This is a genomic window from Kitasatospora sp. NPDC058032, assembly GCF_042885845.1.
Lineage (GTDB): Bacteria > Actinomycetota > Actinomycetes > Streptomycetales > Streptomycetaceae > Kitasatospora.
This window is the reverse complement of the sequence record NZ_JBHVRK010000035.1, coordinates 1-52,825: the sequence shown is the minus strand read 5'-3', so window position 1 is coordinate 52,825 and position 52,825 is coordinate 1. Positions and strand designations below refer to the sequence as shown.

At 73.8% G+C, this 52,825-nt stretch carries 60 protein-coding genes (1 of these 60 cut by a window edge); 26 read left to right on the top strand and 34 right to left on the bottom strand.

Features of this window, described 5'->3' with window-relative positions; all coding sequences use genetic code 11:
- From ACFVUH_RS33925 to ACFVUH_RS33915, 3 genes are all read right to left on the bottom strand, one after another.
- On the bottom strand, positions 1-19 hold the beginning of the coding sequence (locus ACFVUH_RS33925) for a Trm112 family protein (protein WP_355373223.1). The gene continues 164 nt to the left of window position 1, outside the view; the window shows 19 of its 183 coding nt (coding positions 1-19); the start codon lies at positions 17-19; its stop codon lies beyond the left edge, outside the window.
- 98 nt (positions 20-117) lie between these two features.
- Positions 118-1,500, bottom strand: a complete 1,383-nt coding sequence (locus ACFVUH_RS33920; RefSeq protein ID WP_355373226.1) for a phosphomannomutase/phosphoglucomutase — start codon at positions 1,498-1,500, stop codon at positions 118-120.
- A gap of 196 nt (positions 1,501-1,696) precedes the next feature.
- Positions 1,697-2,062 (bottom strand): DUF3499 domain-containing protein, encoded by a 366-nt coding sequence (locus tag ACFVUH_RS33915; protein WP_355373229.1) that lies wholly within the window; start codon positions 2,060-2,062, stop codon positions 1,697-1,699.
- Positions 2,063-2,226: 164 nt separating this feature from the next.
- Here ACFVUH_RS33915 and ACFVUH_RS33910 point away from each other — a divergent pair, with 164 nt between their 5' ends.
- The gene (locus ACFVUH_RS33910) at positions 2,227-2,679 is read left to right on the top strand and encodes a metallopeptidase family protein (RefSeq protein ID WP_355373231.1); all 453 of its coding nucleotides are present in this window, start codon (positions 2,227-2,229) and stop codon (positions 2,677-2,679) included.
- A 62-nt stretch (positions 2,680-2,741) separates the two neighbouring features.
- Here ACFVUH_RS33910 and ACFVUH_RS33905 read toward each other — a convergent pair whose 3' ends face one another.
- From ACFVUH_RS33905 to ACFVUH_RS33895, 3 genes are all read right to left on the bottom strand, one after another.
- The gene (locus ACFVUH_RS33905; protein ID WP_387917322.1) at positions 2,742-4,427 is read right to left on the bottom strand and encodes a DUF5719 family protein; all 1,686 of its coding nucleotides are present in this window, start codon (positions 4,425-4,427) and stop codon (positions 2,742-2,744) included.
- Between the two features lie 6 nt (positions 4,428-4,433).
- Complete coding sequence (locus ACFVUH_RS33900) at positions 4,434-8,300, bottom strand: glycosyltransferase (RefSeq protein ID WP_387917321.1); 3,867 nt, start codon at positions 8,298-8,300, stop codon at positions 4,434-4,436.
- Positions 8,301-8,534: 234 nt separating this feature from the next.
- The gene (locus tag ACFVUH_RS33895) at positions 8,535-8,804 is read right to left on the bottom strand and encodes a WhiB family transcriptional regulator (RefSeq protein WP_030310813.1); all 270 of its coding nucleotides are present in this window, start codon (positions 8,802-8,804) and stop codon (positions 8,535-8,537) included.
- Between the two features lie 622 nt (positions 8,805-9,426).
- Here ACFVUH_RS33895 and ACFVUH_RS33890 point away from each other — a divergent pair.
- The 3 genes from ACFVUH_RS33890 to ACFVUH_RS33880 all read left to right on the top strand — a co-directional run bounded on the left by ACFVUH_RS33890 (position 9,427) and on the right by ACFVUH_RS33880 (position 12,374).
- A complete protein-coding gene (locus ACFVUH_RS33890; protein WP_355373239.1) occupies positions 9,427-10,062 on the top strand; it encodes a cysteine dioxygenase family protein in 636 nt (211 codons plus the stop codon).
- Between the two features lie 63 nt (positions 10,063-10,125).
- Positions 10,126-11,085 (top strand): 2-phospho-L-lactate transferase, encoded by a 960-nt coding sequence (gene cofD / locus ACFVUH_RS33885; RefSeq protein WP_355373241.1) that lies wholly within the window; start codon positions 10,126-10,128, stop codon positions 11,083-11,085.
- A complete protein-coding gene (locus tag ACFVUH_RS33880) occupies positions 11,082-12,374 on the top strand; it encodes a coenzyme F420-0:L-glutamate ligase (protein ID WP_387917319.1) in 1,293 nt (430 codons plus the stop codon). The genes cofD and ACFVUH_RS33880 overlap by 4 nt, the downstream gene beginning before the upstream one ends.
- A 19-nt stretch (positions 12,375-12,393) precedes the next feature.
- On the opposite strand, the gene ACFVUH_RS33875 is transcribed toward ACFVUH_RS33880, so the two are convergent.
- From ACFVUH_RS33875 to ACFVUH_RS33865, 3 genes are all read right to left on the bottom strand, one after another.
- Positions 12,394-12,840, bottom strand: a complete 447-nt coding sequence (locus ACFVUH_RS33875; protein WP_387790674.1) for a PIN domain-containing protein — start codon at positions 12,838-12,840, stop codon at positions 12,394-12,396.
- A complete protein-coding gene (locus ACFVUH_RS33870) occupies positions 12,837-13,088 on the bottom strand; it encodes a type II toxin-antitoxin system Phd/YefM family antitoxin (RefSeq protein WP_387917317.1) in 252 nt (83 codons plus the stop codon). The genes ACFVUH_RS33875 and ACFVUH_RS33870 overlap by 4 nt, the downstream gene beginning before the upstream one ends.
- 70 nt (positions 13,089-13,158) lie before the next feature.
- Entirely contained in the window at positions 13,159-14,175 is a 1,017-nt protein-coding gene (locus ACFVUH_RS33865; protein ID WP_387917316.1) for a DNA-3-methyladenine glycosylase family protein, read from the bottom strand.
- Between the two features lie 6 nt (positions 14,176-14,181).
- Here ACFVUH_RS33865 and ACFVUH_RS33860 point away from each other — a divergent pair, with 6 nt between their 5' ends.
- Positions 14,182-14,673 carry an SgcJ/EcaC family oxidoreductase gene (locus ACFVUH_RS33860; RefSeq protein ID WP_355373249.1) on the top strand — a complete coding sequence of 164 codons (492 nt, stop codon included), beginning with the start codon at positions 14,182-14,184 and terminating at the stop codon, positions 14,671-14,673.
- A 16-nt stretch (positions 14,674-14,689) separates the two neighbouring features.
- Here the strand turns inward: ACFVUH_RS33860 and ACFVUH_RS33855 are convergent, their stop codons facing one another.
- On the bottom strand, positions 14,690-15,952 hold the full coding sequence (locus ACFVUH_RS33855; RefSeq protein ID WP_387917314.1) for an N-acetylmuramoyl-L-alanine amidase: 1,263 nt from the start codon (positions 15,950-15,952) through the stop codon (positions 14,690-14,692).
- A 104-nt stretch (positions 15,953-16,056) separates the two neighbouring features.
- Between ACFVUH_RS33855 and ACFVUH_RS33850 the strand changes: the two genes are divergently transcribed.
- From ACFVUH_RS33850 to ACFVUH_RS33840, 3 genes are all read left to right on the top strand, one after another.
- Entirely contained in the window at positions 16,057-16,848 is a 792-nt protein-coding gene (locus ACFVUH_RS33850; RefSeq protein WP_355373254.1) for a TIGR03089 family protein, read from the top strand.
- 36 nt (positions 16,849-16,884) lie between these two features.
- A complete protein-coding gene (locus tag ACFVUH_RS33845; RefSeq protein WP_387917313.1) occupies positions 16,885-18,168 on the top strand; it encodes an LCP family protein in 1,284 nt (427 codons plus the stop codon).
- A gap of 248 nt (positions 18,169-18,416) precedes the next feature.
- A complete protein-coding gene (locus ACFVUH_RS33840; protein ID WP_387917312.1) occupies positions 18,417-20,105 on the top strand; it encodes an LCP family protein in 1,689 nt (562 codons plus the stop codon).
- Positions 20,106-20,112: 7 nt separating this feature from the next.
- Here ACFVUH_RS33840 and ACFVUH_RS33835 read toward each other — a convergent pair whose 3' ends face one another.
- Entirely contained in the window at positions 20,113-20,772 is a 660-nt protein-coding gene (locus ACFVUH_RS33835; protein ID WP_387917311.1) for an acyltransferase, read from the bottom strand.
- Positions 20,773-20,858: 86 nt separating this feature from the next.
- Positions 20,859-21,899 carry a glycosyltransferase family 2 protein gene (locus ACFVUH_RS33830; protein WP_355373263.1) on the bottom strand — a complete coding sequence of 347 codons (1,041 nt, stop codon included), beginning with the start codon at positions 21,897-21,899 and terminating at the stop codon, positions 20,859-20,861.
- 217 nt (positions 21,900-22,116) lie between these two features.
- Here ACFVUH_RS33830 and ACFVUH_RS33825 point away from each other — a divergent pair, with 217 nt between their 5' ends.
- A complete protein-coding gene (locus ACFVUH_RS33825; protein ID WP_387917308.1) occupies positions 22,117-23,718 on the top strand; it encodes an LCP family protein in 1,602 nt (533 codons plus the stop codon).
- A 116-nt stretch (positions 23,719-23,834) separates the two neighbouring features.
- Here ACFVUH_RS33825 and ACFVUH_RS33820 read toward each other — a convergent pair whose 3' ends face one another.
- From ACFVUH_RS33820 to ACFVUH_RS33805, 4 genes are all read right to left on the bottom strand, one after another.
- Complete coding sequence (locus ACFVUH_RS33820; RefSeq protein WP_387917306.1) at positions 23,835-26,393, bottom strand: ABC transporter permease; 2,559 nt, start codon at positions 26,391-26,393, stop codon at positions 23,835-23,837.
- A 22-nt stretch (positions 26,394-26,415) separates the two neighbouring features.
- Complete coding sequence (locus tag ACFVUH_RS33815; protein WP_380682494.1) at positions 26,416-27,204, bottom strand: ABC transporter ATP-binding protein; 789 nt, start codon at positions 27,202-27,204, stop codon at positions 26,416-26,418.
- 424 nt (positions 27,205-27,628) lie between these two features.
- The gene (gene ssuE / locus ACFVUH_RS33810) at positions 27,629-28,183 is read right to left on the bottom strand and encodes an NADPH-dependent FMN reductase (protein WP_355373272.1); all 555 of its coding nucleotides are present in this window, start codon (positions 28,181-28,183) and stop codon (positions 27,629-27,631) included.
- Between the two features lie 179 nt (positions 28,184-28,362).
- Positions 28,363-28,440 (bottom strand): putative leader peptide, encoded by a 78-nt coding sequence (locus ACFVUH_RS33805; RefSeq protein ID WP_376098469.1) that lies wholly within the window; start codon positions 28,438-28,440, stop codon positions 28,363-28,365.
- 237 nt (positions 28,441-28,677) lie between these two features.
- Between ACFVUH_RS33805 and ACFVUH_RS33800 the strand changes: the two genes are divergently transcribed.
- Positions 28,678-30,051 carry an LCP family protein gene (locus tag ACFVUH_RS33800; protein WP_387917304.1) on the top strand — a complete coding sequence of 458 codons (1,374 nt, stop codon included), beginning with the start codon at positions 28,678-28,680 and terminating at the stop codon, positions 30,049-30,051.
- A 50-nt stretch (positions 30,052-30,101) separates the two neighbouring features.
- Complete coding sequence (locus ACFVUH_RS33795; protein ID WP_355373277.1) at positions 30,102-30,563, top strand: hypothetical protein; 462 nt, start codon at positions 30,102-30,104, stop codon at positions 30,561-30,563.
- Here the strand turns inward: ACFVUH_RS33795 and ACFVUH_RS33790 are convergent.
- Positions 30,560-30,979 carry a nuclear transport factor 2 family protein gene (locus tag ACFVUH_RS33790; RefSeq protein WP_355373280.1) on the bottom strand — a complete coding sequence of 140 codons (420 nt, stop codon included), beginning with the start codon at positions 30,977-30,979 and terminating at the stop codon, positions 30,560-30,562. The two genes, ACFVUH_RS33795 and ACFVUH_RS33790, sit on opposite strands and share 4 nt — an antisense overlap.
- Positions 30,976-32,187, bottom strand: a complete 1,212-nt coding sequence (locus tag ACFVUH_RS33785; RefSeq protein WP_387917335.1) for an MFS transporter — start codon at positions 32,185-32,187, stop codon at positions 30,976-30,978. The genes ACFVUH_RS33790 and ACFVUH_RS33785 overlap by 4 nt, the downstream gene beginning before the upstream one ends.
- A gap of 193 nt (positions 32,188-32,380) precedes the next feature.
- Here ACFVUH_RS33785 and ACFVUH_RS33780 point away from each other — a divergent pair, with 193 nt between their 5' ends.
- Positions 32,381-33,007, top strand: coding sequence for a TetR family transcriptional regulator (locus ACFVUH_RS33780; RefSeq protein ID WP_387917302.1), 627 nt, complete (start codon positions 32,381-32,383; stop codon positions 33,005-33,007).
- Positions 33,008-33,082: 75 nt separating this feature from the next.
- Here the strand turns inward: ACFVUH_RS33780 and ACFVUH_RS33775 are convergent, their stop codons facing one another.
- Complete coding sequence (locus ACFVUH_RS33775; RefSeq protein ID WP_387917301.1) at positions 33,083-33,718, bottom strand: hypothetical protein; 636 nt, start codon at positions 33,716-33,718, stop codon at positions 33,083-33,085.
- 275 nt (positions 33,719-33,993) lie between these two features.
- Between ACFVUH_RS33775 and ACFVUH_RS33770 the strand changes: the two genes are divergently transcribed.
- The gene (locus ACFVUH_RS33770) at positions 33,994-34,527 is read left to right on the top strand and encodes an NUDIX hydrolase (protein ID WP_355373290.1); all 534 of its coding nucleotides are present in this window, start codon (positions 33,994-33,996) and stop codon (positions 34,525-34,527) included.
- Between the two features lie 67 nt (positions 34,528-34,594).
- On the opposite strand, the gene ACFVUH_RS33765 is transcribed toward ACFVUH_RS33770, so the two are convergent.
- Together ACFVUH_RS33765 and ACFVUH_RS33760 are read right to left on the bottom strand one after the other, a co-directional pair.
- Entirely contained in the window at positions 34,595-35,131 is a 537-nt protein-coding gene (locus ACFVUH_RS33765) for a hypothetical protein (protein ID WP_387917299.1), read from the bottom strand.
- A 100-nt stretch (positions 35,132-35,231) separates the two neighbouring features.
- Positions 35,232-35,528, bottom strand: a complete 297-nt coding sequence (locus tag ACFVUH_RS33760; RefSeq protein ID WP_355373296.1) for a hypothetical protein — start codon at positions 35,526-35,528, stop codon at positions 35,232-35,234.
- 239 nt (positions 35,529-35,767) lie between these two features.
- On the opposite strand from ACFVUH_RS33760, the gene ACFVUH_RS33755 reads away from it, so the two are divergent.
- From ACFVUH_RS33755 to ACFVUH_RS33740, 4 genes are all read left to right on the top strand, one after another.
- Complete coding sequence (locus ACFVUH_RS33755) at positions 35,768-36,175, top strand: VOC family protein (protein ID WP_387917297.1); 408 nt, start codon at positions 35,768-35,770, stop codon at positions 36,173-36,175.
- A gap of 180 nt (positions 36,176-36,355) precedes the next feature.
- Positions 36,356-37,705, top strand: coding sequence for a sensor histidine kinase (locus ACFVUH_RS33750; protein ID WP_387917296.1), 1,350 nt, complete (start codon positions 36,356-36,358; stop codon positions 37,703-37,705).
- Positions 37,669-38,319, top strand: coding sequence for a LuxR C-terminal-related transcriptional regulator (locus tag ACFVUH_RS33745; protein ID WP_387917294.1), 651 nt, complete (start codon positions 37,669-37,671; stop codon positions 38,317-38,319). The genes ACFVUH_RS33750 and ACFVUH_RS33745 overlap by 37 nt, the downstream gene beginning before the upstream one ends.
- Positions 38,320-38,352: 33 nt before the next feature.
- Positions 38,353-38,661, top strand: coding sequence for a TetR/AcrR family transcriptional regulator C-terminal domain-containing protein (locus ACFVUH_RS33740; protein ID WP_387917334.1), 309 nt, complete (start codon positions 38,353-38,355; stop codon positions 38,659-38,661).
- Positions 38,662-38,680: 19 nt separating this feature from the next.
- On the opposite strand, the gene ACFVUH_RS33735 is transcribed toward ACFVUH_RS33740, so the two are convergent.
- From ACFVUH_RS33735 to ACFVUH_RS33705, 7 genes are all read right to left on the bottom strand, one after another.
- Positions 38,681-39,157: a barstar family protein gene (locus tag ACFVUH_RS33735; protein WP_355373303.1), complete on the bottom strand. Its 477-nt coding sequence runs from the start codon at positions 39,155-39,157 to the stop codon at positions 38,681-38,683.
- Positions 39,147-39,575, bottom strand: coding sequence for a ribonuclease domain-containing protein (locus tag ACFVUH_RS33730; protein ID WP_387917292.1), 429 nt, complete (start codon positions 39,573-39,575; stop codon positions 39,147-39,149). The genes ACFVUH_RS33735 and ACFVUH_RS33730 overlap by 11 nt, the downstream gene beginning before the upstream one ends.
- A gap of 127 nt (positions 39,576-39,702) precedes the next feature.
- Positions 39,703-40,044 (bottom strand): GNAT family N-acetyltransferase, encoded by a 342-nt coding sequence (locus ACFVUH_RS33725; RefSeq protein WP_387917291.1) that lies wholly within the window; start codon positions 40,042-40,044, stop codon positions 39,703-39,705.
- 3 nt (positions 40,045-40,047) lie between these two features.
- Positions 40,048-40,479, bottom strand: coding sequence for a VOC family protein (locus ACFVUH_RS33720; RefSeq protein ID WP_387917289.1), 432 nt, complete (start codon positions 40,477-40,479; stop codon positions 40,048-40,050).
- Between the two features lie 50 nt (positions 40,480-40,529).
- The gene (locus ACFVUH_RS33715; RefSeq protein WP_387917287.1) at positions 40,530-40,652 is read right to left on the bottom strand and encodes a hypothetical protein; all 123 of its coding nucleotides are present in this window, start codon (positions 40,650-40,652) and stop codon (positions 40,530-40,532) included.
- On the bottom strand, positions 40,649-40,885 hold the full coding sequence (locus ACFVUH_RS33710; protein WP_355373317.1) for a hypothetical protein: 237 nt from the start codon (positions 40,883-40,885) through the stop codon (positions 40,649-40,651). The genes ACFVUH_RS33715 and ACFVUH_RS33710 overlap by 4 nt, the downstream gene beginning before the upstream one ends.
- Positions 40,882-41,250 carry an ATP-binding protein gene (locus tag ACFVUH_RS33705; RefSeq protein ID WP_387917285.1) on the bottom strand — a complete coding sequence of 123 codons (369 nt, stop codon included), beginning with the start codon at positions 41,248-41,250 and terminating at the stop codon, positions 40,882-40,884. Before ACFVUH_RS33705 ends, ACFVUH_RS33710 begins: the two co-directional genes overlap by 4 nt.
- A gap of 293 nt (positions 41,251-41,543) precedes the next feature.
- Here ACFVUH_RS33705 and ACFVUH_RS33700 point away from each other — a divergent pair, with 293 nt between their 5' ends.
- The 3 genes from ACFVUH_RS33700 to ACFVUH_RS33690 all read left to right on the top strand — a co-directional run bounded on the left by ACFVUH_RS33700 (position 41,544) and on the right by ACFVUH_RS33690 (position 43,329).
- A complete protein-coding gene (locus ACFVUH_RS33700; protein WP_387917283.1) occupies positions 41,544-42,407 on the top strand; it encodes a helix-turn-helix domain-containing protein in 864 nt (287 codons plus the stop codon).
- Positions 42,400-42,597, top strand: a complete 198-nt coding sequence (locus tag ACFVUH_RS33695) for a DUF397 domain-containing protein (protein ID WP_355373326.1) — start codon at positions 42,400-42,402, stop codon at positions 42,595-42,597. The genes ACFVUH_RS33700 and ACFVUH_RS33695 overlap by 8 nt, the downstream gene beginning before the upstream one ends.
- Positions 42,598-42,804: 207 nt before the next feature.
- Complete coding sequence (locus tag ACFVUH_RS33690) at positions 42,805-43,329, top strand: peptidylprolyl isomerase (RefSeq protein ID WP_355373329.1); 525 nt, start codon at positions 42,805-42,807, stop codon at positions 43,327-43,329.
- Positions 43,330-43,600: 271 nt separating this feature from the next.
- Here the strand turns inward: ACFVUH_RS33690 and ACFVUH_RS33685 are convergent, their stop codons facing one another.
- Positions 43,601-44,095 (bottom strand): DUF4188 domain-containing protein, encoded by a 495-nt coding sequence (locus ACFVUH_RS33685; protein ID WP_387917282.1) that lies wholly within the window; start codon positions 44,093-44,095, stop codon positions 43,601-43,603.
- Between the two features lie 101 nt (positions 44,096-44,196).
- Here ACFVUH_RS33685 and ACFVUH_RS33680 point away from each other — a divergent pair, with 101 nt between their 5' ends.
- Positions 44,197-44,859, top strand: a complete 663-nt coding sequence (locus tag ACFVUH_RS33680; protein WP_387917281.1) for a MerR family transcriptional regulator — start codon at positions 44,197-44,199, stop codon at positions 44,857-44,859.
- Positions 44,860-45,101: 242 nt separating this feature from the next.
- On the top strand, positions 45,102-45,227 hold the full coding sequence (locus ACFVUH_RS33675) for a hypothetical protein (RefSeq protein WP_387917279.1): 126 nt from the start codon (positions 45,102-45,104) through the stop codon (positions 45,225-45,227).
- Between the two features lie 108 nt (positions 45,228-45,335).
- Here ACFVUH_RS33675 and ACFVUH_RS33670 read toward each other — a convergent pair whose 3' ends face one another.
- A complete protein-coding gene (locus ACFVUH_RS33670; protein ID WP_355373338.1) occupies positions 45,336-45,830 on the bottom strand; it encodes a peptidylprolyl isomerase in 495 nt (164 codons plus the stop codon).
- Positions 45,831-45,954: 124 nt separating this feature from the next.
- Here ACFVUH_RS33670 and ACFVUH_RS33665 point away from each other — a divergent pair, with 124 nt between their 5' ends.
- Positions 45,955-47,787, top strand: coding sequence for a regulator (locus tag ACFVUH_RS33665; RefSeq protein ID WP_387917277.1), 1,833 nt, complete (start codon positions 45,955-45,957; stop codon positions 47,785-47,787).
- 3 nt (positions 47,788-47,790) lie between these two features.
- On the opposite strand, the gene ACFVUH_RS33660 is transcribed toward ACFVUH_RS33665, so the two are convergent.
- Complete coding sequence (locus ACFVUH_RS33660; RefSeq protein WP_387917276.1) at positions 47,791-48,444, bottom strand: class I SAM-dependent DNA methyltransferase; 654 nt, start codon at positions 48,442-48,444, stop codon at positions 47,791-47,793.
- 64 nt (positions 48,445-48,508) lie between these two features.
- On the opposite strand from ACFVUH_RS33660, the gene ACFVUH_RS33655 reads away from it, so the two are divergent.
- The 3 genes from ACFVUH_RS33655 to ACFVUH_RS33645 all read left to right on the top strand — a co-directional run bounded on the left by ACFVUH_RS33655 (position 48,509) and on the right by ACFVUH_RS33645 (position 50,639).
- Complete coding sequence (locus ACFVUH_RS33655; RefSeq protein ID WP_387917274.1) at positions 48,509-49,102, top strand: NAD(P)H-dependent oxidoreductase; 594 nt, start codon at positions 48,509-48,511, stop codon at positions 49,100-49,102.
- A gap of 192 nt (positions 49,103-49,294) precedes the next feature.
- Positions 49,295-49,783 (top strand): hypothetical protein, encoded by a 489-nt coding sequence (locus tag ACFVUH_RS33650; protein WP_387917272.1) that lies wholly within the window; start codon positions 49,295-49,297, stop codon positions 49,781-49,783.
- A gap of 232 nt (positions 49,784-50,015) precedes the next feature.
- Positions 50,016-50,639 carry a hypothetical protein gene (locus tag ACFVUH_RS33645; RefSeq protein ID WP_387917271.1) on the top strand — a complete coding sequence of 208 codons (624 nt, stop codon included), beginning with the start codon at positions 50,016-50,018 and terminating at the stop codon, positions 50,637-50,639.
- A 68-nt stretch (positions 50,640-50,707) separates the two neighbouring features.
- On the opposite strand, the gene ACFVUH_RS33640 is transcribed toward ACFVUH_RS33645, so the two are convergent.
- The 3 genes from ACFVUH_RS33640 to ACFVUH_RS33630 all read right to left on the bottom strand — a co-directional run.
- Positions 50,708-51,205, bottom strand: a complete 498-nt coding sequence (locus ACFVUH_RS33640) for a GNAT family N-acetyltransferase (protein WP_387917269.1) — start codon at positions 51,203-51,205, stop codon at positions 50,708-50,710.
- Positions 51,206-51,248: 43 nt separating this feature from the next.
- Complete coding sequence (locus ACFVUH_RS33635) at positions 51,249-52,496, bottom strand: beta-ketoacyl-[acyl-carrier-protein] synthase family protein (RefSeq protein WP_355373356.1); 1,248 nt, start codon at positions 52,494-52,496, stop codon at positions 51,249-51,251.
- Positions 52,497-52,734: 238 nt separating this feature from the next.
- On the bottom strand, positions 52,735-52,825 hold a 91-nt coding region (locus ACFVUH_RS33630; protein WP_355372531.1), incomplete at its 5' end, for an acyl-CoA dehydrogenase family protein.

Here is a 52,825-nt window from a genome sequence, read left to right as displayed (position 1 = left end):
GGAAGGATTCGAGCTTCATGGCGTTCGGTCTCCGGTCTCGGTGCGGGCGGTTCGGCGGCGGCACGGCGGTGCCCCGGCCGGAGGAAACCCTACCGGCCGGGGCATCGGGGCCGGACGTCAGGCGCGGACGAGGGCCAGCACGCCGTCGCGCAGCTCGGCCATCTTCGCCGGGTCCTTGGCCTCGACGTTCAGGCGCAGCAGCGGCTCGGTGTTGGAGGCGCGCAGGTTGAACCACCAGTCCGGCCCGGCCACGGTGAGGCCGTCCAGCTCGTCGACGGTGGTGCCCTCGACGGCGAAGGCGGCGCGGACGGCGGCGGTGCGGCCGGCCTGGTCGGCGACGGTGCTGTTGATCTCGCCGGAGGCGGCGTACCGGTCGTACTCGGCGGTGAGCTCGGAGAGGGTGCCGGGCTGCCCGCCGAGGGCGGCCAGCACGTGCAGCGCGGCGAGCATGCCGGTGTCGGCGCGCCAGAAGTCGCGGAAGTAGTAGTGCGCGGAGTGCTCGCCGCCGAAGACGGCGTCGGTGACGGCCATCTCCTGCTTGATGAAGGAGTGGCCGACGCGGGTGCGCACGGGCGTGCCGCCGAGCTCGCGGACCACCTCGGGGACGGTCCAGGAGGTGATCAGGTTGTGGATGATCGTCGGCTCGGCCTCGCCGGCGGCCTTGGCGCGGGCGATCTCGCGGGCGGCGACCAGCGCGGTGATGGCCGACGGGGAGACCGGCTCGCCGCGCTCGTCGACGACGAAGCAGCGGTCGGCGTCGCCGTCGAAGGCGAGGCCGAGGTCGGCGCCGACCTCGCGGACCCGGGCCTGCAGGTCGACCAGGTTCTTCGGGTCGAGCGGGTTGGCCTCGTGGTTGGGGAAGGTGCCGTCCAGCTCGAAGTACATCGGGACGAGCTCGATCGGCAGGCCGTCGAAGACGGTGGGCACGGTGTGGCCGCCCATGCCGTTGCCGGCGTCGACGACGACCTTGAGCGGGCGGATCGCGGTGAGGTCGACCAGGCCGAGCAGGTGGTCGGCGTAGCCGCGCAGGGTCTCCCGCTCGGAGAGGGTGCCCGGGGCGACGTCGCGGGCCGGGACGGTGACGGTGTCGTCCGCGCCGGTCCAGGACTCGACCAGCTCGCGGATCTCGGCGAGGCCGGTGTCCTGGCCGACCGGGGCGGCACCCGCCCGGCAGAGCTTGATGCCGTTGTACTGGGCCGGGTTGTGGCTGGCGGTGAACATCGCGCCGGGCAGGTCGAAGGCGCCGCTGGCGTAGTACAGCTGGTCGGTCGAACAGAGGCCGATCCGCACGACGTCGGCGCCGTAGCCGGCCGCGCCCTCGGCGAAGGCCAGGCTCAGCGACGGGGAGGAGGGGCGCATGTCGTGGCCGACCACGATCGCGGTCGCTCCGGTGACCTGCACGAACGCGGCGCCGAAGGCGCGGGAGAGGCTCTCGTCCCACTGGTCCGGGACGACGCCCCGTACGTCGTACGCCTTCACGAGCTGCTTGAGGTCGCGCACTGCGGCTCCACCCTGGTTCTGTGTCTGATCGGCGAACGCGCCGGCGGCCTGGCCGGCGGGCTGGTCGCCCCGTGGTCACGATAGGTCCGGGCAGGGCGAAGGCCGCTACCCGGTAGGGGGGAGCGTACCCGGGCCGGCGGAACGGTTCGTGCGGGGGCGGGAGCGGGGCGCGGGCGGGAGCCGGACCGGGCGCGGGTCAGTTGTCGGGCGAGCGGAGCACCCGCAGGTGGCCGCGGCGGCTGCCCTCGATGGACTCGCCCTGGGGGGCGCGGCCCTGACGCGGGGTCGGCGGGCGGGCGGCCTCACGGACGGCGTTGGCGAGCGCCTCCAGGTCGTCGCTGCTGCGGCGCAGCGGCCCGGCCTCGGCCGCGAGCCGGACCACCTCCCAGCCGCGCGGGGCGGTGAGGCGCTCGGCGTGCTCGGCGCACAGGTCGTAGCAGTGCGGCTCGGCGTAGGTGGCGAGCGGTCCGAGAACGGCGGTGGAGTCCGCGTAGACGTACGTCAGCGTCGCGACGGCCGGACGGCCGCACGCGGTCCGCGAACAACGACGTACAGAGCTCACGAGGGTGGACGGTACAGCACTCCCTGCCGGGGAGCGAAGACCGCCTGTCCGGAGGGGGTGCCGTGTCGTCGCCCGCGCGCCGCCCGGTCGCTCCGCTCGCCCCGGGCGAACAGCTGCGGGGGTGGTCCACTTCCTGGCGTCCAAGGACTACTCTCGGCAGTGATATGGACAGCTCCGCACCGCAGTCATCGACGGGTCCCTCACGCCGCCCGCGGCACCGTGACCGGCACGGCCGGGGTCTGCGCGGCCCGTTGGCGCCGCCGCAGGTCCCGATCTCGCTCACCCGCTCCGAGTTGTTCGACGACTACGTGCGCGAGTCGGTGGAGCGGCTGGAGCGGCGCTGGCCGCAGCTGATCGAGGTCGAGTTCGCCGTCCAGGAGGTGCCGCTGCACGAGCAGGACGGCACCGATCCGGACGGCGGGGTGCCGCTGGGCCGGGTGTCGCCGGGCCGGCAGGGCCGCAAGAGCCAGATCGTGGTGTACCGGCGGCCGGTGGAGATCCGGGCGAAGTCGCGGGAGGACCGCGCGGCGCTGGTGCACGAGATCCTGATCGAGCAGGTGGCGGAGCTGCTGGGGCTCTCCCCCGACGCGATCGACCCGCGCTACGACGAGGACTGAGCGGAACGCCGGAGGGGCCGCACCCGTGATCGGGTGCGGCCCCTCCGGCGTTGCGGGCGCGTTCAGCGCAGGACCACGCCCGGGTCCTGGGCGGCCCGCGGGACCTTGACGCTGGAGCGGTCGTCGCGCAGCGCCTGGACGGTGAACATCGGCACGTCCTTGGTGGTGATCGCGAGCATCCGGGCGGCGACGACCGGGCCGCCGGAGACGGTCTCCACGGTGAGCGCGTAGCTCCCGTTGAGTCCGGCGGGCTCGGGCGCCGGGAGGGCGACCGTGCCGCCGGCCGGCAGCTGGACCTCCTTGGTGGCGGGGGTGCCGCCACCGGTGCCGGCCGAGGCGGTGACCCGGACGGTCGCGGCCTCGCCGGTGGAGGTGAGGAAGAGCGTGGACGCGCCGCCGCCCCGGTTGTCGGCGACGGTGGCGCGGGCGCCGACCGGCACCGTGCCGGTCAGCCAGGCCGCGTCGGACTTGCCGTTGGCGGCGGCGCGGTCGACCCGCAGGCCGGCCACCACCGGGGTGGGGTGCTTGTCGTCGCTGGGCGACACCCGCAGGCCGGCGACCTCGTCGCGGGTCACCTTGCCGAGGTCGACGGCCGCCACCATGCCGGCCTTGACGTGGATCGACTCGTTGCCGGCCGGGGTGAACCAGCCGTTCTTGCCGGAGAGCTCGATCTTGAGGTCGGCGTCGTCCTCCGGCGGGGCCCAGACGACCAGGCGGGCGGCCGTGGTGTCGGCGGGCAGGCCGGGCAGCACCTGGACGGGCGCCGGGTCGGCGGAGGCGGGCACCCAGTCGGCGCCCTTGTTGCCGTCGGCGGCGTGCAGGGCGGCGCCGACCCGGCCGCTGCGGGCGACCACGTGCACGGCGAGGTCGGCGACCTGGCCCTTGCTGAGGGTGGGCAGCAGCACCGACTGCGAGCTGCCGGGGGCGATGGTGATGCCGTTGGCGGCGTCGTTCTCGATCAGGCCCTTGTCGCCGTAGAGCTTGAGGTCGACCACGGCGGCGCTGGACTCGGTGTTGACCAGGCTGATGTAGTCGGTGCGGCCCTCGGCGGTGGAGGCGCCGGCGAACCAGAAGCCGGTGCCGGCGGGCGCGCAGGTGATCCCGGACAGGCCCAGGCCGCGCTGCTCGGTGACGGTGGTGGTCTGGGTGACGGTGAAGCCGGGGGCGAGCGCGCCGGTGGCGACGGCCCCGGAACCGGGGGCGATGTCGCCGTTGGCGGCGGGGGCGGTCACCGGGGTGCCGGGCTTGGCCAGGGTGAGCCGGGCGTCGGTCGGGGCGGTGTCCTTGTCCACGGCCGCGGCGGCGGTGGGGGCCGCGGGCGCGGGCGCGCCGGTGGCGGCCGGGGTCGCGGGTGCGCCGCTCGGGGCGGCGGGCGGGGCGGCGGGCGCGGCCGCGTCGGAGAGCCAGCCCGCGCCGCCGGTGGCCTCGCCGGCGCCCGGCGGGGTGTAGGCGGTGAGGCTGGTGGAGCCGGTGAGGCCCTGGAGCGGCATCGGGCAGACCGCGGTGCTCCGCTCGACCTGCGCCGAGGTGGCGGTGGCCGCGTCGGTGCGGGCCGGGGCGGCCGGCGGGCGGAGCTCGGCGATGCCGACCACCGCCGCGAGCACCACGGCCGCGGCCAGCAGCGACTGGGTGGTCTTCGCCGCACCCGAGCCCTTCGGCGCGGGGGCGCCGCCGGGGGCCCCGGCGGGCTCGGCCGCGGGGGCGGTGTCCGGCGCGGCGGACTTCTTCCTGAAGGCGGGCTTCTTCATCGCGGGTCAGCTCCCCGATCCGTGGTGGTGCGGGTACCGGCCCGGGCCGTTCGGGTCGTGGGGCTCGTTCGGGTCCGGCTGCTCGTAGTAGGGCTCGGCCTGCTGCTGGCCCGGCACCCACGGCTGCTGGCCGGTCGGCTGGGCGGCCTGCTGGTAGGGGTCGTAGCCGTACTGCTGGTCCGCCGGGTACGGCGGGTAGCCCTGCTGCTGGTAGCCGTCCTGGCCGCCGTAGCCCTGGCCGCCGTACGGCGCGCCCACCGGCTGCTGGGCCGCGTACGGGTCGTAGCTGTACGGGTCGGCCTGCGGGTACGCCTGGTACGGGTCGGTGTACGGCTCGGCCTCCTGCGCGGCGGCGGCCGCCTGGACCGCTCCGGCCACCGGCTCGGCGGCGGACTGCGCCGGGATGGCGCCCGGCCGGCCCTCGTACACCCCGGTCTCCGGTTCGTCGGTGTCCGGGACCGGGCTCTCGGCGCCCTCGCCGCGCTCGGCCATCCGGCGGGCCCGGCGGCTGCCGGGGGCCGGGGCCTGCGCCTGGGCGGCGGCGGCCAGTGCGGCGGCCTCGACCACGTCCTCGGGCAGGTCGTCGTCCTTGTGGTTGCGCCGGCCGGGCAGGGCCAGCACCAGCACGGTCAGGCCGAGCAGCAGCTGGGCCCAGATCCATCCGGTGTGCAGCAGGCTGCCCTCCCGGGTGACCAGCAGCTTGCCACCGCCGGCCGGGAGCTTGAAGCCCTGCGCCCAGCCGTCGACGGTGACCGGCTCCAGGGCGGTGCCGTCCAGGGTCGCCTTCCACTCCGGGGCGGCGGACTCGGCCAGCCGCAGCACCCGGCCCTCGGGGCCGGCCGGCAGGGTGGTGTCCAGGTCGCGCTCACCGGCCGGGACGACCACCGGGACGGTGCCCGGGGCGGTGATCAGCGCGCGGGTGGCGGGGGTGCCGTCGACCTGCCAGAGCGCGGCGCCGCCGTCCTGGTTGGCCTTGACCAGGCCGGGGGTGGTGTCCAGGACGTCCTTGAAGACGCCGATCAGCGGCTGGTCGACCAGTACGTAGGCGATGCCGTAGCGGGAGAGCGCGCCCGCCTGGTCGGCGCCGGAGCCGGCCAGCAGGCTGCCGACCGTGCGGTCCAGGCCGGCCGTGGTGCCGGTGGCCGGGTCGACGGTGGACTCGGCCTGGCCGAGCGTCAGACCGGCGCCGCGGACCACGGTGTAGCCGACCGAGCCGCCCTTCGGGTCGCCGGTGACGACCAGGGTGCGGGAGCGGTCGGTGGTACCGGCCTGCTCGGCGATGAACGCGGGCACCTGGGCGCCGCGGCCGCGGTGCAGCGGACCGTCGGCGCCGGTGACGGCCCACCAGAGGCCGGTGCCCAGCGGGGCGAGCACGGCGGCCGCCACCACCAGGGCGGCGACCGGCTGGCGCCAGCCGAAGGCGATGCCGGCCACTCGGGCGTTGGCGCCGTCGGCGCCGATCGCGGCGGCGGCGAGCAGGGCCACGCCGGCCAGCAGGGTGGCGGGGCCGGACCACGCGGGTACGGCCGGTCCGCCGGAGGCCGGGGTCACCGAGGTGCCGGCCACCGCGACGGCGAAGACCAGTCCGGCACCGGCGGCGCCCCAGGCGGCGAGCACGGCGCGGCGGCGGTCGGCGCGCAGCAGGGCGGCCAGCGCGGCGAGCACCACACCGGCGGAGAGCCACACCGGCGGCACGCCGGCGCCGCCCGGGTTGACCAGGAGCAGCCCGGCGGCGGTCGGGCCGGCGCCGTGCAGGCCGGGCAGACCGGCTTCGAGCAGCAGTCGCTGCGGGTGCGTCAGCACCTGGATCGACCAGGGCGCGAGCACGCCGACCGGCACCGCGAGGATCACCAGGACACGCAGGCCGAGCAGCCGCAGCGCCGTGACGCCGGAGCCGAAGGCGCCGCCGCGGACCACCGCGGTGACCAGCATGGCCAGGCAGAGCGGAACGGCCAGCGCCCAGATCAGCGGGACGAAGGCGGTGGCCAGGGTGAGCAGCAGGACGGTCATCCAGGCGGGCCGCCAGCCGGGGCGGGCGCCCTTGGCGGCGCTCTCGTCCCGGATGCCGAGGCCGGCGGTGATCGCGGCGGCGCGGGCCAGCGGCGGCAGCAGCACGGCCAGCACGGCGGTGCCGATCCGGCCCTGGGCGAGCGCGCCGGTGGCGGCGGGCAGCAGCGCGTAGGTGGCGCTGGCCCAGGCGCGGACCAGCTTGGAGTCGATCAGCGGCCGGGAGACCAGGTAGGCGCTGACGGCGGAGAGCGGCACGGCGAGGACGACCAGCAGGGTGACCGCGAGGTCGGCATGGTCGAACAGCAGCCAGGAGAGGATGGACAGCACCGCGAGGTAGGGCGGCGAGGCGGCGGTGGAGCCGGTGCCGACGGGGTGCCAGGCGTCGGCGTACATCGACCAGAGCCCGGCCGCGCCGTCGCTGGCGGGCAGCAGGGCGCCGCCGAACAGGGCGTCGGCGCCGAGCAGGCCGCGGCAGGCGACCAGGGCGAACACCAGCAGGGCGGCGAACAGCACCGGGGCGGGGCGCCGGACGAGCTTCTTGACCAGCGCGAACTGCTCGACGACCAGGTCCTCGGCGTCCTCGTCGCCGCCGGCCTCGGCGGTGCCGTGCCTGCCGGCGCCGGCGTCGTCGCCGCCCCCTATGCCGAGCGAGCCGACGACGCCCTCGACGGCGAGCCGGGCGGTGGCGCCGGGTGCGGGGAAGAGCGTGCGGTCGTCCAGGGCGTCGGCGGCGCGGCTGCGGGCGCGGCGCTTGCGGGCGGCCAGCAGCCGGGGCAGCCGGACGAGTTCGTGGCCGAGGCCGGCGAGTTCGTCGAAGGCCTGCTTGGGGTCCTTGCCGAGCAGGTTGGCAACCACCCGCAGCAGGGTGCCGAGCACCAGCCGCAGCAGGACGTAGGGGAAGAGCGCGCCCTTGGAGTTGGCGAGCAGGGTGTAGACGGCGCCGGCCTTGTCCACCCGGTGCGGGTGGGCGGGGCCGCAGTCGATCGCGCGGCGCTCGCGGCTGGCGGCCTCGGCGTGCCGGAGCACGGCGTCCGGGGCGACCACGACGCGGTGGCCGGCGGCGTTGACCCGCCAGCAGAAGTCGGTGTCGTCGCGCATCAGCGGCAGCGCCCGGTCGAAGCCGCCGAGCTCCTCGAAGACGTCGCGGCGCACCAGCATGCCGGCGGTGGAGACGGCGAGCACCGGGCGGACCTGGTCGTGCTGGCCCTGGTCCTGCTCGCGCCGGTCGAGGCCGGTCCAACGGCGGCCGGAGCGGGCGATGCTGACGCCGACCTCCAGCAGCTGCCGGCGGTCGTACCAGCTGCGCAGCTTGGGACCGACGACGGCGGCGCTGGGGGTGGAGTCGGCGACCTGGAGCAGCCGGCGCAGCGCGTCGGTCTGCGGTTCGCAGTCGTCGTGCAGCAGCCAGAGCCACTCGACGGGCCGTGTCTCCCGGGGGCCGCCGCGGCCGAGGTCGTCCTGCTCGCCGAGCGGGTCGCCGAAGTCGTCCCAGCCGCCGGTGACCGGGTCGTAGCCGGAGGGGTCGAGCCGGTAGGGCAGGTCCTCGGCGCGCAGCGGAGGGCTGTTGAAGACGGCCTCGCCGACGGCGGTGCCGAAGCCGGCCCGGCGGCCGAGGACGGTCGGGCCGCTCTCCGGGAGCCAGTCGGCGAGGGTCTCGGCGAGCAGGCGCGGGGAGTCGTCGGTGGAGCCGGTGTCGACGGCGAGCACACGCTGCACCGGGCGGTCCTGGCCGAGCAGGCCGGCGAGGGCCTGGGGCAGCCAGCGGGCGCCGTCGTGCGAGACGATCACGGCGGTGACCAGATGGCGCGGGTAGGCGGGCGGCCTGCTGGAGGAGAGGCCGCTCTGGTGGCTGTAGACGGTCATCGCGTGCGCGGGCCCCAGTTCTCGGTGGACACAGCCGGTGAACGGCAACCGGATGGCGCACCACACTAACGGCTCCGGGTTGCGGCTCCGTCCACGGCGTCCGTCCCGGGTGCCCGGCCGGGAACGCGAAAGCGCCTCACCAAGGGTGGTGAGGCGCTTCGTGGCAGGTCGTCCGTACGGGCCGGGTGTTCGAGGATCCGGGGTCCGGGGATCCGGGGGACGCGTCCACCCCGGTCAGACGGCGCTCTTCTTGAGCCGGCGGCGCTCGCGCTCGGAGAGGCCGCCCCAGATGCCGAACCGCTCGTCATTGGCGAGGGCGTACTCCAGGCACTCGGAGCGGACCTCGCAGGCGAGGCAGACCTTCTTGGCCTCGCGCGTGGAGCCGCCCTTCTCGGGGAAGAAGGATTCCGGGTCGGTCTGGGCGCACAGCGCGCGCTCCTGCCAGCCGAGTTCCTCTTCCTCCTCGATGCCGTCACCGATCAACAGCTCAAAGAGCTCGCTCATGTGGCGCGCCTCCTCTGCCCCTATTGGCGTCCCCGTGGTTGCCGTTGCCTCGTGCGGCCGACGACACGAGTGAAATTACAGTTGCGTCACTCTGGCCCAGTCAAGCCGAGCTCTGGTATTGGGGCCAGGATTCACTCCCCGGCACCAAGCCGTTACGAATAGTGTACATAACCGGACACAACGGACCTCTCACCCGATCGCCCTCGAAGGCCGGTGAACCCTCCGCAACCGGGGGCCGGGTGACACGCAGTCACCACCACAAGGCCGGTCATCGGCCTCCCTTCCCGGCGATCTTCCCATCGAAACATAGAGGGTGATTTATCACCCCATCGGGTAGTTCATGACTCATCTCTCCCGAATGTCCGCTCTCCCCGAGTTGACACCGGCCCCTCCCCTGCGATCTCCTTACCCCCATGTCAGAGTTCGCCAGCCCCCGGAGCGGTTCCGCCCTCCGCCGTGCCGTGAACTCCTGTTGTCGCCTCTGTTCCTGCCGCTGTATCTAGGCGCCCGCCGTCCCGCCGCGCGCCGCCCAGGAAGCACAGAGGCCGCCCGCGATTCCCGCCCCAGGACATCCCGGATCCGGCTGATCCCCTGACGACCCAGCCCTCCGAGGACGACTCCCGTGCGAATGATCCGCATCCGCAAGCGGAACCGCGACCGCAGCAAGACGACCCTCCCCCAGCCCCCCGTCGCCCTCTCCTCCGGCGGCCACCCCGCGGGCCACCCGTGGGCCGACGGCCTCAGCGACGTCTCCATCGCCGGCGACCCGCTGGCCTTCCCGCACCTCGCCCGCACCGACCTGCCCACGCACCCGGTCACCGTCGCCGACCACGCCCGGCTGGTCCGCGAGATCGCCGCCGACCGCGCCCGCTGGGAGCCGCTCGTCCGCTACGACGCGCTCACCCGCTGGTACGCCCGGCTGGAGACCGGCCCCGGCTACGAGGTCTGGCTGCTCAGCTGGCTGCCCGGCCAGAGCAGCGGCCTCCACGACCACGGCGCCTCGGCCGGCGTGATGACCGTCGTGCGGGGCGAGCTCGTCGAACGCTCCCTCACGCACGCCGGGGACGGTGCCCGCACGCTGCGCCCCGGCGGGCAGCGGGTGTTCTCCGCCGGCTACCTGCACGAGGTGGTCAACGGCTCGCTGGAGCCGGCCGTCTCCATCCACCTCTACAGCCCCGGCCTGACCGAGATGAACCAGTACGGCGGCGCCGCGGCCGTCCCGGAGCAGCACCAGCAGACGTCCGCCGAGGTTGGCTGAGACCCGGCGGCGGGTTGTCGAGGACCGGGCTGACGACCCGTCGGCGCGTGGCAGGATGGGCGCATGCGCATCGTGGCACTGGCAGGCGGGATCGGCGGAGCGCGTTTCCTGCGCGGACTCCGGGAGGCCATCGGTCCCGAGGACGAGATCACCGTCATCGGCAACACCGGTGACGACATCCACCTCTTCGGGCTGAAGGTCTGCCCCGACCTCGACACCGTCATGTACACCCTCGGCGGCGGCATCCACGAGGAGCAGGGCTGGGGCCGGACCGACGAGACCTGGTCCATCAAGGCCGAGATGAAGGAGTACGGCGTCGGGCCCGAGTGGTTCGGGCTCGGCGACCGCGACTTCGCCACCCACCTCGTGCGCAGCCAGATGCTCACCGCCGGCTACACCCTCAGCCAGGTCACCGAGGCGCTCTGCGTGCGCTGGCGGCCCGGGGTGCGGCTGCTGCCGATGAGCGACGACCGGGTCGAGACCCATGTGCGGATCACCGACGAGCAGGGCACCCGGGCGATCCACTTCCAGGAGTACTGGGTCAAGCTGCACGCCGCCGTCGACGCCGAGGCGATCGTGCCGGTCGGCGCGGACACCGCCAAGCCGGCGCCCGGCGTGCTGGAGGCCATCGCCGCCGCCGACGTCATCCTCTTCCCGCCGTCCAACCCGGTCGTCTCGATCGGCACCATCCTCGCCGTGCCCGGCATCCGGGCCGCCGTCGCCGCCGCGCCCGCCCCGGTGGTCGGGCTCTCCCCGATCATCGGCGGGGCGCCGGTGCGCGGCATGGCCGACAAGGTGCTCGCCGCCGTCGGCGTCGAGGCCACCGCCGAGGCGGTCGCGCTGAACTACGGCTCCGAGCTCATCGACGGGTGGCTGGTGGACAGCGCCGACGAGGCCTCCGTCGCCGCCGTCGAGGCCGGCGGGATCGCCTGCCGGGCCGTGCCGCTGCTGATGACCGACGTCGCCGCCACCGCCGAGATGGCCCGGGCCGCGCTCGCGCTCGCCGAGCAGGTGCGCGGGTGACCCTCCAGATCCTGCCCGTCGGCGGGCTGCCCGAGATCGACGCCGACTCCGACCTCGCCGGGCTGATCGCCAAGGCCGCCGAGTACCAGGACGGCGACATCCTGCTGGTCACCTCCAAGGTGGTCAGCAAGGCCGAGGGCCGGATCCTGGAGGCCGCCGACCGGGAGGCCGCGATCGACGCCGAGGCCGTCCGGGTGGTCGCCCGGCGCGGCCCCACCCGGATCGTCGAGAACCGCAACGGCCTGGTGATGGCCGCCGCCGGCGTCGACGCCTCGAACACCGCCCCCGGCACCGTCCTGCTGCTGCCCGAGGACCCGGACGCCTCCGCCCGCGCGCTGCGCGCCCGGCTCCAGCAGCTGACCGGGCGCCGACTCGCCGTCGTCGTCACCGACACCTTCGGCCGGCCCTGGCGCAACGGGCTCACCGACGTCGCCATCGGCGCCGCCGGGCTGCCCGTCCTGGAGGACCACCGGGGCCGCACCGACTCGCACGGCAACGAGCTGGCGCTCACCGTCACCGCCACCGCCGACGAGCTGGCCGCCGCCGGCGACCTGGTGAAGGGCAAGGCCACCGGCACCCCGGTCGCCGTGGTCCGCGGCCTCGGCCACCTGGTCACCGCCGAGGACGGCGAGGGCGTCCGGCCGCTGATCCGGCCCGCCGACCAGGACATGTTCCGGCTCGGCACCTCCGAGGCGATCCGGCAGGCCGTCACCCAGCGGCGCACCATCCGCGCGTTCACCCCCGAGCCGGTCGACCCGCAGGCCGTCCGGCGCGCCGTCGCCGCCGCGGTCACCGCGCCCGCGCCGCACCACACCACGCCGTGGCGGTTCGTGCTGCTGGAGAACCCCGAGGTGCGGACCCGGCTGCTGGACGCGATGCTCGCCGCCTGGCGCCGCGACCTCGCCGAGCTGGACGGCTGGGACGAGGCCAGGATCGCCCGCCGCACGGCCCGCGGCGATGTCCTGCGGGCCGCCCCGTACCTGGTGGTGCCCTGCCTGGTGATGGACGGCTCGCACGACTACCCCGACGAGCGCCGCGCCGCCGCCGAGCGGGAGATGTTCACCGTGGCGATCGGCGCCGCCGTGCAGAACTTCCTGGTCACGCTGGCCGCCGAGGGCTACGGCTCGGCCTGGGTGTCGTCCACCATGTTCTGCCGCGACACCGTCCGCGCCGCCCTGGACCTCCCCGCCCACTGGGACCCGATGGGCGCCGTCGCCGTCGGCCACCCCGCCGAACCCCCGCGCACCCGCCCCGACCGCTCCGCCGCCGCCTTCATCGAGGTCCGGTAGGAGGGATCGGCAGGAGGAATCAGCTGTCGAGGTCGTCCGGCAGCAGCCGGAAGGCCTCGTGGTCGGTCAGCGGCCGGACCGCCCGGAAGTGCCTCCGGTCGACGGTCAGCACGGCGTCGGTGCGGAACTCGGCGGCGAGCGCGACGTTGATCGCGTCGGTCAGGCCGATGTTGAGCTTCGGATACGTACGCATCACAACCCTGGCGGCTCCCAGGTGTGCGCCTACTTCCGGAACCTCGTACCGGCCGATCGCGCACTTGTCGATGATGTCGTCGAGGATGCGCATGGCCCCGTCGGCACCGAGCGACTTGGTGGCCAGGTAGTCCAGCTCGGCCAGGACCAGCGGGGAAATGACGAGGTGCCCGACCGTGCGCAACGCGGCCCGGCAGGCGTGGTGCTCCTTCTCCGCCGGCGAATAGCAGGAGAGCAGCGCTCCCGTGTCCCCGACCACTGCGACGCCGCTCACTCGCCGAACCCTTCCATGGCACTGTCCGGATCGTCGAGAATCCGGCGGCCGCCGCTGATGACCGGCAGGTCGTCGATCTCGTCACCCATCGGGTCGGTCCGGAACGGGTAGACGGGCTCGGCCAGGTGCGGCGGCACGATGGTGGCCACGTGGCGGCCGTCCTTGGTGACGGTGACCGTCTCGCCGCGCTCGACGGCTCCTATCACCCTGGCCGTCTGCTGGTTCAGTTCCCTCATGGTTGCTTCCATGCGGCCAGCGTACGCCGGGTACTACGCCGTAGTGCGTCGCTGATCGGACAGCTCACCCGAAGGTGTGGTGTCAGCGGTGGCGGTGGTCGTTGGGGGTGAGGCGGGGGCCGAAGCGGGGGGCGTGGGTGCCGGTGGCGAGGATCAGGCGGCAGAGGCGGTGGCGGTGGGGGCGGTAGGGCTCCAGGAGGGCCAGCATCTGGGCGTCGTCGCTGCGGACGCGGCCGGCCAGGGCCCAGCCGACGGTGTTGGGCAGGTGGAAGTCGCCGACCGAGACGGCGTCGGCGTCGCCGTTGCTGCGCTGCAGGGTCTCGGCGGTCGTCCAGACGCCGATGCCGGGGACCGCGGTCAGGCGGGCGAAGGAGGTCTCGTGGTCCATTGCGGAGGCCTCCTCCAGACGCGGCGCCAGGCGCACCGCGCGCTGCACCGTCGCCGAGCGCTTCGGGTCCACGCCCGCGCGGTGCCACTCCCAGCTCGGCACCTGGGACCACTCGCGGGCCGAGGGCGCCACCCGCAGGCCCTCGACCGGGCCGGGCGCCGGGGTGCCGAAGGCGCGCAGCAGGGTGCGCCAGGCGCGGTAGGCCTCGCCGGTGGTGACCTTCTGCTCCAGGATCGCCGGTACCAGGGACTCCATGACCAGGCCGGTCCTGACCAGCCGCACCCCGGCCACCTCGCGCTGGGCCTCGCGCAGCGGGCCGGAGGGCAGGACCAGGCCCGCCGGGTCGTCGCCGGCGCCGAGCAGGTCGGGCAGCCGGTCGAGCAGCCAGGGGGCGCCCGGGCCCCAGGCGCCCGCCTCGACGACGCCCTCGGAGGGGCGGGCGAGCACCCGTAGGGTGCCGATGCCGGCCGGGGTGCGGGAGGCGCGCCAGACGGCGCCGTCAGGGGTGGTCCGGTACGCCGGGTCGGCCGGGCCGCGGCGCAGCGGGAGCAGGGTGCGGGCCACGTCCAGCGGGAAGCCGGGCCGCCAGCGGCGGACGGCTCCGCCGTCGGTGCCGCCGCCGGTGCCCCGGGGGGTGGGCACGCCCGTGTGCGCGCCCGTGCGCGTGCTCCCGTTCACCGTCGTGCACCTCCTGCGCTGTCCGTCGACCATGGGGATATGAACGATACGCGGGTGGCGGAGTTGTCCCCAGGTGACGAGAGTGCCGTGCGGTCGCTCTACCACCGGGTGCTGGAGGGCTGGAACCTGCGGGACGGCGCGGCCTTCGCCGGGCCGTTCGCGCCGGACGGCGAGGTGATCGGCTTCGACGGGACCCGGCACGCCGGCCGGTCGGTGATGGCCGCCGAACTGGGGCGGGTCTTCGCCGACCATCCGACGCCGGAGTACGTCGCCAAGGTGCGGCGGGTGCGGGCGCTGGGCCCCGGAGTCGCGCAGTTGGACGCGGTCGCCGGCCTGGTGCCGGACGACGCCCAGGACGTGGACCCCGCGCTGAACGCGGTGCAGACGGTGATCGCCGTCAACGCGGGCGCGGGCTGGCGGATCGCCCTGATGCAGAACACCCCGGCCCGGTACGACCTGCGGCCCGATCTGGCGCGGGCGCTGACGGCGGAGCTGCGGGAGCTGGTCGGGCGCGGGCCCGGACCGGGGTGACTGCGGCGCGCGGCGGTTACCGCGGGGCGGCGACGCGGCCCTGCAGACCGGCCGCCGTGCTGCGGATGTCGGGGAGCTTGGCGTAGAGGGCGGCGCCGGGACACTCGGTGCTGACGCCGTCGCGGTGGCCGGAGACGGCGTCGAAGGTGACGGTGGTGCCCGCCGGGTAGAGGCTGCTGCTGGAGCCGGAGACCAGCTTCACCTGGCCGGCCGCGTCCCGTCCGGTGAGGCCGAGCTTCCAGGCGGTGATCCGGGACAGGCCGGTCAGCAGCTCCGACGGGGGCGCGTCCGAGACGTAGGTGCCGATCGCCGCGACGCCCGCCGTGTCGGTGTTGAAGCCGAGGGTGTGGGCGCCGTGCACCGGCAGGTCGGTGCCGCCGGCCCGGCCCTCGTAGACGGTGCCGCAGCGGTCGACCAGGAAGTTGTAGCCGATGTCCCGCCAGCCGTTGCTCTGCACGTGGTACAGGTAGATCGACCGGATCACCCGGGGTGCGTCGGAGCACTCGTACGCGGTGGCGGTGGCGGTGTGGTGGATGAAGACCGCCCGGACCTGGCCGGTGTAGACGAAGCCGGGCTCGCGGATGGACTCGTCGGCGCCCCAGCCGGCCCGGGTGACGATCCCGGGGCGCGGGGCCTGGTTGCCGGCGGCCCGTCGGCCGCCGGCGGCCGGTTCGCCGGGCGGTTCGGCGGGCGTGCTCCGGGCGGCGGAGGACTCGGCGCCGCGGCCCGGGTCGACCAGTTCGACCCGCAGGCCGGACGGCGGTCCGGCCGGACCGGCGGTCACCTCGACGGCGACGCCGTCGCTGGGGCCGGTCCACAGCGGGGCGGTGCCCGCGCGCCTGGCTCCGCCGGCGGTGCCCGGGGTGTCCGGACCCTCGTCGCCGTCGACGTCCAGCCGCTGCCAGCCGCGCCAGGCGCCGGTGGCCGCGTCCCGGGTGCGGACCCGGACGGCGGCGCCGTCGAGCGCGCTCGCCGGACCGTCCCAGGTGACCCCGAGCAGTTCGAACCGCCCGGTGCGGCGCGGTGCCAGCGTGTGGGCGGCGGCCGACGGGAGCGAGCCGGAGCCGGTCAGCCGGTGCGAGGCGGTCAGCGGGAGCGAGCTGACGGTGCCGCCGCCCGCCGAACTCCGCTGCTCGGCCTGCGGCGAGGGGCCCGCGGGTAACGGGCCGGATTCCGCGGCGGCCGGGGACAGCGGCAGCACGGCCGCGCAGACGGCGAGCAGGGCGGTGGGGACGACGACGGTCGGGCGGCCTCGGAGGGCCGGAAGAAAGTTGCGCATAAACCGGATGTTCACGGGATTTCGACCCGCGCGCCACGCCACCCGGCGCTGCTTCCGCCACCCCTCCCGGACGTCCACCCGAAGGCCGTAGGCTGGGGCGCACCATGACTTCGCCTTTCGCTGCCGATGCCCACACCCCCGTCGAGCTGCTGCACGCTTTCCTGCGAGGTGGCACTCCCTCAGTCGACCCCGCCGCCCCGCTGGTCACCTTCTACGACGACGCCAGTGGCGAACGCGTCGAGCTCTCCGCCCGGACCTTCGACAACTGGGTGGCCAAGACCGCCAACCTGCTCCAGGACGAGCTCAACGCCGGCCCGGGCGACCGCGCCGCGCTGCTCCTCCCGGCCCACTGGCAGAGCGCCGTCTGGCTGCTCGCCTGCTGGTCGGTCGGGGTGACGGCGGTTCCGGGCGGCGACCCGGCCGCCGCCGACCTGGTGGTCAGCGGCCCGGACGGCCTGGAGGCCGCCCAGGCCTGCGAGGGCGAGCGGGTGGCGCTCGCGCTGCGGCCGCTCGGCGGGCGGTTCCCGCAGCGCCCGGACGGCTTCCTGGACTACGCGGCCGAGGTGCCCGGCCAGGGCGACCGGTTCGCCCCGTACTCCCCCGTCACCCCGGACGCCCCGGCGCTGGAGACCTCGGTCGACGGCCTGCCGCTGAAGCTGACCGGGGAACAGACCGTCCAGCTGGCCCGGGAGGGCGCGGCCCGGCTCGGCGTCGGTCCGGGCGACCGGGTGCTGTCCACCCTCTCCTACGACGACTGGGCGGGCCTGGAGGCCGGTCTGCTGGCGCCGCTGGCGGCCGGCGCGTCGGTGGTGCTCTGCCGCAACTCGGACGGCCTGGACGCCGGCCAGTGGGAGAAGCGGGTGGAATCCGAACGGGTGACACTGCGCCTCGGGTAACCCCCGGCCCCGGCCGGGCGGGTAGGGATCCCTGCCATGGCCGAGGACGACACCGAGCACCCCCCGACCGAACACCCTCCGACCGAGGAGGCCGGCGCCGCGGCACCGGAAGCCGTCCCCGAGGCTTCCGCCCGCCGGCGCCGGCGCCGGCGGTGGCTGGTCGTCACGGCCGGCGCGCTCGCGTTCGTGCTGGTCGCCTGCGGCGCGCTGCTCTGGATCGCGTACCGCAAGCTCGACGGCAACATCCGCACCGACTCCACCACCGACCAGCTGCTGGCCCGGCTGGAGGCCGAGCGCCCCAGCCGGACCGCCGGGGCCCACGGCGCGGAGAACCTGCTGCTGATCGGCAGTGACGACCGCACCGGCGCCAACGCCTCCTACGGCGCGGCGGGCGGCCAGCGCTCGGACACCACGATCCTGCTCCACCTGGCGGCCGACCGGCGGCGCGCGACCGCCGTCTCCATCCCGCGCGACGTCATGGTGAGCGTCCCCGCCTGCGAGAAGCCGGACGGCACCCGCAGCCGGGCCACGCTGATGCAGTTCAACGCGGCCTTCGAGACCGGTGGTCCGGCCTGCTCGATCCGGACCGTCGAGCAGCTCAGCGGCATCCGGATCGATCACTACGTGATCGTCGACTTCACCGGGTTCAAGCGGATGGTGGACGCCGTGGACGGGGTCGAGGTGTGCGTCCCGCAGCCGATCCACGACAAGGACGCCAAGCTGGACCTGCCGGCCGGGCGGCAGACCCTGCACGGTGAGCAGGCGCTCGGCTACGTCCGGGCGCGGGAGACCCTCGGCGACGGCAGCGACACCCAGCGGATGGGGCGTCAGCAGCAGTTCCTGGCGGCGCTGATCCGCAAGGTGCAGTCGCAGGACGTGCTGCTCAATCCGACCAAGCTGTGGCCGGTGCTGGACGCGGCGACCTCGTCGGTGCGGGCCGACGGCGGGCTGTCCTCGCTGGGCGCGCTGTACGACCTGACCCAGGACCTGCGGGAGATCCCGTCGGCGGACGTCACCTTCCTGACGGCGCCGCGGCAGCCGTACCGGTTCGACTCGGACCGGGACGAGTTCGTGCAGCCGCAGACCACGCAGTTGTTCGCGGCGCTGCGGGACGACCGGCCGGTGGAGGTGCGGCCGCCGGGGTCGGGGCCCTCGCCGACGGTCCGGGCGGCGCCGGCGGCGAGTCCGTCGGCCGGTCCGTCGGCGGCTCCGTCGGGGGCCCTGTCGGGGGCTCCGACGACGTCTCCGTCACCGAGCGTGAGCACTCCGCCGTCGTTCGAGGGGCGGACCGCCGACGTGGACGCGTGCGCGATGCACTGACCCGTACCGGTCTGGTTCATCTGCTCATCGGATCACCATTCCGTACACGGATCATGATCTTGAAAGACTCTCCCCGGAAATTCCCAGCACCCGATTTCACCTGGGGAAATGACGCCGTGAATCGCGTTCCGGATCATGGCGGAGATCACATCCGGAACGATCCCCCCACCCGGCTCGTCTAGGGTGTCCGAGTCGGTCGCGCAATTCGCGCACCGTCCCGTGAACCGGTCGGAGGGAGGGGAACACCCGTGCAGCAGGACACCCGGCGCGTCACGCCGGACGCGGGGCGGCCCCCGTCCGACCCCGCCCACGGCATCCCCGTCCAGCGCCGGGGCGGGGCGGCCGAGCCTGCGGCGCCCGAGCCCGCGCCGGTGCCCGCACCCGCCGCCGCGCCCCCGGCCGGCGGCGGCCGGGGTGCCCACCGGCGGGCGCGCACGGCGCGGCGCAACCGCCGCCGAAGGCTGCTGAAGTGGACCGGCGGCCTCGGCGCGTTCGTCCTGGTGGCCGGCTGCGGCGGCGCCTACTACGCGTACCAGCACCTCAACAACAACATCACCGCCGTCAAGGTGCAGCTGGGCGACGAGGCGGAGCGGCCCAAGCCGGCCGGCGACGCCATGAACATCCTGGTGATCGGCACCGACAGCCGGGAGGGCCTGGGCCGCTCGTACGGTGACGAGGGCAGCGCCGGGCACGCCGACACCACCCTGCTGTTCCACGTCGCCAAGGACCGCACCAACGCGACCGTGCTCAGCATCCCGCGCGACCTCATGGTGCCGGTCCCGGACTGCCGGACACCGGACGGGAAGACCATCCCCGGTGCGTCGCGCACGATGTTCAACAACAGCCTCGGCCAGGAGGGCCGCGATCCGGGCTGCACCTGGAAGACCGTCGAGAAGATGACCGGGATCCGGGTCGACCACTTCGTGATGGTCAACTTCGAGGCCGTGAAGACGCTCTCCACCGCCGTCGGCGGCGTCGAGGTGTGCGCGGCCAAGGACATCAACGACCCGGACTCGCACCTGCGGATGAGCAAGGGCCGGCACGTCGTCCAGGGCGACGAGGCGCTCGCCTTCGTCCGTACCCGGCACGCCGTCGGGCAGGGCGGCGACCTCACCCGGATCCCGCTGCAGCAGCAGTTCATCAGCTCGATGATCCGCGCGGTCAAGAGCAGCGACACCCTGACCAACCCGGCCAAGCTGTGGAAGCTGGCGGACGCCTCCACCAAGGCGCTCACCGTCGACTCCGGGATCGACAGCGTCGACAAGCTGAAGGACCTCGCGCTGGACGTCAGCAAGGTCGACACCAAGAACATCACCTTCGCCACCGTGCCGGTGCTGGACGACCCGGCGGACGAGAACCGGCTGGTGCTCAAGCAGCCGGACGCCGGGCAGCTGTTCTCGATGGTCGGGGGCGACCGGTCGCTGACCGGGGCGGCGGACCCGGCCGCCCCGCAGGCCGCGGCCACCACCGCTCCGGCCGCCACTGCTCCGGCCACCACTGCTCCGGCTGCCGCGGCTGCGGGCACCCCCGAGGCGGCGCCGTCCGCGGCCGCTCCGGTGGTGGACACGAAGCAGCTGCGGGTGACGGTCCGCAACGGCAGCGGGACGCCCGGACAGGCGCAGCAGGCCGTCGACCGGCTCCAGGCGAAGGGCTACGCCCGGGCCGCGACCTCCGCCAACGCGCCCGTCGCGGCGGCCACCACCGTCTCCCACCCGGCCGGCAGGGCCGCCGAGGCGGCGGCGCTGGCCACCGCGCTGGGCCTGCCCGCCGACGCGGTCAAGGCGGACCCGAAGCTCACCGCCAAGGACGGGCTGGTGCTGGTGCTGGGCAAGGACGCGCCGGCCGCCGCCGCGGCGACCCCGAGCGCTCCGGCGACCGAGGCGCCCAAGGACCTCCAGCGGGTCCAGGCCGACGACACCGACGTCTGCGCCAAGTAGCCGGGCGTCAGGACGGCTCCGCCGGGGCCAGCAGGCCGTCGGACTCCCGGTACTCCTCGCCGGTGCGCGGGCAGCGCCAGCGGTCCTCGCCGGCCGGCTCCAGCGGCTCGCCGGCCCGGCCGACCCACTTGATCCGGCGGGCCGGGACGCCGGCCACCAGGGCGAAGTCCGGGACGTCCCGGTGCACCACCGCGCCGGCCGCGACCAGGGCCCAGCGGCCCACCGTCACCCCGGCGACCAGGACGGCCCGGCCGCCGATCGAGCAGCCCTGGCGGAGCGTCACCCCGCGGGCGTGCCAGTCGTCGCCGCGCTTGAGCCGGCCGTCGACGTCCACCGAGCGCGGGTAGAGGTCGTTGGTGAGCACCGCGGCCGGGCCGACGAACACGCCGTCCTCCAGCACCGCGGGCTCGTAGACCAGTGCGTGGTTCTGCAGCTTGACCCGGTCGCCGATCCGCACGCCGGGGCCGACGTAGGCGCCGCGGCCGATGATGCAGTCCGCGCCGATCACCGCGTCCTCGCGGACCTGGGCAAGGTGCCAGACGGTCGTCCCGGCGCCGAGCACCGCGCGCCCGTCGACGTCGGCGGTCGGCTCGACCCGGGCCCCGGCACCCGCGGAAGCGGCTACGGACCCCGCAACGGCGGCGGACCCGCCCTCAACTGTCCCCATGGCGACCGACGATAGCGCCGGACGCGGGAACGGGAGAGCGGGTCCGCGGGATTGGCCGGTTGGTGCCCTGGAGGGGCCGCCGGAGGTCAGCCGCGCTCGGCCACCACGTCGGCGGCGGACGGGGAGCGGCTGCCGATCACCTTGCGGGCCAGCGAGCGCGGCGAGGTGAGGAAGCCGAAGCCCCAGCTGAGGTGCATGGTCGCGAAGGCCAGCGGCAGCAGCGCCTTCGCCTTGAGCGACAGGCCGCGGCCCTCGGCCAGCGCGCCGCCGTTGATGCCGAGCACATAGGCCCCGGGGGCGGCCAGGAAGGCCGGGTGGACGGCCACCCCGAGCACCAGCCCGAGGGTGACACCGAGGAAGGCGGCCGGGGGCGCGAGGTAGCGCAGGTTGACCGAGCCCCGGTGGTACCGGGTGACCACCCGGCGCCAGCGGCCGTAGTCCTTGTACTGCTTGGCGAGCGCCTTGACGCTGGGCCGGGGGCGGTAGGTGACGCGCAGTTGCGGGGTGAACCAGACCAGGCCGCCGTCCTGCCGGATGCGGTAGTTGAGCTCCCAGTCCTGGGCGCGGACGAACTCCTCGTTGTAGCCGCCGAGGCGCTCCAGCACCTCGCGCCGGAACACCCCGAGGTAGACGGTGTCCGCCGGGCCGGCCAGGCCGCCGGTGTGGAAGGCGGCGTTGCCGACGCCTATCTTGGAGGTCATCGCGACCGCGACCGCGTTCTCCCACTCGGTCTCGCCCTCGGCGTGCATGATGCCGCCGACGTTGGCGGCCTCCATCTCGCAGAGCAGCCGGACCGCCGTGGTGATGTAGCCCGGGGTCAGCAGGCCGTGACCGTCGACCCGTACCACTATCGGGTGACTGGAGCCCCGGATCGCGGCGTTCAACCCTGCGGGCGTACGCCCGGTGGGGTTCTCCACGGTCCGGACCCTGCGGTCCTCGGCGACGAGTTCGGCGGCGATCTGCGCGGTGCGGTCGGTGGACGGACCGAGGGCGATCACCACCTCCATCGGCCCGGCGTATTCCTGTTCCAGGATGTGCCGGACGGCCGTGCGCAGGTGTCGTTCCTCGTTGAGCACCGGCATGATCACGGAGACCGCCGGCAGCTCCTCAGCAGCCTTGGTGTTCATCGGGGCCAACCGTACCGGTGTGGGCGGGGTGTCGTCTTGTCCCGGTCTGGGCGCTGAGCCCGGCCCGGAGCGACCGTATGCGAAGGATTGCCGACGGAACGTTCCAGCGTCGCCGGAGAGCGCCAGGAGGAACGTTTCACCGATCGGGGCCCACCGTACTCCCCGAGCCCGGCGCGCCCTCACCCGGCCCGGCCGGGACGCCCCTACCATCCGAGAGATGCCCGTCTCCCCCCTCTCCGCGCGGCCCGGAGGCCCGGCCGGTGCCTCGCCCGGACGGCTGCGCCGCTGGCTCCGGCGGCTGGCCGCGGGCATCGCCCTCGGCGTCCTCGCCACCTCGGGCGGCGGCTGGGCGGTGCTGCACGGCATCGGGTCGATCGACCGGGTCGACGCCTTCAGCGGCGACCGCGCCCGCCCGGCCGACGACAGTGCCACCACGTTCCTGGTGGTCGGCACCGACGAGCGCGAGGGCATCCCGGAGGCGACGCTGAAGACCGTGCTGCACGCCGGGGGCGAGTCCTGCCACTGCACCGACACGATGATGATCGTCCGGCTCGCCGGGGACGGCTCCCGGGCCAGTGTGATCAGCATTCCGCGCGACTCCTATGTCGACATCCCCGCCCACCGGGACCCGGTGACCCGCAAGGACGTCCCGGCCGGCAAGGGGAAGATCAACGCGGCGTACGGGCTGGGTGGGCCGCAGCTGGCCGTGGCCACCGTCGAGCAGAACACCGGGCTGCGGATCGACCACTACCTCCAGGTGGACTTCACCGGGTTCGTCGCCGCCGTGGACGCCGTCGGCGGGGTCCGGGTCTGCACCGCCAAGCCGCTCAAGGACGAGTACTCGGGCCTGGACCTGCCGGCCGGCACCAGCACCCTGGACGGCGCGGGGGCGCTCAAGTACGTGCGCGCGCGGCACGTGGACGGCAGCTCCGACCTGGGGCGGATGCACCGGCAGCAGAAGTTCGTCGCCGAGCTGCTGCACGAGGTGACCAGCGGCGGCACCCTGCTCAACCCGGTGCGGCTGGCCCGGGTGACGGACAGCCTGCTCGGCTCGGTCAAGGCCGACAAGGGGCTCGCGGCCGACGACCTGATCACCCTGGGGACCCGGATGAAGGACCTGACGGCCGGGCGGGCCGACTTCGTGACCGTGCCGCTGGCCTCGGTGGACCATCCGGTCGCGGGGTGGGGGTCGACGGTGCTCTGGGACGCGGAGCGGGCGCGGGAGCTGTTCGACGCCGTCCGGGAGGGACGGCCACTGACAGGCGGGGCGGGGCCGGAGGGCGCTGGGGGGTCAGGGGGCTCGGGGGGCTCGGGGGCGGATCCTGCGACGGGTACGGGTACGGGTGCGACGGGTACGGCGGCTGCCGTCACGCCGGAGCAGGTCCACGTCCAGGTGTTCAACGCGGCGGGCACCGCGGGGCTGGGCGCCCGGGTGGACACCGAGCTGCGGCGGGCCGGGTTCGCCACCACGGGGGCGCCGTCCAACGCCCCGGCCGGCACGGCGCCCGGGCGGACGGTGATCCGGTACGACCCGCGCTGGGCGGAGTCGGCGCGGACGCTGGCGGGCGCGGTGCCGGAGGCCGAGCTGACCCCGGTGCCGGGGCTGGGGGTGATCCTCCAGCTGTACGCGGGCACGGACCACCCGGCGGCGGCCACGTCCACCCCGCTCCCCGCTCCCCTGCCCGCCCCGCTGCCCACGGGGCCGAGCGCGGCACCGTCGGGCCCGGCGGGCGAGGCGCACCCGGCCGTGTCCGGGAGCGAGGCGGGGGCGGCGGAGACGACCGGCGCCGAGCGGGCGAGCGACATCATCTGTCCGTGAGCCGGCCGGCTCACGGACAACGGCGGCGGGCAGGGCGCGCACGGCACCCTGCCCCTCCCTGTTCCCCCGTCCCCCGGTGGCGACCCCCGGTCCCCCGATCCGGGGGTCGCCACCGATCAGTCCGTCGCGATCGCCGCGAGGACGTTCATCCGCCCGGCCCGGAAGGCCGGGATGAGGGCGGCCAGCAGGCCGATGCCCACCGAGGCCGCCAGCGTGAGGAGAAGCGTGGTGACCGGAATGGAGAGCGACTCCAGGCCCTGCGTCCGCAGCACCCGCTGACCGGTGACACCCCAGGCCAGGCCGAGCACGGTGCCGAGCACCGCGCCGAACAGGGCGATCACCATCGACTCCAGGCGGATCATCCGGCGCAGCTGGCGGCGGGAGAGCCCGATCGCCCGCAGCAGGCCGATCTCGCGGGTCCGCTCGACCACCGAGAGCGCCAGGGTGTTGACCACGCCGAGCACCGCGACCACGATCGCCAGGAAGAGCAGCCCGAGGATCATGTTGAGCAGGCCGTTGATCTGCTCCTGGACGAGCTTCTTGTAGCCGGCCTGGTCACGGACGTTGGCCTGCGGGTACTCCTTGAGCGAGTCCTCCAGGGCGGTGAGCGTCCCGGCGACGTCCGCCCCGGCGGCGGCCTTGCCGAAGAGCACGGCGTCCACCGGCAGGTCGGCGGCCGGCACCGCCGTGGCGACGGCGTCGAGCGGGGCGAAGGTGCTGCCGTCGAAGAACGAGTTGCCCTTGGTCATGATGACGCCGACCGGCAGCGACTGGACCCGGCCGTGGCCGTAGTCGATCTTGATGCTGTCGCCGACCTTGAGGCCGCGGTCCTTGGCGAAGTCCTCGCCGACCGCCAGCGCCCCCTGCTTGAGGGAGTCGGCGCCGCCCTCCTTCACCGGCAGCCGGAAGTCCTCGGTGAACCGCGCGGAGACCGCCGAGACGTCCTGCTCCGAGGTCTTGCCGTCGGGGGTGGTGAAGTACGCGGGCAGGGACTTCTGCTCGATGACGTGGTCGATGCCCGAGGTCCTGCGGACGGCGTCGACGATCTCCGGGGAGACGCCGTTGCGGCCCGCCGAGACGATGTAGTCGGCGCCCACCGAGCGGTCGAGCTGCTCATTGGTGGACTTGATCATCGAGGAGGTGAAGACCGAGGCACCGATCACCAGCGCCAGTCCGATCATCAGCGCCGCCGCCGTGGCACCGGTACGGCGCGGGTTGCGCATCGCGTTGCGCTGGGCGAGCGTGCCGGACGGGCCGAACACGGTGGGCAGCAGGGCGCCGAGCACCCGCACCACGGTGGTGGCCAGCAGCGGGCCGAGGACCACGAAGCCGACCAGGGTGAGCAGCACGCCCAGCCCGAAGTACCGGCCGCCGGTGATCATCTTCTCCGCGCCGGAGGCCAGCACCAGCAGACCGCCGCCACCCGCCGTCAGCACCAGGCCGATGACCGCCCGGACGGTGTTGGAGCGGGCCTCGGCCGGGGTTCCGTGGTCGCGCAGTGCGGCGATCGGCGCGATCCGGCCGGCCCGGCGGGCCGGTATCCAGGCCGCGAGCACGGTGATCACGATGCCCACCGCGTACCCGGCGACGAAGACGTCCGCGCCGACCTTCAGGTCCCCGGCGTCGAGGTGCATGCCGGCCGCGTTCATCAGCTGGATCAGCCCGACCGCCAGGCCGAGGCCGGCGCCGATGCCCACGGTGGACCCGAGGGTGCCCAGGAGCAGCGCCTCCACCAGCACCGAGCGGTTGACCTGCCTGCGGCTGCCGCCGACGGCGCGCAGCAGGCCGATCTCCCGGGTGCGCTGGGCGACCAGCATCGAGAAGGTGTTGATGATCAGGAAGCCGCCGACCAGCAGCGAGATGCCGGCGAAGCCGAGCATCGCGTACTTCAGGAAGTCCAGGAAGGAGCCGACGCTGTCGCTGTTCTCCTCCTTCTGCTCGGCGGCCGTCTTGGCCTGGACGCCGGCGCCGAGCCCGGCCAGCGCGGCGGACTTGAGCTGCTCGTCGGAGCGGCTGCCGTCGCCGAACGCCTCGACCGAGGTGTAGGCGGTCTGCCCGAGCAGCACGCTCTGCGCGGTCTCGGTGGACAGGAAGGCCAGCGCCGCGCCGGGGTTGGTGGTCTTGAAGGTGGCGATGCCGACGATGGTGAAGTCGTGCTTGTCCGCGGTGATCACGCGCAGCCTGCCGCCCAGGCCGAGCTTGGCCTTCTTGGCGGTGTCCGCGTCGATGACGACCTGGTCGGCGCCCTGCGGGGCGTGGCCGGAGGTGATCTCGACCGCGCTGCGTGGGGTGTCCGCCCAGTTGCCGACGATCGTCGGGGCGCCGGAGGTCGGGCCCACCGCCTTGTTGGTGGCCGCGTCGGCCAGGGTGGCGTTCTGCACCGACACCTGGCCGATCGCCGACTTCACCCCGGGGATCGCGGCGACCTTCCCGACGCTGTCGACGGGTACGGTCAGCGTCTTGCCGCGCGGGTCGAAGCCGAACTCCGGCTTGGCGGGCCCGACCGAGAGGTCGGAGGCGGTCGACGCGAAGAGCTTGTCGAAGGTGCTGGTCGCGGTGTTGGAGAACACCAGCGTCCCGGACACGAACGCGACCGACAGCACGACCGCGATCAGCGAGAGCAGCATCCGCCCCTTGTGGGCGAAGAAGCTCCGCAGTGACGTCTTGAGCAACATGGTCCTGTCCGCCCCTGCCCGCTCAGCTGGTGCGCTTGCCGTCGAAACGGCGCATGCGTTCGAGGACGGAGTCGGCCGTCGGGGCGTGCATCTCGTCGACGATCACGCCGTCGGCGAGGAACAGCACGCGGTCCGCGTAGCCGGCGGCGACCGGGTCGTGGGTGACCATCACGATGGTCTGGCCCAGCTCGTCGACGCTGCGGCGCAGGAAGGAGAGCACCTCGGCGCCGGAGCGGGAGTCGAGGTTCCCGGTGGGCTCGTCGCCGAAGATGATCTCGGGACGGGCGGCCAGCGCCCGGGCCACCGCGACGCGCTGCTGCTGGCCGCCGGAGAGCTGGGTCGGACGGTGCTTCAGCCGGCCCGAGAGGCCGACCGTCTCCACCACCCGGTCCAGCCAGGCCTGGTCGGGCTTGCGGCCCGCGATGTCCATCGGGAGCGTGATGTTCTCCAGCGCGTTCAGCGTCGGCAGGAGGTTGAAGGCCTGGAAGATGAAGCCGATCTTGTCCCGGCGCAGTCTGGTGAGCTGCTTGTCCTTCAGACCGGTGATCTCGGTGTCGCCGATCCAGATCCGCCCCTGGGTCACCGTGTCCAGCCCGGCCAGGCAGTGCATCAGGGTCGACTTGCCGGAGCCCGAGGGGCCCATGATCGCGGTGAAGCGTCCGCGCTGGATGTCGACGTCGACCGCGTCCAGGGCGGTGACCCTGGTCTCGCCGGAGCCGTAGGACTTGGTCACCTGACGAGCCGAGGCGGCGACGGCGGCGGCACCGCCGGGGAGCTGGGGGTCGTACACGGCTGCTGCTGCCGTCGTCACTGTCGTCTCCTAAGAAGTGGGCCCACCCGTTGCCCCCAGCCTCGTCCGTTCCACCCCTCCGGCGACATCGCGCAGGGGATAGTTTTCGACCGGGAGTTAGCTACACCCTGCCGGTGAACCGGGGACCCGGACCCGATCGCGCCGGGTCCGCCTCGGACGGGCGGGGATGTGATCCACGTTAGGAGCCGGGCGCTTCCGCCTCGTCATCCGACGGTAGGAAGCGGCCCAACCGGAGTTGTACGGGGTGCCGGCCCCCTCCCCCTAGGGGTCGGCCGGGGCCCGGTCAGGGTCCGCCCGTAGGGAGGCCCGCCGGGGCGAAGGCCCTGCTGGGGCACAGACCCCGCCGACACCGGGGCCCCGCCCGGCGGGTCGCCGGACGGGGCCTGGGGGTGCGGGGGCCGGCGCGCCGGGCGCCGGCCGGGCGTCAGGAGGCCAGGGCCGGGGCCGCCCGGCGCTCCAGGGCCGCCGCGAACCCGTCCACGACGGGGCGCAGCAGCACGTCGGTCTCGCGCTCGATCACGGTGGCGCCGTCCTCCCGGACGGTGATGTGACGGTCCAGCACGAACCAGCCCTGGGTGATGTGGTCGGCCCCCATCGAGCTGAGCACCGGCCGCAGCGCGTAGTCCACCGCCAGCACGTGCGCGGTGGAGCCGCCGGTGGCGAGCGGCAGCACGGCCTTGTCGCGCAGCGCGTACTGCGGCAGCACGTCCAGCAGCGCCTTGAGCAGGCCCGAGTAGGCGGCCTTGTAGACGGGGGTGCCGATCACCACGCCGTCGGCGGCGGCGAAGAGCTCCAGGGCCGCCGCCAGCTCGGGGTGCGACAGGTCGGCGGAGAGCAGCGCGTGCGCGGGCAGGCTGCGCACCTCGAAGGGGACGACGCGGTGGCCGCGCTCCTCCAGCCGCGCGTCGACGAGGCGCAGCAGTCGGGTGGTGCGGGAGGTCGGGGACGGGGAGCCGGAGACGGACAGGACGGTGGCCATGGGGTTCACCTCGGGGAGGAAGCGGGGCGGCGCTTCAACGGCGCGGGGCACTCACCGGGCGCGGGGCGCGTCGGCCGGACGGACGGCGGCCGGCGGGGCGACGGGCAGCGGTGAGCGCGCTGCGCGGGCAGCGTCGGGAAGGGAGGAGGAGGACGGTGGTGGGGTTCGACGGGCGAGCGTCAGCCACAACAGAGCGAACAGGACACACGCAGAAGGTCGACGTGCCGCCGACGCGTGAGGGTCCATCGCTGATCCATGGCAGTCATGCAAACACGCACCGTTCCGGGCGGTCAAGGATCGTCCCGTCAGACGAACACCAGGTGAGACGGATGGTGAGACGGGGGCGCGGGGAACCTGGTCCGGCGGGCGCCGGGAACACGCCCGCCGGCACCTTGCCGCGGAACGATCCGGTGCGTGCATCAAAACTGCTACAAGGGCCCTGGTGGGGGCCCCGGGGGGAGTCACCGGTCCCGGCGTCGGGCATCCTCTCCCACATGAACACGTGGCAGGAGGGCCGCCCGGGCGGCGGCGGGAACCCGTACGGCGGCGGCAACGGTGGCGGTGGCCCGGCGTACGGGCAGGGCGGCGGCGCCGAGCGGCCGCTGCCCGCCTCGCTGAACCCGCGCGGGCCGGGCGCCCCGGCGCCCCGGCAGCCCCAGCCGCAGCCCCAGCCGCCCCAGCAGGCGCGACAGCCGCAGGCGCCCGGGTACGGTCCTCCGCAGGGCCACGGCCCGGGGCCGGGGCGGCCCGGGCAGCCGGGCCCGGCCGGGGCGCGGCCGGGGGTCCCGGGCCAGGGCGTCCCGGGCGGCCCCGGCGGTCCGGGGACGCCCGGCGGTCCGATACCCCCCGGCGGGCCGCAGGCGCCCGCCGCCCGCCCGTCGCGCTGGCCCCGGCGCCGGATCGTCAAGTGGTCGGTCTTCGGCGTGCTGATCGCCCTGATGCTGACCGCCGTCTCCACCTGGTTCTGGGCGGACTCCAAGCTCAACCACGAGGACGTGCTCGGCGACTACCCCGGCCGGCCGGCCGCGGGCAAGGGCACCAACTGGCTGATCGTCGGCTCCGACAGCCGCAACGGCCTCTCCGACTCCCAGGAGGAGGACCTGCACACCGGCCACGCGGGCGGCAAGCGCAGCGACTCGATGATGATCCTGCACATCGGGGACAACGGGAACACCCTGATGAGCATCCCGCGCGACTCCTGGGTGCCGATCCCCGAGCACCCCGGCGAGAACGGCAAGTCCGTCAAGTCGACCACCGCGAAGATCAACTCGGCGTTCGCGGCGGGCGGCGGCAAGCTGCTCGCGCAGACCGTCGAGACGAACACCGGCATCCGCATCGACCACTACGCCGAGATCGGCTTCGCCGGCTTCGTGGGAATCGTCGACTCGGTCGGCGGCGTGGACATGTGCATCGAGCAGGACGTCAAGGACAAGGACTCCGGCCTCGACCTCAAGGCCGGCTGCCAGAGCCTCAACGGCACCCAGGCGCTCGCCTTCGTCCGCCAGCGCCACCAGATGGCCGACCAGGACCTCGGCCGGATGCGCAACCAGCAGAAGTTCCTCGGCGCGCTGGCCAAGCAGGCCGCCTCGCCGGCCACCGTGCTCAACCCGTTCACCTTCTACCCGCTGGTCTCCTCCGGCCTCGGCACGCTGATCGTCGACGACGACGCCGGGCTGACCGACCTGGGCTCGCTGTTCCTCGCCATGAAGGACGTCAACGGCGGCAGCGGCAGGAGCATCACGGTGCCGATCGCCAACCCGGACTTCAAGACCAACACCGGGGAGTCGGCGGTGAAGTGGGACACCGCGAAGGCCAAGCAGGTCTTCGACGCCTTCCGCAACGACACCGCCGTGCCGGACGTGAAGTAGCCGCCGCCGACACGCGCGACCGGGCGTGACGGTCCGGCCACAATGGGTGGATGCCACTCGTCACCGCGCTGATCTACCGCCGCCGCCACCGCCTCCTGGGCCGCCTGGTCCAGGAGGCGCTCGCGTTCTACGGGATGGAGGTGCCGGCCGCGGTCGAGATCGGGCCGGGCCTCGTCGTGTTCCACCGGGGCTTCGGGACCGTGCTGCACCCGTACACCACGCTCGGCGCCGGGGTGACGCTGTACAACGGGGTGACCGTCGGACGGGCCGACCCGTGGGTGCCGCAGGAGGAGAGCGCGATGCGGCGGGTGGTGGTGGAGGACGGCGCGGTGCTGTGCGCGGGCGCCAAGGTGGTGTGCAAGGAGGGTGTGCTGACCGTCGGCGCGGGCACCGTCGTGGGTGCCAACGCCGTGCTGACCCGCTCGACCGGGCCGGGCGAGATCTGGGCCGGCGTCCCCGCCCGCAGGGTGGGCCTGCGGGCGGGGTGGCCGGCGGGGGCCGCGACGGCCTAGGCGGCGGGCCGGGGGTCGGCGAGCTGGGGGTCGGCGAGCTGGGCGCGGAAGACTGCGCTGTTGAAGTAGGCCCTGGCCTCGCGGATGAGACCCTCGTCGTCGAGTTCGTAGACGTTGATGCCGGACCAGTTGACCGGGCGGCCGTCCCGGGCGACCGCCGCGCCGCTCCACGCCACCGCGACGCTGCGGCCGACGGTGTGCGCCTCGCGCGGGGTGAGGCCGAGGAACGGGTCGAAGCCGGGGAGGACGGAGGCGATGAACGCGCGGATCGCCTCCCGCCCGACGATCGGCTCGCTGCCGACCGGGTCGTGGAACACGCCGTCGGCGCTGAAGGTGTCCGCCCAGGCGTCGGCGTCGCCCTGCTGGGAGGCGTGGAAGAACCGGAGCACGGCGGGGGGCATGGCGGGGAAGGTCATGACGGGTTTCCTCTCGGACGGGCGGGACTCGCGGGCAGGGCGGGACTCGCGGACGGGACGGAGGGGCGGCGGGCGGGGAGCAGGGCGCGCACCAGGGCGAGGGCCGCACCGGCCGCCGTCAGCCCGCAGACGCCCGCCCAGCCGACGGCGTCGTACGCCCTGACGCCGAGCCAGGAACCCGCGCTGCCGCCGAGGAAGGAGCAGGTCATGTACGCCGTGTTGAGCCGGCTGTGGATCTCCGGCGGCAGGGCGAACAGGCGGGCCTGATTGGCGACCTGGTTGGCCTGGACGGCGGCGTCGAGCAGCAGCAGTCCGAGCGCCAGCCCGGCCACGCCCACCGGGCCGCCCGCCGAGCCCGCCATGAGCACGGCCGCCGCCGGCAGGGCGGCGAGCAGGCAGCAGAGGTTCACCCGGTCCGCGCCGTACCGGTCGGCCCGGCGCCCCGCGGCCGGGGCGCAGAACACGGAGGCCGCGCCCAGCAGCGCGAGCACGCCGACGGCCTGCGGGCCGTAGCCGTAGCGCGGACCGGTGACGAGCAGCGCGAGGCTGGTCCACACGGCGCTGAAGCCGCCGAACAGGCAGGCCTGGTAGAACGCGGAGCGGCGCAGTCCCGGTTCGGTGCGCAGCAGGCGGACGGTGTCGGCGAGCAGCCGGCGGTAGCCCGGACGGTCGCGGGCGGGCGCGGGCGGCTCCCCCGGCAGGGCGGCCCGGAGGGCGACGGCGAGCAGGACGGCGAGCCCGGCCGCGACCAGGTAGGGGCCGCGCCAGCCGAGGGCGCCGCCGAGCAGCCCCCCGAAGGTGCGGGCGAGCAGCACCCCGGCGATCAGCCCCGCCTGCAGGACGCCGACCACGGCGCCGCGGCGCGCGCCGTCGACGAGTCCGGCGGCCATCGGGACCAGCAGTTGCGGCACCACGGTGGCCGCGCCGACCACCGCGCTCGCGGCGACCAGCGGTCCGAGCGCCGGGGCGAGTCCGGCGGCGAGCAGGCCGGCCGCGGTCACCGCGAGCAGCACGCTCAGCAGGGGCCGGCGGGGCAGCCGGTCGCCGAGCGGCACGAGCAGGAAGATGCCGGCCGCGTAACCGAGTTGGGCCGCGGTGGCGATGGTGGTGGCGGCGCCGGGCGGCACGTCGAGGCCGTCGGCGATCAGCGGGGTGAGCGCCTGCGGGAAGTACACGTTGGCGACGGCGACGCCGCAGGCGAGCGCCATGACGAGCGGGGTGCCGCGGCGCGGGGGCGGCGTCGGCGGGGCGGAGCGGTTCACGGTTGCCGTCCTGGGTCGAGGAGCGGAGCACGCATCCGAACGAACCAGTTGGTTCGTTTTTGGCTCGACAGGATGCTAGGAGCGAGGATCTCTCGACGTCAAGCGAACCGTCCGGTTCAGTCGCCGCTACGATGACGCCATGGCGTACGACGCGAAGGCCACCCAGCAGCGCATCCTCGGCGCGGCGACCGACGAGTTCGCCCGGTACGGCGTCGCCGGCGCGCGGGTGGACCGGATCGCCACCGCCGCGCAGGCCAACAAGCGGGCGATCTACGACTACTTCGGCGACAAGGACGGGCTGTTCGCGGCCGTCCTGGAGCAGTTGATGGCCGACCTCGCCGAGGCGGTGCCGCCCGCCCCGGCCACGGGCGAGGGCGCGACGGCCACGGGAGACGGCGCGGCCGGCACCGGGAGCCCGGCCGCCGACCTGGGCGCGTACGCCGAGCGGCTGTTCGACTACCACCGCGCCCACCCGCAGGCGCTGCGTCTGCTGATGTGGGAGGCGCTGCAACTGGGCGAGGAGTCCGTCCCCGGCGAGGAGCGGCGCACCCGGCACTACGACGACAAGGTCCGCGCCGCCGCCGCGGCCACCGGCCGCGACGAGGAGGAGGCGCGCACCCTGCTGTTCCTCACCATGGGCCTGGTCGGCTGGAGCCTGGCGATGCCGCAGGTGCGGCGGATGGTCCTCGGCGAGGATGCCGCCCCGGAGCACCTGCGCGGCGCGGTCGCCGACGCCGTCCGCCGCCTCACGGGCCGGGACGGTTAGGGCCTCTCTTCCGGATCACGACGCCCGCCCGGCGTGATCCGGAAGAGAGGCCCTGGACCGACCGTCGCGCAGGGCTCAGTGGGCGACCACGCCCGGGAGGTGGCCGGTGGCGCACTCCGCGTAGCGGTGGACGGGCTCGCCCGGCCAGCCGGCGCCCTCGCCCACGACACCCTCCCGCTCGCCCGCGAAGCCGTGGTGGATCACCTGGCCGCCGCGCCCGTCCGTCCAGCAGGCACGGGTCAGATGGACGACGAGGGTGGCCGGATGCTGCGGCAGGGGGCGCTCCAGGACGAGTTCGCGCAGCCCCGCCCCCGGCGGGAAGGCCACCACGGCCTCGCTGGTCCGCAGCCGTGCCCGGCGCGGCTCGAACTCCACCGCCCAGTACGCCGACACCGTGACCTCGAGCCGCCCGTCGAGGCCGCCGTCGCCCGGCCGGACGTACTCCTCGTCGGGGACCCAGCGCGCGTGGTTGCGGATGTCGTCCGGGCCGAACCATTCGGCCCAGGTGACCCAGTAGCCCGCGACGCGCTTGATCGTCATGTCCTCGCGGGCGATCCGGACCGGGATGCGGGTCAGGCTGGCGGGCTCGCTCAGCAGCAGGACGCGGCCGTCCCTGTCGACCCGGAGGTCCCCCTGCGGCTCGAAGGAGAGGACGGTCACCTGCTCGAAGGTCACCTCGCCGTCGTCCTTACGTCGACTGGTCTGCCTCATGAGTGAACCACCTTGCCAGGGAACGGAGTTGAGCGACCCACGGCCACCTCCGCGGCGGGCCGGACGCGTCTCGCGCAGCATACGGTGCACGGTCGGTCGCGGCGCGTGATTCCGGCGAATCCCCGCAGGGCAGGGGGCGTGCGGCTATCCTGCGCCTGCACATGCCGCCGCGCGCGCCCCCTGGCCACACCCGCACGCCGGGAAGGCGCCCGCGCGACGGTGTGCCGGACGGCGGTTCACGCCGGCCGCGCGCCCCACGGAAGGAGTTCACCCCGATGGGCGACGCACACTGGCGGGAGCTCCGCCGGGAGCCGATCCACAGCGCCTACGGCCGCGGCGCCGACCGGGTGACCTTCGAGATGCCCGACGGCCGGGAGGAGGTCTTCCACCTCGCCAACGAGTACGCGGCAGCGGCCGTCGTCGCCCTGACGCCGGACCACCGCATCGTACTGACCGCACAGTTCCGGCCCGGCCCGCAGACCGTGCTGTACGAACTGCCGGGCGGCGTGGTGGAGGCGGGCGAGTCGCCCGAGGAGGCCGCCGCCCGCGAACTCGCCGAGGAGACCGGCTACCGGGGCGAGGTCGCCCTCGTCACCACCACCTGGCACGACGCCTACTCCAACGGCGTGCGCCACGCCTGCGTCGCCACCGACTGCACCCCCACCGCCCGCCTCGCGCACGACCGCAACGAGTTCATCGAGGTGGTGCTGATGGACCTCGCGGAGTTCCGCGACACCGTGCTGCGCCGCGGCCGGCTCTCCGACGTCGGCCCGGCCTACCTGGGCCTGGACCACCTCGGACTGCTGTAGAGCCGCGGGGCGGGGGAAGCGCCCGCAGGAGGCCCGAGCACCGCCCCCGGGCCGACGGCCGGCCCGTTCAGTCGCGCGGTGCGGCGAACTCGCGGAGGTAGGCGCCGGCGTAGGCGGCCGCCTCCTCGCGGCTGGTGCACGGGGCGGCGCCGGGAGCGGGGGTGCCGCGGGAGCCGTCGGCGGCCTGCGCGATCCAGGTCCAGTGGCCGGTGGCCGGGTCCTGGGTCAGTTCGGCCTCGCCGTCGAAGAGTTCGAGGAGGACGGGGGCCACGCCGGCGGACGACGGGCGGGGGACGGCGTCGGGCCACTTCTTGCGGGCGCCCTGGCGGGTGATGCCCCAGGCGGCGCCCAGCTGCTCGTAGCTCGCGCCGTACGAGCCGGCGGTGCCGGCCGCGACCGCCGTCAGCCGCTTGACCTCGGCGTCGACCAGCTTCCAGCCGGCGAGCACGGTGAGCGCGACGTCGGCCGGGTCGCCGTCCCACATGCGGTGCTCCGGCTGTCCCGTCGCCCGGGCGCGGAGGGCCGAGGCGAGCGGGTCGAGGGCGCCCAGGAGGGCGGTGGCGAGGGCGGTCTGCTCGTCGGGGGTGATCTCGGGAGTCGACATGCGACAACCATAGTTAACGACTCTGGTTTTGGTAACTGCAGTTGTCGAATTGGTCGGCGCAGGAAGTCGGACGGGCCGACTTCCTGCGCGGCGGCGGGCATCAGCGGACGTAGACGCTCCGGCCCGCGATCGGGGCGTAGGTGTCGCCGGGGGCGAGCACGTGCTCGATCTGCCCCGTGCAGCCCGAACCCGTCCAGACCTGGACGCCCGAGTCGGTCAGGTTGGTCACCGTCGGACGGACGAAGTCGCCCAGCTGGAGGCACCCGCTCGGGTCCTGGTGCGCGGAACCGTCGATGATCAGCACCCCGTGGGCCGCGTACGCGGTGTTCGGGACCGCGACGGCCAGGGCGGCCGCCGCCAACCAGGCCCCGAGAACGGTGACGGTGCGTCGCTTCATGCGTCCACTCCCCTTCGGCCGGAGCGGGACCGCCCCGTTGCGGCCCCGCCGGTGCGGTTCAAGGTAGTGAGGTGATGACGCGCGGCGGCGGAACGACGGGCGCGGCGACACGGACAGGGAGTGGGAAGTCGGACGGGCCGACTTCCTGCGCGCCGCCGGCTGTCACACCGGGGCGCCGGGATCCGCCAGGGAGGCAGCGGCGCCGGTCCGGCACCGCTCCACCGAGGGAAGGCAACACCGTGCTCACCAGGGTCATGTACGTCACGGTCTACGTCACCGACCAGGACCGCGCGCTGCGGTTCTACACCGAGCAGTTGGGGCTGGAGAAGCGCATCGACCACCCCGGCCCCGAGGGGCGCTTCCTGACCGTCGGCGCCCCCGGCCACCCGTTCGAGATCATCCTCTGGCCCCACGCCGCGGCCGCGGGCCAGCCGGTCGGACGGGAGGAGGCGACCGCGCCCGGTCCGATCATCCTGGAATCGGACGACCTGCGGAAGGACTTCGAGATCTGGCGCGAGCGCGGAGTCGTGTTCGACACGGCCGAGCCGCAGGACTACGCGTTCGGCATCCGCGTCGAGGCGGCCGACCCGGACGGCAACCGGATCTCGCTGCGCCAGCAGAACCGGGTGGACGCCGCCGACGGCTGACCGCGGCACCGGGGGTGAAGGGCCTTGCACCGCGACGGCGCAAGGCCCTTGGTGTACCCAGGTCCCGGAAAGAGTGTCCCGAGGTCCAGTGATCGGGGAGCGGCCCTGCGGCAGTCTTGGATCCGCAAAGGCAGCACACGAAGAAGCCGGCCGCGAGGCCGGCACGAGGGGGGAACGGTCGTGAGCAACGACAACACCGTGGCGGGGAACGGGAAGCGGGACACCGGGCGGGGCCCGCTGCGCCTGCTCCGCCCGCTGCTCGACGCCTTACGGGCCACGGTGCACAGCGCGGCGCTGGCCGCCTTCGTGGTGCCGCAGATGGCCCTGCTCATCGCGGCCTCCTTCGCCGGCGGCCTGATGGGCCTCGGCGTGGGCATCCTGCTGGTGCCGCCGATCGCCCTGGCGGTCCGCCGGCTCGCCGGACTGCGGCGCACCCTGGCCGCCCGCTGGTCCGGCACCGAGATCCGCGAGCCCTACCTGCCGCAGCCGGAGGCCGAACCGGGCTTCCGGGGCCTCTGGGTGCGCTCCCGGGCGGTCCTGATCGACCCGGCCACCTGGCGGGACCTGATCTGGCTGCTCGTCGACCCCGCCGTCGGCTTCACCCTACTGCTGCTCCCACTGACCGTCATCGGCTACGGCGTCCTCGGCCTGCTGGAGCCCTGGGTCCGGGAGACCCTCGCGGCCCACGGCGGCGACAACATGTACCTGTGGGTGCACCTGACGGACGCCGGCAGCGCCCGGACCGCCGCCCTGCTCGGGCTGCCGGTCCTGCTGGCCGGCCTGGCGCTCGCCCCCGCCGCGCTGCGCGCCCACACCGCGCTCGCCAAGGCGCTGCTCGGCCCGACCGCCCACGCCGAGGCACTGGCCGCCCGCCGCAAGGTCGCCCACCTCACCGAGACCCGGCGCGACGCGCTGAACGCCCAGGCCGCCGAACTGCGGCGGATCGAACGGGACCTGCACGACGGCGCGCAGGCCCGGCTGGTGGCCATGGGCATGAACCTGGGCGTCGCCGAGCGGCTGGTCGAACGCGACCCGCAGGCCGCCAAGCAGCTGCTGGCCGAGACCCGCCAGGCCTCCGCGACCGCCCTCGGCGAACTGCGCGACCTGGTCCGCGGCATCCACCCGCCGGTCCTGGCGGACCGCGGACTCGTCGACGCGGTACGGGCGTTGGCCATGAACAGTCCGCTGGACGTGACCGTCTCCGCCGAGCTGCCGGGCCGACCCGAGGCCCCGGTCGAGTCCGCCGTCTACTTCGGCATCTCGGAGGCGCTGACCAACGCCGCCAAGCACTCCGGGGCCGCCCGCGTCGACGTCCAACTCTGGTACGCGGACGGCCTACTGAAAGCCCAGGTCACCGACGACGGGACAGGCGGCGCCGACCCCTCGCGCGGCACCGGACTGCGCGGCCTGGAGCGCCGGCTTGCTACCTTCGACGGACTCCTGGCCGTCCGCAGCCCGCACGGCGGCCCCACCACCCTGACCATGGAGCTGCCGTGCGCGTTGTCCTCGCCGAGGACCTCTTCCTCCTGAGGGACGGCCTGGTCCGGATGCTGCAGGCCTACGACTTCGAGGTCGTGGCCGCCGTGGACACCGGACCGGACCTCCTGCAGGCGCTGCTCACCGAACACCCCGACGTGGCCGTGGTCGACGTGCGGCTGCCCCCGACGTTCACCGACGAGGGCCTGCGGGCCGCGATGGAGGCGCGACGGCACCTGCCCGGACTGCCGGTGCTGGTGCTCTCCCAGTACGTCGAGCAGCTCTACGCCAAGGAGTTGCTCGCCGACGGACACGGCGCGATCGGCTACCTGCTGAAGGACCGGGTGTTCGACCCCGACCAGTTCGTGGAGACGGTCCACCGGGTGGTGGCGGGCGGCACCGCGCTCGACCCGCAGGTGATCGCCACGCTGGTCGACAGCACCGGCCGCAGGAAGCCGCTGGACCGGCTGACGCCCCGGGAGCGCGAGGTGCTGCAGCTGATGGCGGAGGGGCGCTCCAACGCCGCGATCGCCGAGCGCATGGTGATCACCGAGCGGGCGGTGAAGAAGCACACCACCAACATCTTCCTCAAGCTCGACCTGCCGCCCTCGGAGGAGGACCACCGCCGGGTGCTGGCGGTGCTGGCCTTCCTGGAGGTCGCCTCCTAGGGCCGGGGGCGGCGGGGCGCGCTACGCCGCGGCCTGCTGCGGGTCTGCCACGACGAGGACGCGCGCGCTGTCCACCGGCCGGCGGGCGCCGAGGCCGCACGGTTCCCGGACCTGCCGGCGAGCGCCCGGGAGCGGACGGCCCTGCGGCTGCGCTCCGCCCTCGCCGACCGCCTGGCCCGCCTGGTCCTCACCGGGCGCCTGCGCGCGTGCGACCCGGAGACCGCCGCCGAGCACTTCCTCGCCCTGCTCACGGGCCCGCTGGAGTACCGCCCCGACGCCGACCCGGAGGCCGTCGCGGAGGCCGCGGTGGAGGTGTTCCTCCGCGCCTACGGTTCCGGCTGACTCCGCCCCCGGCGCGCGGTCAGATGGCGCGGCCGGCGGAACGGAGTCGGAGTTCGGTGAGGGCGGCGCGGGGCGGGGTGGTGGCGAAGAGGACGCGGAGGGGTGAGCCGGTGCTGAGGGTGGTGGCCGCCGCCGCGTCCAGGATGGCCAGCAGCGTGGAGAGTTGGGCGGGCGGCTCGTCGGCGAGGAGGGCGTCGGCGGCCGTGACGAGGACGAGGAGGTGGGTGGTGGTCCCGGCGCCGGGCGGGTGGAGGATGTCGTGCAGGCACTCCTCGAAGGCGTCCCAGTTGCGGCCGAAGTAGCTGGGGAAGGCCAGGGATTCGGCCCACTCGGTGAACAGGGCGGCCCTGGTGCGGCAGTGGTCGCCGCGGACGAGGCGGAGCCGGTGGGTGCCGATGGCGAACCCGGCCCAGGGCCGGCCGGGCAGGAGGTCCCACCGGGCCGGGCCGAGGGGCGCGTCGGGCGTATCGGCCGCGTCGGGCGTGTCAGCAGCCATCGGAGATCTCGCGGAAGTTGGCGTAGTGGTCGGCGGTGTACCAGGCATCGCCTGTGGTGGCGTCGCGGACCAGGCGCTCGGCGTCACGGCGGGTGGTGGGCGTCGGGCGGGGGTTGACGTCGTACTCGCGGTAGGTGCCGCCGGACGGGAGGTCGCCGCTGCGGTTGCGGTACGGGTTGCTGCCGCGGACGTACTGCGGGCCGGGGAGGCGGAAGTCGACCGGCTGGGGGTTGCCGGGCCAGCCGAGGGCGCGCCAGGTGTCGCAGGCCCGGGCGACCTGGGACGGGAAGTCCTCGACGGGGAGCGGGGGTTGGACGATCGCCCGGGCGGTGGGGACCGCCCAGGCGGGGGCGGCGGGAAGGACGGGGCAGGCGAGAGCGAGGACCAGGGCGGCCTGGGCCGGACGGCGGAGGGTCATGGGTACCCGTTTCGGTGCGAGGGCGGTTGCATCGAAGGGGTACCGCGCGGGGGTTGGCCGGACGGGCGGGCGCGCCGGGGCCGGGCACGCCGCTCACCCGTCCGGGTGGTGTGGCGGCGAGCGGGCGTCAGCCGGAGAGGGTGAGGACGACCTCGTCGATCTCCTCGCCGCGAGCGTTCGCGAAGCCGTGCTCACGGCGGGTCACCACGAAGAATCCGCGGGTGACCTCGCGCTCCTCGGACGGACCGAACACGCCGACGTGGCCGAGGACTTCCCCGTCCACGCCGACGACGGTGCGCACGAGGACGGCCGGATCGCGGCGGAGCCGCTCCCCGTGCGCGTCGAACCACGCGCGGTCCGAGGGGTCCTCGGCGGTGAACGCCGCCAGGCGGATCCCCTCGGGGTCGCTCGTCTGGGCGAAGAGGGCGGGCAGGTCGCCGTCCCGCACTTCGCGCAGGGTGATGTCCATGGGTCAGTCGAGACAGAACTCGTTGCCCGCGATGTCCTGCATCACGATGCAGGACTCGTTCTCGCCGTCGGCCTCCATGACGTACAGGCAGACCGCGCCGAGCGCCACCAGCCGGTCGCGTTCGGCCTTGAGGGTGGCCAGCCGCTCCTCCCCCACGAGTCCGGTGCCGGCGCGGACGTCGAGGTGCAGCCGGTTCTTGACGACCTTGCCCTCGGGAACGCGCTGGAAGAGCACGCGCGGGCCCTCGCCGGCGGGGTCGGTGCAGGCGAAGTACTGGGGCTCCTTGTCGGGCGACTCCGAGCGGTCGAAGTCGTCCCAGGTGGCGAACCCGTCCGGGGGTGAGGCGACGTATCCCAGCACCTCGCACCAGAAGCGGGCCAGGCGCGTGGGTTCCGCGCAGTCGAAGGTGACCTGGAACTTCTTGACCGATGGCATCCGGCGAGCGTAGCAAGCGGAACTCGCCCGTTCGATCGGATTTTCGGGGGTCAGTCGGGCTGGTCGTCGTCGATGTGGTGGTGGACCTTGAGGGCGGTGATGACGCCGGTGATCACGGTGGTGAGGGCGAGGGCGAGGAGGGCGGCGAAGGCCGCGCCGATGAGGAAGTTCACGGGGTCCTGATCCCCTCGCGGAGGAGGGTGAGGAGGTTGAGGAGGGTGGCGACGGAGGTGTCGCCGAAGTCGACGAGGAGGCGGCCGTCGATGGTGGTGCCGTTGACGGCGGCGGAGCCCCACTGGATGCCGAACGGCTTGCCGCGCTCGTGGAGTTCGCGGAGGAGGTAGGTGACTTCGAGGTCGGTGTAGGTGCGCAGGGTCGGGTCGCCGGGGGTGAGGGGGGCGTTCACGCGGCGGCGTCCAGCTCGAACCAGGTGACCTTGCCGGTCTTGGTGGGGGTGGCGCCGAAGCGGTGGGTGAGGGCGCGGACGAGGTGGAGGCCGCGCCCGGAGAGGGAGTAGGGGTCGGCGGGGGTGGCGGGGGGTTCGGGGAGGGTGGGGCTGTCGTCGCACACGGAGACGCGGAGGGTGCGGGGGCGGAGGACGACGATGACGCGGGGGGCCTGGCAGCCGGCGTGCCGCCAGGCGTTGACGTAGAGCTCGTGGAGGGCGAGCTCGGCGTCGGCGATGGCGTCGGGGTGCCAGTGGGAGGCGAGGAGGGCGGAGCGCAGCTCGTCGCGGGCGGCGGACCAGTCGGGCGGGTTGAGGGCACACATAGGAGACCTCCGTGGGGTGGTGGTGAGGGAGTTGGGGAGGTGTCGCCGTGAGCCAGGCCGGTGCGGTTGCTCTTCGGCGCCCGGGCAGCAGGTACCTACTGCCGGAGAAATAGGCATTTCTGACGACTCGTCTGGTCGATCGTGAGACGACCATAGCGCACGGTCACTAAAAATTTAGTGCCGAAGCCCAAAGTTCCCCCTTGAGAGGGGCCTGCGTCCGGAGCTTCGCTTCCGGTTGGACCCTCCAGTGGCCCGCGCGGCACACTGGCCACACTCGACGCCGAAAGGACACCATGCCCGGTCGCAGCAACCCGACTCTTCGCCAGCGACGGCTCGGCGCAGAGCTACGCAAGATGCGCGAGCAGGCCGGCCTCGGCGGCACCGAGCTGGGGAGACTCCTCGGCGCGAGCCCGTCGGTAGTGACGCAGATGGAAAGCGCGAAGATCGGCGTGAGCGCCGAGCGCGTGCGCTCGTTCGCCGCAGTCTGCAAGTGCACCAACCAGGCCCTCGTCGACGCACTCGTCGAGATGGCCATCGAGCGCGGCAAGGGCTGGTGGGAGGAATATCAGGGAGTCCTACCGACAGACTTCCTGGAGATCGCAGAGATGGAGGCCCATGCCCACAAGCTCTATACGTGGGCGACCACCTACATCCCGGGGCTGCAGCAGACCGGGACCTACGCTTCGGCGGTCTTCTCTCGCATTTCCCCGCCGCTGCCCCGCCACGACATCGATGTCAGGACCGCGTTCCGCGTGCAACGTCAGCGCGTGGTCCGGGGCCGCCGGACACCGTATGTCTCATTCATCCACGAGGCCGCACTGCGGATGCAGTTCGGAGGCCCGAGGGTACTCGCCGACCAACTCGCAGCCCTGATTGAAGCTTCCGAACAGCCCAGCATGTCCGTGCGGGTGGTGCCTTTCGACATGGATACCTTCCCGGGCGCCGGCGAGAACATCATGTACGCCGAAGGCCAGGTTCCGGAGCTGGACACCCTGCAGATGGACAGCGCACAGGGCGTCCTCTTCTTCCACTCACAGGCGGATCTGGCGAACCAGCGTGCGACATTCGCCGGGCTGGACTCCACGGCTCTTTCCGAGGATGCCTCACGAGACTTCATCCGGAACATCGCAAGTGAGCTGAAGGGCAAGTATGAGTAAGTCTGCATGGCAGAAGTCCAGCTACAGCGGCGCGTCAAACGAGTGCGTCGAAGTACGCACTGCGAACAGCCTGATCGAACTACGTGAGTCCGACAGCGGAGAGATCGTCATCCGCACCGCGCCTCGCAAGTTCGTTGAGTTCCTCCAGAGCGTCAAGAGCGGCGAGTTCGACCACCACGCCGAACACTAGGCCTGACCTGAACCCCCGTGTGGCTCCTCGCCCGACCGGCGAGGAGCCACACGGGATTCATCACTACATCTTTAGGCGAATTGCACTCAAGGGTACCGGAACGGCGAGTCGAGGGGCCCGGTTCGGCGCTCACGAACGGGTGAATATGGGCCCTCGTGACAGGATCGGGCGGGTCCGGCCGCTCGATCGAAAGGTCCTCCCCACCCCATGGGCTCGCAGCACTACGCCGTCATCAAAACCAACCACGGCTCCATCACCGCCAAGCTCTTCCAGTTCCACACCCCTCGCACCGTGCGCAACTTCGTCGAACTGGCGGAAGGCTCCCGGGAGTGGACCGACCCCTCGACCAACTCCCCCACCACCGCCCCGCTCTACAACGGGACGACCTTCCACCGCGTCATCCCCAACTTCATGATCCAGGGCGGCGACCCCCTCGGTGACGGCACCGGCGGCCCCGGCTACGCCTTCCCCGACGAGTTCCACCCCGAGCTCTTCTTCACCAAGCCCTACCTCCTCGCCATGGCCAACGCGGGCCCGAACACCAACGGCTCCCAGTTCTTCATCACCACCCGCGCCACCCCGCACCTCAACCGCAAGCACACCATCTTCGGCGAGGTCACCGACCCCGACAGCCAGAAGGTCGTCGATTCCATCGCCGCCACCCCGACCGGTCCCGGCGACCGCCCGCTCGAACCCGTCGTCATCGAGTCGATCACCATCGAAATCCGCTGACGCCCCACCCGGAGTAGGAAGTCGGCCCCGCCGACTTCCTACTCCGCCCCACCCCCGAACACCACCCGCAACACCTCGCGCGCCAGCGCCTCCACGTCCACCTCGCCCCGGCTCTCCGGCAGCGCGCCGTTCAAGATTCGGATCTCGGCCTGGCCCGATGGTGGGCCGGCGTCTCCGGCAGGACTCGGCGTCGTGGCGCGTTCTGACGTGACGGATACCGCATGGCCCCGCGGCTGCCACCGGGCCGTTGCCACGGCGGTGCGGGACCGCTTCACGGCGCCGCCGGACGCCCCATTCGCTCACGGGCCGTTTCGCCGCGCCGCGCCACCGGGACCGTGCCCGTCGCCTCGGCCAGGCCGTACGGCGGCATGTCGATGTATATCGCCTCATGGGAGCCGGCCGGCACCACGAAGGTCTCGTGCCAGATGCCGACGTTCCCCGCACCTTCGCGAGCCAGGCGGTTGAAGGCCGCCCAGGCCGGCCGGTGCTCCTGGTCCTGATCGGCGGCATAGGCGAGCAGCTTCTCCGGAGACTCCCAGTACTGGACCAACTCGAGCACCCGAGGCAGGCCCAGCCGCATCCGGTAGCCGAGCAGCCCGCTGTGCGGATCCTCGGCGAGTTCCTTGAGCATGCGCGGCATCGCGGCCGAGGCCGGCCACCAACTGCGCAGCGCGCGGAACCGGTTGATTCGCATACCGATGTGGAACACCACCACTGAACCCTCGTGATCGGCGGTGGTCCGGCCCCGGATCAGTGTTGCTGCCATGACGAAGTGCCTCCTCGGCGAGCCGTGTTCGGCCACGCTTGATGGGTAGCTGAACTATCCTTGTAGGATATTTGCACTATCTTTACGAAGGGCGCAAGTGGATGCGACTCGCGGAACTGAGTGAACGCAGCGGGCTCCCGACCGCGACGATCAAGTACTACCTGAGGGAGCAACTCCTGCCGCCCGGCGTGCTGGTGAGCGCCAAACAGGCCGACTACGGCGAGGAACACCTGCGTCGGCTGCGGCTGGTGCGGGCGCTGATCCAGATCGGCCGGATGCCGATCGCCACGGCCCGCGAGGTCCTGACCGCCATCGACGACGAGAGCCTCGACCAGAACGACCGCCTCGGCATGGCCGTCGGCGCACTGCCCCCCGGCCCGACCCAGCCCGACCAGGACGACCGGGCCACCGCCGCCGCGCGCCGCGAGGCCGACCTCCTGCTCGACTCGCTGGGCTGGACGAACTGCGAGGACGCCTCATCGGGGCCCTACCGCGCGCTCGTCACCGCGCTGGCCGCGCTGGCCGCACTCGGCTACCCGCACGACCTCGACCACCTGGTGCCGTACGCCCACCAGGCCACCCGGCTGGCAGCGCACGACCTGGACATGGTCCAGGAGTACGAGAGCCCGTCGGAGCAGATCGAGGCAGCCGTGGCCCTCACCGTGCTCTACGAGCCCATCCTGCTGAGCCTGCGCCGCCTCGCCCATGCGCGGGAGAGCACCCTGCGCCACGGAACCCGCACCACCGGCCGGTCGACCGCGTAAGCGGCGCCGGCCGTCACCCACTGCTCGGCCAAGGCCCACTCGGCATCCGTCACGCCAGAACGCGCCACGATCCCGGACTGCCAGAGACGCCGGCCCACCATCGGGCCAGGCCGAATCCGCACCTTGAACAGCTCCTGGCGCCGCCCGGCCGCCGCCGGGAGGGCTCTCAGCCGACGACCGCGAGCCGCGGCGGCACCCAGGTGCGGTGCCGGAGGATCGCCCGGATCGCGACCCGGGAGGGCGTGAGCCGCATCGCCGCGACCTGCATCGACGGGCTGGTCTTCGACCGGTTGGTGAGCGGCGGGGGGGTGCCGCGCGAGGCGCTCGAAGGGCTGGTCGCCGCTGCCCTGCGCCGCGGCGGAGCGTAGGAAGTCGGACCCGCCGACTTCCTGCTCCGGCGTGCTCCGCAAACGCGCGGACGCGGCCCGCCTTGGTGTGCGGGCCGCGTCCGAGTGCGGGCTTGAAGGGGCGAGCCCTTACTCCACGATGCCGGACTTGGCGATGGTGACCTTGGCCTTCGGGGCACCGCTCTGCGAACCGAGGTTCTCGATCTTCGTCACCAGGTCCATGCCGTCGACGACCTCGCCGAAGACGACGTGCTTGCCGTCCAGCCAGTTGGTCACGATGGTGGTGATGAAGAACTGCGAGCCGTTGGTGTTCTTGCCCGCGTTGGCCATGGAGAGCTGGCCCGGCTTGGTGTGCTTCAGCTGGAAGTTCTCGTCCTCGAACTTCTCGCCGTAGATGCTCTTGCCGCCGGTGCCGTTACCGCGGGTGAAGTCGCCACCCTGCAGCATGAACGCCGGGATGATGCGGTGGAAGGACGAGCCCTCGTAGCCGAAACCGTTCTGGCCGGTGGCCAGCTCACGGAAGTTGCGCGCGGTCTTCGGGACGATGTCGTCGAAGAGCGTGAAGACGATGCGGCCGGCCGGCTCGTCGTTGATGGTGATGTCGAAGAAAACGTTGGAACCCATGCAGGGATCATGGCATGCCGGACGTCCCGACGCGCGGCACCCCCCGGCGTCCGGTCACGCTCCGCCGACCGGTGATCAACGGAATCGGCCCCCCTCGGGACGGTGCGTGGGCCAGGATGGCGGCGTGAAGAACGGGGAGGACAGGGTCCGCAACGAGGTCAGCGGCAGCGACGTCGGCAAGGTGTTCCAGGCCGGAACCATGCACGTCGCCCTCGGGGCGGTCGGTGGTGGACCGGCGCCGACGGCGCTCGCGTCGCTGCCCGCGCCCCCGGTGGACCTGGTGGGGCGCGGCGAGGTGTCGGAGGCGCTCCTGGCGCTGCTCGCGCCCTCGGCGGGGGACGGCGGGCCGGTACTGGTGTCCGCCGTGGCGGGGCTGGCGGGTGTCGGGAAGACGGCGCTCGCACTGTACGCGGCGCACGAGGCCGTGCGACGCGGCTGGTTCCCGGGCGGGGTGCTGTACGTGCCGCTGCGCGGCTACCGGCCCGGGGTGGCGGTGAGCGGCGAGCAGGCGGTCGGCGCGCTGCTGCGGGCGCTCGGCGTCCGCGACCACGACGTGCCGCCGACGGCGGAGGAACAGGCCGGGCTGTACCGCTCCGAGCTGGCCCGGCGGGCGAGCGGGGACGGTGCGGTGCTGGTGCTCGCCGACGACGCCTCGGCGGTGGAGCAGGTCGCTCCGCTGGTACCGGCGGACTCCTGCCATCGGCTGCTGGTCACCTCGCGGGACAGCCTGCACTCCCCCGGCTTCCCGGCGCGGCTGCTGCCGCTCGGGGTGCTGGGGGCGGCGGAGGCCGGGGAACTGGTCGCGACGGCGCTGCGGCGGGCCCGGCCGGAGGACGGGCGGGCGGCGGCGGAGCCGGAGGCGCTGGCGGCGATCGCGGAGCACTGCGGGCACCTGCCGCTGGCGCTGCAGATCGCGGCGGCGCTGCTGGTGGACGACCCGGGGCTGCCGCTCGCCGATCTGGCGGAGGAGCTGGCGGACAGGGGGAACCGGCTGGACGCCCTGCGGCACGGGGACGGCGGCGGGATGTCGCTCGCGGTGGCGGGGGCGTTCGAGCTCTCGTACCGGCGACTGCCGGAGGAAACGGCCCGGGTCCTGCGGCTCACGACGGTGAACCCGGGGCCGGACGTGTCGACGGAGGCGGTCGCCGTGCTGGCCGAACTGGGGAAGGCGGAAGCACGGCGACACCTGGCGGCGCTGGCCCGCGCGAACCTGCTGGCGGAACAGCCGGTGGGGTCGGGGCGGTGGCGGGCGCACGACCTCGTGCGGCTGTTCGCGGCGCGGCTCGCGGAAGGGGACGGGGAGGAAGTACGCAGGGTCACGTGGGCTCGGCTACTGGCGTATTACGTGAACAACGGACACGCCGTCGTACCGCCCGGACCACGGTCGAACATGAGCCGGTCCGGCACGGACAGGTTCACCGACAAGGCAAGCGGCTTTGCCTGGCTGGTGGCCGAACGCGAGAATCTCAAGGCAGCAGTGATGTCCCGTACCGGCCGCGCCGAGAAGCGCCTGGAGCTGGCACGGATCCTGGTGATCCACGACAGCCTGAAGGCCTTCCTGGGGGTCCTCGTCGCGGTCAGGAAGGTCGCCAGAACCCACCCGTCCCTAGTCAATTGGAGCGCTCTCGGGAGTCTGTTGAAGGTCGCGGATCGCACACAGGTACTGATGCGGGGTGAGGAGTCCCTACCGCTCGCCAGCGATCACCGCGCCGAAGACGCGACCATCACCGGCCTCGGAATCCAGCTGGTCCAGGCGGGACGGTACGAGGAGGCTGCGGAAGTGGGCAGGGCTGCCCTGGCCCCCCGCCGTTCAACGAGTGGCCGGTTCGAGGTGGGTACCGGCTCGGTCCTCGTCGCATTCGCGTACGGATCCATGGGGCGCTTCGAGGAGGCCGCAGACGCCCTCGACCGGGCACTCGCCGTCTTCCAGGGAGCGGAAACGGGCGTGGACAGGTAGCCGCTACGCCGCCTTGTGGGCGAGCAGGTAGGCCTGCGGGGTCCGCTCGCCCTCCTCCGCTTCGCGGATGAGGCGGGTGGTGACCTTCAGGCCCGCCTCGGTGGCCAACCGCTCAATAGCGCCGGGCTGCCGGCGGCGGAAGTCGAGGGTGACCGGGTGACCGAAGGGGTCCTCGATACGCAGGGCGTCGTCGCCGACCTGGAAAGCGAGGACCAGCGGGGCTCCCGGGGCCAGGACGCGGTGGAACTCGGCGAAGACCCTCGGCAACTGCCCGGCCGGGGTGTGGATGATCGAGTACCAGGCCACGATGCCGGACAGCTCGCCGTCGGCATACGGCAGGTCCAGCAGCGAACCGACCTGGAAGGGGATCTCCGGGTGCGCCGCCCGGGCCAGTTCCACCATCCGCGGGGAGAGGTCGAGGCCGGTGACCTCCAGGCCGAGGGCGGCCAGGTGGCCGGTGATCCGGCCCGGGCCGCAGCCGAGTTCGGCGACGCGGCCTCCGCCGGCCGTCGTCACCAGCTCGGCGAAGGCGGCCAGCACGGCCCGGTCCCAGGTCGCGGTGGCCAGCGCGCCGCCGTAACGGTCGGCGTAGTCGGCGGCGACGGCGTCGTAGAACGTCCGGGCGGCGGCGAGGAATTCGGGCTCCGTGGTGGTCACGGCGGTCGACCCTACCGGGGTTAGGATCGGCCGATCGCGAGGGGCGGAAGGGGACACTGTGAAGATGCGGGTCGGGGTCTATCTGGCGCATCCGAAGCCGGGGAGCTTCAACCACGCGCTGTTCGAGGCCGTGGTGGACGAGTTGCGGGAACAGGGCGCCGAGGTCGTCGCGCACGACCTGTACGCCGAGGGGTTCTCGCCGCTGCTCGGCGCCGAGGACACGGAGACGGTGGCCGCGAGCGCGTCCGCCGAGGACGGGCAGCTCGCGCTGCACCGGGCCGAGGTGGCGACGCTGGACGCCCTCGTCCTCGTCCACCCCAACTGGTGGGGCATGCCGCCCGCCGTGCTCGCCGGGTGGGTGCAGCGGGTGATGGTGCCGGGCGTCGCGTACAAGCTGGGGTCGGCGGACGGGGAGCCCGTCGGGCTGCTGCGGGCCGGGCGGGCGCTGGTGCTGAACACCTCGGACACCCCGGAGGCCCGGGAGCGCGAGGAGTTCGGGGATCCGCTGGAGCGGATCTGGGCGGCGTGCGTGCTGCCCTACGTCGGTGTGACGGACGTTCGCAGGCGGGTGTTCCGCACGGTGACCGATTCCTCGGCCGGCGAGCGCGCGCAGTGGCTGCGCCAGGCGCGGCAGGAGGTGGCGGCGCTGATCGGCTGACGCGGACCGGAGGACGTGCGCGCGGGCGCGTAGACGGCGGCCGGCGGAATGATCGTCCCGAGCGGAGCACCGGGCTGACGGCTCGTCGTGCGTGCTAGAACCGTCGACGGCTGTGACCGCTCACCCGCGGACCACCGCCCCCTGCACCGTGCACCGTGCATCCACCGGCAACTCCTCGACCGAAGGAGAACCATGTCCGTCGCACGTACCTTCCGCACCGCACGATCCGGCCTGCTCGCGGCCTCGGCCGCGGTGACCCTGCTGCTCTCCGGCGCCGCCGCCACCGCGCCCGCCTCCGCCACCACCACGACGACCACCGGTCTGGACGGCACCTACGCCTGTTCCGTCCCGGCCGGCTACGTCTACGACGGGGTGTCCATGAACCGCGCCTGCAGCGGCGGCGGCAGCTGGAACACTCCGCAGTTCCACCTGCGCACGCCCGTCGACGGCCTCACCGCCTGTACCAGCGCGCCGGGCTTCACCTACGACTCCATCGGCCACAGCACCACGTGCAGCCAGTCGTCGGGCACCCTCGCCAGCACCTTCCACCTGCGGATTCCGGCCGTCGGCATGTGGGCGTGCAGCGTCCCGTCCGGCTGGACCTACAGCGCCACCGGCTCGGGCCTGGACTGCGCCGCCGTCCAGGGTGTGCCGGGCACCAGGTTCCTCCTGTCCCACTGACCGGGCTCGCCCCGTAGCCACGGACGGGCGGCGACGCCGATCGGCTGACATGAACCGGAGGAACCGCACGTGGGCGCGTAGACGGCGGCCGGCGGAATGATCGTCGGGGGCGGAGCACCGGGCTGACGGTCCGCCGTACGTGCTAGAACCGTCGGCGGCAGTGAACGCTCACCCGCGTCCGCCGCCGCCAGCACCGTGCACCCATCGGCACCTCCTCCACCGAAGGAGAACCATGTCCGTCGCACGAACCGCCCGTACCCTCCGGAGCGCCCTGCTCGCGGCCTTCGCCGCGCTGGCCCTGCTGCTCTCCGGCGCCGCCGCCACCGCGCCCGCCTCCGCCACCACGACCACCACGACCACCGCCACCGGCCTGGACGGCGTGTGGGCCTGTGACGTCCCGGCCGGCTACGTCTACGACCAGGTGTCCATGAACCGCAGCTGTAGCGGCGGCGGCAGCTGGAACTCGCCGCAGTTCCACCTGCGCACCCCCGTCGACGGGCTGACCGCGTGCATGAGCACGCCGGCCTTCGTCTACGACTCCATCTCCTGGGGCTACTCGTGCAGCCAGCAGTCCGGCGTGATCTCCAACGCCTACCACCTGCGCACCCCGTACGACGGTCTCACCGCGTGCGTGGGCACCCCGGCCTTCACCTATGACTTCACCGGCCGCAGCACCTCCTGCAGCCTGCTGTACGGGAGCAGCGTCCCGTCCACCACCTTCCACCTGCGCACGCCGGTGAACGGCATGTGGGCGTGCGACGTCCCGCGCGGCTGGACCTACAGCGCCACCACCTCGAACCTGGACTGCGCCACCGGCCCGAGCGTCCCGACCACCAAGTTCCTCCTGGTCCACTGAGGCCGAGCACGGCCCGCGGAACGGGCGGGCGACCCGGCACACGGCCGGGTCGCCCGCCCTCCTCCCGTTCAGCCCGGCGGCAGCTCCAGCTCCGCGACCTCCTGGTCCCCGCTGAACGCGCCCGTCGGCCGGAAGCCGAGGCGGGCGTAGAACCCCGCCGGACCGCCCTCCCCGGGTACGTAGGTGACGCAGACCCGGGTGCCGCCGCGGCGGCGGATCTCGGCGGCGACCTGCTCGACGGCGAAGCGGCCGTAGCCCCGGCCCTGGGTGTCGGCGGCGATGTTGAGGCGCCAGAGGCCGGAGCGCGGCTGATCGCCGGGCCGGAAGACGACGTCGAAGAAGGCCATCAGGAAGCCGACCAGTCGCTCGCCGTCGTAGACCAGCCTCGGCCAGGCGGTCTCCCCGTAGGCGTACGCCTCGGCGAGCGAGGTGGCCACCGGGGCGACCAGGTGCTCCTGGTCGGGGCGGACCTTCAGCTCCAGGGCGGCGTCGATGTTCTTCGGGGTGACCGGTTCGAGCCGCAGGGCGGGCTCCGGCGCCGATTCCGTCGGCGTGGGTGTGGACATGGCGGTCAGACTAGTGAGCGCCCGCCCGCCGGTCCCCCGGTTTTCACGGCGCCGGCGTGAACACCAGCGAGGCGTTGTGGCCGCCGAAGCCGAACGCGTTGGTGAGCGCCGCGCCGAGCGGGCCCCGGCGCGCGGCGCCCGCGACCACGTCCAGCTTGACCGCCGGGTCCTGCCGTTCCAGGTTGCGGGTGGGCGGGACGGCGCCGTCGCGCAGTGCGAGGACGGTCGCCAGCGCGCCCAGCGCGCCGGCCGCGCCGAAGAGGTGGCCGGTCATCGACTTGGTGGCGGTGACCAGCGGGTGGGCGCCGATCGCCGCGGTGACCGACTCGGCCTCGACCAGGTCGCCGAGCTGGGTGGAGGTGGCGTGGGCGTGGACGAGCGCGATGTCCAGCGGCGACAGCCCGGCCTCGGCGATCGCCCGGCGCATCGCGCGGACCTGGCCCTCGGCGGCGGCCGCGGTGATGTGGTGGGCGTCGGAGGTGACCGCCGCACCCGCCAGGGCGGCGTGGGCGCGGGCCCGGCGGGCGGCGGCGAAGCCGGCCCGTTCCAGGACGACGACGGCCGCGCCCTCGCCGATCACGAAACCGTCCCGGTCGACGTCGAAGGGGCGGGAGGCGCGGCCGGGCTCGTCGTTGCGCAGCGAGTGGGCCCTGGCCTGGGCGAAGCCGGCCAGCGGCAGCGGACAGACGCACGCCTCGGCGCCGCCCGCCACCACCACGTCGGCCCGGCCGAGGCGGATGAGGTCCAGGCCGAGCGCGATGGCCTCGGCACCGGACGCGCAGGCGCTCACCGGGGTGTGTGCGCCGGCCCGGGCGCCGAGTTCGATGGAGACCCAGGCGGCCGGGCCGTTGGCCATCAGCATCGGCACGGTGTGCGGGGAGACCTTCCGGACGCCGGACGCCTCCAGGACGTCGTCCTGGCCGAGCATGGTGAGCGCTCCGCCGGTGCCGGTGCCGATCACCACCGCCAGCCGTTCGCCGTCGACCTCGGGGGCGCCGGCGTCGGCCCAGGCCTCGCGGGCGGCGATCAGCGCGACCTGCTCGCAGCGGTCGAGCCGCCGTGCCTGGACGCGGTCGAGCACCTCGGACGGCTCGACCGCGAGCTGCCCGGCGATCCGGATCGGGAGCCCGGCCGCCCAGTCGGCCTCGATCGGCCGGATGCCGCCCTGGCCGGCCAGCATCGCGGACCAGGTGGAGGGGACGTCGCCGCCGAGCGGGGTGGTGGCCCCGAGGCCGGTGACCAGCACCGGTTCGAGCGCGTGGGCCGGGGTCCGATTGTTGTCAGTACCCATCGAAATACCTCCATGGCTTCTGTGGAGATTGTGAAACTGATACAACTCGCCCCGCCGGTGGACGCGGGGCGATTTCACCTCATCACCCACCCTGCCATGGCATTGAGGGCCGTTCAGGTGTGTCAGCGAGCCGATTCCACGAGCCGGGCCTTATAGGACCTCAACAATTCCAGCGGAACGCCAGGAGCCCCCGGCCGAGGAGGTCGGCCGGGGGCTCCGGTGTGTGCCGTGCGGGGGGTTACGGGAGGTTGCGGGCCATCACGATGCGCTGGATCTGGTTGGTGCCCTCGTAGATCTGCGTGATCTTCGCGTCCCGCATCATCCGCTCC

What these genes read in the sequence shown, in the direction of transcription:
- ACFVUH_RS33820 (WP_387917306.1), bottom strand. Translation starts at nt 26,393, where the DNA reads ATGTTGCTCAAGACGTCACTGCGGAGCTTCTTCGCCCACAAGGGGCGG.
- ACFVUH_RS33790 (WP_355373280.1), bottom strand. Translation starts at nt 30,979, where the DNA reads ATGACCTTCCCCGCCATGCCCCCCGCCGTGCTCCGGTTCTTCCACGCC.
- ACFVUH_RS33760 (WP_355373296.1), bottom strand. Translation starts at nt 35,528, where the DNA reads ATGAAGCGACGCACCGTCACCGTTCTCGGGGCCTGGTTGGCGGCGGCC.
- ACFVUH_RS33785 (WP_387917335.1), bottom strand. Translation starts at nt 32,187, where the DNA reads ATGGCGCTCGCCTGCGGCGTCGCCGTCGCCAACGTGTACTTCCCGCAG.
- ACFVUH_RS33775 (WP_387917301.1), bottom strand. Translation starts at nt 33,718, where the DNA reads ATGAGGCAGACCAGTCGACGTAAGGACGACGGCGAGGTGACCTTCGAG.
- ACFVUH_RS33805 (WP_376098469.1), bottom strand. Translation starts at nt 28,440, where the DNA reads ATGGATCAGCGATGGACCCTCACGCGTCGGCGGCACGTCGACCTTCTG.
- ACFVUH_RS33850 (WP_355373254.1), top strand. Translation starts at nt 16,057, where the DNA reads ATGACTTCGCCTTTCGCTGCCGATGCCCACACCCCCGTCGAGCTGCTG.
- ACFVUH_RS33895 (WP_030310813.1), bottom strand. Translation starts at nt 8,804, where the DNA reads ATGAGCGAGCTCTTTGAGCTGTTGATCGGTGACGGCATCGAGGAGGAA.
- ACFVUH_RS33635 (WP_355373356.1), bottom strand. Translation starts at nt 52,496, where the DNA reads ATGGGTACTGACAACAATCGGACCCCGGCCCACGCGCTCGAACCGGTG.
- ACFVUH_RS33695 (WP_355373326.1), top strand. Translation starts at nt 42,400, where the DNA reads ATGAGTAAGTCTGCATGGCAGAAGTCCAGCTACAGCGGCGCGTCAAAC.
- ACFVUH_RS33700 (WP_387917283.1), top strand. Translation starts at nt 41,544, where the DNA reads ATGCCCGGTCGCAGCAACCCGACTCTTCGCCAGCGACGGCTCGGCGCA.
- ACFVUH_RS33800 (WP_387917304.1), top strand. Translation starts at nt 28,678, where the DNA reads ATGAACACGTGGCAGGAGGGCCGCCCGGGCGGCGGCGGGAACCCGTAC.
- ACFVUH_RS33900 (WP_387917321.1), bottom strand. Translation starts at nt 8,300, where the DNA reads ATGACCGTCTACAGCCACCAGAGCGGCCTCTCCTCCAGCAGGCCGCCC.
- ACFVUH_RS33765 (WP_387917299.1), bottom strand. Translation starts at nt 35,131, where the DNA reads ATGTCGACTCCCGAGATCACCCCCGACGAGCAGACCGCCCTCGCCACC.
- ACFVUH_RS33690 (WP_355373329.1), top strand. Translation starts at nt 42,805, where the DNA reads ATGGGCTCGCAGCACTACGCCGTCATCAAAACCAACCACGGCTCCATC.
- ACFVUH_RS33640 (WP_387917269.1), bottom strand. Translation starts at nt 51,205, where the DNA reads ATGTCCACACCCACGCCGACGGAATCGGCGCCGGAGCCCGCCCTGCGG.
- ACFVUH_RS33845 (WP_387917313.1), top strand. Translation starts at nt 16,885, where the DNA reads ATGGCCGAGGACGACACCGAGCACCCCCCGACCGAACACCCTCCGACC.
- ACFVUH_RS33855 (WP_387917314.1), bottom strand. Translation starts at nt 15,952, where the DNA reads ATGCGCAACTTTCTTCCGGCCCTCCGAGGCCGCCCGACCGTCGTCGTC.
- ACFVUH_RS33735 (WP_355373303.1), bottom strand. Translation starts at nt 39,157, where the DNA reads ATGGCTGCTGACACGCCCGACGCGGCCGATACGCCCGACGCGCCCCTC.
- ACFVUH_RS33655 (WP_387917274.1), top strand. Translation starts at nt 48,509, where the DNA reads ATGCGGGTCGGGGTCTATCTGGCGCATCCGAAGCCGGGGAGCTTCAAC.
- ACFVUH_RS33865 (WP_387917316.1), bottom strand. Translation starts at nt 14,175, where the DNA reads ATGGTCGACGGACAGCGCAGGAGGTGCACGACGGTGAACGGGAGCACG.
- ACFVUH_RS33645 (WP_387917271.1), top strand. Translation starts at nt 50,016, where the DNA reads ATGTCCGTCGCACGAACCGCCCGTACCCTCCGGAGCGCCCTGCTCGCG.
- ACFVUH_RS33835 (WP_387917311.1), bottom strand. Translation starts at nt 20,772, where the DNA reads ATGGGGACAGTTGAGGGCGGGTCCGCCGCCGTTGCGGGGTCCGTAGCC.
- ACFVUH_RS33870 (WP_387917317.1), bottom strand. Translation starts at nt 13,088, where the DNA reads ATGGAAGCAACCATGAGGGAACTGAACCAGCAGACGGCCAGGGTGATA.
- ACFVUH_RS33650 (WP_387917272.1), top strand. Translation starts at nt 49,295, where the DNA reads ATGTCCGTCGCACGTACCTTCCGCACCGCACGATCCGGCCTGCTCGCG.
- ACFVUH_RS33795 (WP_355373277.1), top strand. Translation starts at nt 30,102, where the DNA reads ATGCCACTCGTCACCGCGCTGATCTACCGCCGCCGCCACCGCCTCCTG.
- ACFVUH_RS33705 (WP_387917285.1), bottom strand. Translation starts at nt 41,250, where the DNA reads ATGTGTGCCCTCAACCCGCCCGACTGGTCCGCCGCCCGCGACGAGCTG.
- ACFVUH_RS33830 (WP_355373263.1), bottom strand. Translation starts at nt 21,899, where the DNA reads ATGAACACCAAGGCTGCTGAGGAGCTGCCGGCGGTCTCCGTGATCATG.
- ACFVUH_RS33770 (WP_355373290.1), top strand. Translation starts at nt 33,994, where the DNA reads ATGGGCGACGCACACTGGCGGGAGCTCCGCCGGGAGCCGATCCACAGC.
- ssuE (WP_355373272.1), bottom strand. Translation starts at nt 28,183, where the DNA reads ATGGCCACCGTCCTGTCCGTCTCCGGCTCCCCGTCCCCGACCTCCCGC.
- ACFVUH_RS33725 (WP_387917291.1), bottom strand. Translation starts at nt 40,044, where the DNA reads ATGGACATCACCCTGCGCGAAGTGCGGGACGGCGACCTGCCCGCCCTC.
- ACFVUH_RS33720 (WP_387917289.1), bottom strand. Translation starts at nt 40,479, where the DNA reads ATGCCATCGGTCAAGAAGTTCCAGGTCACCTTCGACTGCGCGGAACCC.
- ACFVUH_RS33670 (WP_355373338.1), bottom strand. Translation starts at nt 45,830, where the DNA reads ATGGGTTCCAACGTTTTCTTCGACATCACCATCAACGACGAGCCGGCC.
- ACFVUH_RS33825 (WP_387917308.1), top strand. Translation starts at nt 22,117, where the DNA reads ATGCCCGTCTCCCCCCTCTCCGCGCGGCCCGGAGGCCCGGCCGGTGCC.
- ACFVUH_RS33730 (WP_387917292.1), bottom strand. Translation starts at nt 39,575, where the DNA reads ATGACCCTCCGCCGTCCGGCCCAGGCCGCCCTGGTCCTCGCTCTCGCC.
- ACFVUH_RS33905 (WP_387917322.1), bottom strand. Translation starts at nt 4,427, where the DNA reads ATGAAGAAGCCCGCCTTCAGGAAGAAGTCCGCCGCGCCGGACACCGCC.
- ACFVUH_RS33680 (WP_387917281.1), top strand. Translation starts at nt 44,197, where the DNA reads ATGCGACTCGCGGAACTGAGTGAACGCAGCGGGCTCCCGACCGCGACG.
- ACFVUH_RS33910 (WP_355373231.1), top strand. Translation starts at nt 2,227, where the DNA reads ATGGACAGCTCCGCACCGCAGTCATCGACGGGTCCCTCACGCCGCCCG.
- ACFVUH_RS33860 (WP_355373249.1), top strand. Translation starts at nt 14,182, where the DNA reads ATGAACGATACGCGGGTGGCGGAGTTGTCCCCAGGTGACGAGAGTGCC.
- cofD (WP_355373241.1), top strand. Translation starts at nt 10,126, where the DNA reads ATGCGCATCGTGGCACTGGCAGGCGGGATCGGCGGAGCGCGTTTCCTG.
- ACFVUH_RS33780 (WP_387917302.1), top strand. Translation starts at nt 32,381, where the DNA reads ATGGCGTACGACGCGAAGGCCACCCAGCAGCGCATCCTCGGCGCGGCG.
- ACFVUH_RS33685 (WP_387917282.1), bottom strand. Translation starts at nt 44,095, where the DNA reads ATGGCAGCAACACTGATCCGGGGCCGGACCACCGCCGATCACGAGGGT.